The 57,671-nt window shown below is 35.4% G+C and carries 52 protein-coding genes, 1 riboswitch and 1 other annotated feature (1 of these 54 running past the window's edge); of the genes, 9 read left to right on the top strand and 43 right to left on the bottom strand.

Going from position 1 to position 57,671, the window contains the following annotated elements; translation table 11 throughout:
- From asnB to AB8S09_RS09000, 5 genes are all read right to left on the bottom strand, one after another.
- A protein-coding gene (gene asnB, locus AB8S09_RS09020) for an asparagine synthase (glutamine-hydrolyzing) (RefSeq protein WP_294182295.1) crosses the window boundary here: on the bottom strand, positions 1-1,009 show its 5' portion. 833 nt of this gene lie to the left of the window's left edge; the window shows 1,009 of its 1,842 coding nt (coding positions 1-1,009); the start codon lies at positions 1,007-1,009; its stop codon lies beyond the left edge, outside the window.
- 136 nt (positions 1,010-1,145) lie between these two features.
- Positions 1,146-2,801 carry a glutamine--tRNA ligase/YqeY domain fusion protein gene (locus AB8S09_RS09015; protein ID WP_294182353.1) on the bottom strand — a complete coding sequence of 552 codons (1,656 nt, stop codon included), beginning with the start codon at positions 2,799-2,801 and terminating at the stop codon, positions 1,146-1,148.
- A gap of 335 nt (positions 2,802-3,136) precedes the next feature.
- Positions 3,137-3,898, bottom strand: a complete 762-nt coding sequence (locus AB8S09_RS09010; RefSeq protein WP_294182294.1) for an ABC transporter ATP-binding protein — start codon at positions 3,896-3,898, stop codon at positions 3,137-3,139.
- On the bottom strand, positions 3,895-4,959 hold the full coding sequence (locus AB8S09_RS09005; protein ID WP_369868978.1) for a FecCD family ABC transporter permease: 1,065 nt from the start codon (positions 4,957-4,959) through the stop codon (positions 3,895-3,897). Before AB8S09_RS09005 ends, AB8S09_RS09010 begins: the two co-directional genes overlap by 4 nt.
- 12 nt (positions 4,960-4,971) lie before the next feature.
- The gene (locus AB8S09_RS09000; protein WP_369868977.1) at positions 4,972-5,979 is read right to left on the bottom strand and encodes an ABC transporter substrate-binding protein; all 1,008 of its coding nucleotides are present in this window, start codon (positions 5,977-5,979) and stop codon (positions 4,972-4,974) included.
- 114 nt (positions 5,980-6,093) lie between these two features.
- A riboswitch (cobalamin riboswitch) is annotated at positions 6,094-6,279 on the bottom strand.
- 282 nt (positions 6,280-6,561) lie between these two features.
- Between AB8S09_RS09000 and AB8S09_RS08995 the strand changes: the two genes are divergently transcribed.
- Genes AB8S09_RS08995 through AB8S09_RS08985 form a run of 3 tightly spaced genes read left to right on the top strand, consistent with a single transcriptional unit; the run spans position 6,562 to position 10,088 of the window.
- Positions 6,562-7,764, top strand: a complete 1,203-nt coding sequence (locus tag AB8S09_RS08995; protein ID WP_369868976.1) for a MerR family transcriptional regulator — start codon at positions 6,562-6,564, stop codon at positions 7,762-7,764.
- A 15-nt stretch (positions 7,765-7,779) separates the two neighbouring features.
- Positions 7,780-8,955, top strand: coding sequence for a DegT/DnrJ/EryC1/StrS family aminotransferase (locus AB8S09_RS08990; RefSeq protein ID WP_369868975.1), 1,176 nt, complete (start codon positions 7,780-7,782; stop codon positions 8,953-8,955).
- Positions 8,956-8,963: 8 nt separating this feature from the next.
- Entirely contained in the window at positions 8,964-10,088 is a 1,125-nt protein-coding gene (locus AB8S09_RS08985; RefSeq protein ID WP_369868974.1) for a DegT/DnrJ/EryC1/StrS family aminotransferase, read from the top strand.
- Positions 10,089-10,158: 70 nt separating this feature from the next.
- On the opposite strand, the gene AB8S09_RS08980 is transcribed toward AB8S09_RS08985, so the two are convergent.
- The 11 genes from AB8S09_RS08980 to AB8S09_RS08930 form a co-directional block, all read right to left on the bottom strand.
- Complete coding sequence (locus tag AB8S09_RS08980) at positions 10,159-10,938, bottom strand: alpha/beta hydrolase family protein (protein ID WP_369868973.1); 780 nt, start codon at positions 10,936-10,938, stop codon at positions 10,159-10,161.
- A gap of 14 nt (positions 10,939-10,952) precedes the next feature.
- A complete protein-coding gene (locus AB8S09_RS08975) occupies positions 10,953-11,654 on the bottom strand; it encodes an arginase (protein WP_294182288.1) in 702 nt (233 codons plus the stop codon).
- Between the two features lie 42 nt (positions 11,655-11,696).
- Complete coding sequence (locus tag AB8S09_RS08970; RefSeq protein ID WP_294182287.1) at positions 11,697-12,218, bottom strand: QueT transporter family protein; 522 nt, start codon at positions 12,216-12,218, stop codon at positions 11,697-11,699.
- Entirely contained in the window at positions 12,205-12,960 is a 756-nt protein-coding gene (locus AB8S09_RS08965) for a hypothetical protein (RefSeq protein ID WP_294182286.1), read from the bottom strand. The genes AB8S09_RS08970 and AB8S09_RS08965 overlap by 14 nt, the downstream gene beginning before the upstream one ends.
- A gap of 604 nt (positions 12,961-13,564) precedes the next feature.
- Positions 13,565-14,119 (bottom strand): bZIP transcription factor, encoded by a 555-nt coding sequence (locus AB8S09_RS08960; protein WP_294182285.1) that lies wholly within the window; start codon positions 14,117-14,119, stop codon positions 13,565-13,567.
- A 90-nt stretch (positions 14,120-14,209) separates the two neighbouring features.
- The gene (locus AB8S09_RS08955; RefSeq protein ID WP_294182284.1) at positions 14,210-15,130 is read right to left on the bottom strand and encodes a GH25 family lysozyme; all 921 of its coding nucleotides are present in this window, start codon (positions 15,128-15,130) and stop codon (positions 14,210-14,212) included.
- 307 nt (positions 15,131-15,437) lie between these two features.
- The gene (locus tag AB8S09_RS08950; protein WP_294182283.1) at positions 15,438-15,608 is read right to left on the bottom strand and encodes a hypothetical protein; all 171 of its coding nucleotides are present in this window, start codon (positions 15,606-15,608) and stop codon (positions 15,438-15,440) included.
- A gap of 47 nt (positions 15,609-15,655) precedes the next feature.
- Positions 15,656-15,997, bottom strand: a complete 342-nt coding sequence (locus AB8S09_RS08945; RefSeq protein ID WP_367112684.1) for an ArdC-like ssDNA-binding domain-containing protein — start codon at positions 15,995-15,997, stop codon at positions 15,656-15,658.
- 189 nt (positions 15,998-16,186) lie between these two features.
- The gene (locus AB8S09_RS08940) at positions 16,187-17,185 is read right to left on the bottom strand and encodes a type II toxin-antitoxin system antitoxin SocA domain-containing protein (protein ID WP_294182282.1); all 999 of its coding nucleotides are present in this window, start codon (positions 17,183-17,185) and stop codon (positions 16,187-16,189) included.
- A gap of 26 nt (positions 17,186-17,211) precedes the next feature.
- Complete coding sequence (locus tag AB8S09_RS08935) at positions 17,212-17,622, bottom strand: hypothetical protein (RefSeq protein ID WP_294182281.1); 411 nt, start codon at positions 17,620-17,622, stop codon at positions 17,212-17,214.
- Positions 17,623-18,150: 528 nt separating this feature from the next.
- Positions 18,151-18,456 carry a hypothetical protein gene (locus AB8S09_RS08930; RefSeq protein ID WP_369868972.1) on the bottom strand — a complete coding sequence of 102 codons (306 nt, stop codon included), beginning with the start codon at positions 18,454-18,456 and terminating at the stop codon, positions 18,151-18,153.
- 554 nt (positions 18,457-19,010) lie between these two features.
- Positions 19,011-19,260 (top strand) — a binding site (T-box leader).
- A gap of 114 nt (positions 19,261-19,374) precedes the next feature.
- Here AB8S09_RS08930 and AB8S09_RS08925 point away from each other — a divergent pair.
- Both AB8S09_RS08925 and AB8S09_RS08920 read left to right on the top strand, forming a co-directional pair.
- A complete protein-coding gene (locus AB8S09_RS08925) occupies positions 19,375-19,890 on the top strand; it encodes a tryptophan transporter (RefSeq protein ID WP_294180666.1) in 516 nt (171 codons plus the stop codon).
- Between the two features lie 19 nt (positions 19,891-19,909).
- Positions 19,910-21,091 (top strand): M20 metallopeptidase family protein, encoded by a 1,182-nt coding sequence (locus tag AB8S09_RS08920; RefSeq protein ID WP_294180668.1) that lies wholly within the window; start codon positions 19,910-19,912, stop codon positions 21,089-21,091.
- Positions 21,092-21,213: 122 nt separating this feature from the next.
- Here AB8S09_RS08920 and AB8S09_RS08915 read toward each other — a convergent pair whose 3' ends face one another.
- The 5 genes from AB8S09_RS08915 to AB8S09_RS08895 form a co-directional block, all read right to left on the bottom strand.
- Entirely contained in the window at positions 21,214-22,512 is a 1,299-nt protein-coding gene (locus AB8S09_RS08915; RefSeq protein ID WP_294180670.1) for a CitMHS family transporter, read from the bottom strand.
- A gap of 92 nt (positions 22,513-22,604) precedes the next feature.
- Positions 22,605-23,780: a CaiB/BaiF CoA transferase family protein gene (locus AB8S09_RS08910; RefSeq protein WP_294180671.1), complete on the bottom strand. Its 1,176-nt coding sequence runs from the start codon at positions 23,778-23,780 to the stop codon at positions 22,605-22,607.
- A gap of 33 nt (positions 23,781-23,813) precedes the next feature.
- Entirely contained in the window at positions 23,814-24,131 is a 318-nt protein-coding gene (locus AB8S09_RS08905; protein ID WP_294180672.1) for an AtuA-related protein, read from the bottom strand.
- 2 nt (positions 24,132-24,133) lie between these two features.
- The gene (locus tag AB8S09_RS08900; protein ID WP_369868971.1) at positions 24,134-25,492 is read right to left on the bottom strand and encodes an acyclic terpene utilization AtuA family protein; all 1,359 of its coding nucleotides are present in this window, start codon (positions 25,490-25,492) and stop codon (positions 24,134-24,136) included.
- A gap of 172 nt (positions 25,493-25,664) precedes the next feature.
- Positions 25,665-27,047 carry a sigma-54 interaction domain-containing protein gene (locus AB8S09_RS08895; RefSeq protein ID WP_369868970.1) on the bottom strand — a complete coding sequence of 461 codons (1,383 nt, stop codon included), beginning with the start codon at positions 27,045-27,047 and terminating at the stop codon, positions 25,665-25,667.
- Positions 27,048-27,288: 241 nt separating this feature from the next.
- On the opposite strand from AB8S09_RS08895, the gene AB8S09_RS08890 reads away from it, so the two are divergent.
- Positions 27,289-27,783 carry a hypothetical protein gene (locus tag AB8S09_RS08890; protein ID WP_294180678.1) on the top strand — a complete coding sequence of 165 codons (495 nt, stop codon included), beginning with the start codon at positions 27,289-27,291 and terminating at the stop codon, positions 27,781-27,783.
- Between the two features lie 49 nt (positions 27,784-27,832).
- Here the strand turns inward: AB8S09_RS08890 and AB8S09_RS08885 are convergent, their stop codons facing one another.
- The 9 genes from AB8S09_RS08885 to AB8S09_RS08845 form a co-directional block, all read right to left on the bottom strand.
- A complete protein-coding gene (locus AB8S09_RS08885; RefSeq protein ID WP_294180680.1) occupies positions 27,833-29,017 on the bottom strand; it encodes an ABC transporter permease in 1,185 nt (394 codons plus the stop codon).
- Positions 29,014-29,691, bottom strand: a complete 678-nt coding sequence (locus AB8S09_RS08880; protein ID WP_294180956.1) for an ABC transporter ATP-binding protein — start codon at positions 29,689-29,691, stop codon at positions 29,014-29,016. Before AB8S09_RS08880 ends, AB8S09_RS08885 begins: the two co-directional genes overlap by 4 nt.
- A complete protein-coding gene (locus tag AB8S09_RS08875; RefSeq protein WP_294180682.1) occupies positions 29,666-30,712 on the bottom strand; it encodes an HlyD family efflux transporter periplasmic adaptor subunit in 1,047 nt (348 codons plus the stop codon). The genes AB8S09_RS08880 and AB8S09_RS08875 overlap by 26 nt, the downstream gene beginning before the upstream one ends.
- A 32-nt stretch (positions 30,713-30,744) precedes the next feature.
- Positions 30,745-31,425 carry a Yip1 family protein gene (locus AB8S09_RS08870; RefSeq protein WP_369868968.1) on the bottom strand — a complete coding sequence of 227 codons (681 nt, stop codon included), beginning with the start codon at positions 31,423-31,425 and terminating at the stop codon, positions 30,745-30,747.
- Between the two features lie 236 nt (positions 31,426-31,661).
- Positions 31,662-32,834 (bottom strand): M20 metallopeptidase family protein, encoded by a 1,173-nt coding sequence (locus AB8S09_RS08865; RefSeq protein WP_294180685.1) that lies wholly within the window; start codon positions 32,832-32,834, stop codon positions 31,662-31,664.
- A 35-nt stretch (positions 32,835-32,869) separates the two neighbouring features.
- The gene (locus AB8S09_RS08860; protein WP_369868967.1) at positions 32,870-34,063 is read right to left on the bottom strand and encodes a hypothetical protein; all 1,194 of its coding nucleotides are present in this window, start codon (positions 34,061-34,063) and stop codon (positions 32,870-32,872) included.
- A gap of 56 nt (positions 34,064-34,119) precedes the next feature.
- Positions 34,120-35,361: a sigma-54 interaction domain-containing protein gene (locus tag AB8S09_RS08855; RefSeq protein WP_369868966.1), complete on the bottom strand. Its 1,242-nt coding sequence runs from the start codon at positions 35,359-35,361 to the stop codon at positions 34,120-34,122.
- 586 nt (positions 35,362-35,947) lie between these two features.
- The gene (locus AB8S09_RS08850; protein WP_294180692.1) at positions 35,948-37,441 is read right to left on the bottom strand and encodes an aldehyde dehydrogenase family protein; all 1,494 of its coding nucleotides are present in this window, start codon (positions 37,439-37,441) and stop codon (positions 35,948-35,950) included.
- A 124-nt stretch (positions 37,442-37,565) separates the two neighbouring features.
- The gene (locus tag AB8S09_RS08845) at positions 37,566-38,681 is read right to left on the bottom strand and encodes a D-glucuronyl C5-epimerase family protein (protein WP_294180694.1); all 1,116 of its coding nucleotides are present in this window, start codon (positions 38,679-38,681) and stop codon (positions 37,566-37,568) included.
- 292 nt (positions 38,682-38,973) lie between these two features.
- Here AB8S09_RS08845 and AB8S09_RS08840 point away from each other — a divergent pair, with 292 nt between their 5' ends.
- Positions 38,974-40,245, top strand: coding sequence for an exonuclease domain-containing protein (locus tag AB8S09_RS08840; protein WP_294180695.1), 1,272 nt, complete (start codon positions 38,974-38,976; stop codon positions 40,243-40,245).
- A gap of 166 nt (positions 40,246-40,411) precedes the next feature.
- A complete protein-coding gene (locus tag AB8S09_RS08835) occupies positions 40,412-41,839 on the top strand; it encodes a DHA2 family efflux MFS transporter permease subunit (protein ID WP_294180697.1) in 1,428 nt (475 codons plus the stop codon).
- Between the two features lie 108 nt (positions 41,840-41,947).
- Here AB8S09_RS08835 and AB8S09_RS08830 read toward each other — a convergent pair whose 3' ends face one another.
- The 13 genes from AB8S09_RS08830 to AB8S09_RS08770 form a co-directional block, all read right to left on the bottom strand.
- Positions 41,948-43,351, bottom strand: coding sequence for an APC family permease (locus AB8S09_RS08830; RefSeq protein ID WP_294180699.1), 1,404 nt, complete (start codon positions 43,349-43,351; stop codon positions 41,948-41,950).
- Positions 43,352-43,362: 11 nt separating this feature from the next.
- The gene (gene ord / locus AB8S09_RS08825; protein ID WP_294180701.1) at positions 43,363-44,418 is read right to left on the bottom strand and encodes a 2,4-diaminopentanoate dehydrogenase; all 1,056 of its coding nucleotides are present in this window, start codon (positions 44,416-44,418) and stop codon (positions 43,363-43,365) included.
- A gap of 42 nt (positions 44,419-44,460) precedes the next feature.
- Positions 44,461-45,531, bottom strand: a complete 1,071-nt coding sequence (gene orr / locus AB8S09_RS08820; RefSeq protein WP_369868965.1) for an ornithine racemase Orr — start codon at positions 45,529-45,531, stop codon at positions 44,461-44,463.
- Positions 45,532-45,557: 26 nt separating this feature from the next.
- A complete protein-coding gene (locus AB8S09_RS08815) occupies positions 45,558-46,904 on the bottom strand; it encodes a GlmL-related ornithine degradation protein (protein WP_294180705.1) in 1,347 nt (448 codons plus the stop codon).
- A 41-nt stretch (positions 46,905-46,945) separates the two neighbouring features.
- Entirely contained in the window at positions 46,946-49,150 is a 2,205-nt protein-coding gene (oraE, locus tag AB8S09_RS08810; RefSeq protein ID WP_294180707.1) for a D-ornithine 4,5-aminomutase subunit OraE, read from the bottom strand.
- Complete coding sequence (locus AB8S09_RS08805; protein ID WP_294180709.1) at positions 49,143-49,514, bottom strand: ornithine aminomutase subunit alpha; 372 nt, start codon at positions 49,512-49,514, stop codon at positions 49,143-49,145. The genes oraE and AB8S09_RS08805 overlap by 8 nt, the downstream gene beginning before the upstream one ends.
- Positions 49,515-49,529: 15 nt before the next feature.
- Positions 49,530-50,942 carry a 2-amino-4-oxopentanoate thiolase subunit OrtB gene (gene ortB / locus AB8S09_RS08800; RefSeq protein ID WP_294180711.1) on the bottom strand — a complete coding sequence of 471 codons (1,413 nt, stop codon included), beginning with the start codon at positions 50,940-50,942 and terminating at the stop codon, positions 49,530-49,532.
- Positions 50,943-50,968: 26 nt separating this feature from the next.
- Positions 50,969-51,256, bottom strand: coding sequence for a 2-amino-4-oxopentanoate thiolase subunit OrtA (gene ortA, locus AB8S09_RS08795; protein WP_294180713.1), 288 nt, complete (start codon positions 51,254-51,256; stop codon positions 50,969-50,971).
- A 378-nt stretch (positions 51,257-51,634) separates the two neighbouring features.
- Positions 51,635-53,020 carry a sigma-54 interaction domain-containing protein gene (locus AB8S09_RS08790; RefSeq protein WP_294180715.1) on the bottom strand — a complete coding sequence of 462 codons (1,386 nt, stop codon included), beginning with the start codon at positions 53,018-53,020 and terminating at the stop codon, positions 51,635-51,637.
- A 214-nt stretch (positions 53,021-53,234) separates the two neighbouring features.
- Positions 53,235-54,437: an MFS transporter gene (locus tag AB8S09_RS08785; RefSeq protein ID WP_369868963.1), complete on the bottom strand. Its 1,203-nt coding sequence runs from the start codon at positions 54,435-54,437 to the stop codon at positions 53,235-53,237.
- Positions 54,438-54,505: 68 nt separating this feature from the next.
- The gene (locus tag AB8S09_RS08780) at positions 54,506-54,952 is read right to left on the bottom strand and encodes a MarR family winged helix-turn-helix transcriptional regulator (protein ID WP_294180717.1); all 447 of its coding nucleotides are present in this window, start codon (positions 54,950-54,952) and stop codon (positions 54,506-54,508) included.
- Positions 54,953-55,071: 119 nt separating this feature from the next.
- A complete protein-coding gene (locus tag AB8S09_RS08775) occupies positions 55,072-55,407 on the bottom strand; it encodes a hypothetical protein (RefSeq protein WP_294180719.1) in 336 nt (111 codons plus the stop codon).
- A 184-nt stretch (positions 55,408-55,591) separates the two neighbouring features.
- Positions 55,592-56,254 carry a B3/B4 domain-containing protein gene (locus tag AB8S09_RS08770; RefSeq protein WP_369868962.1) on the bottom strand — a complete coding sequence of 221 codons (663 nt, stop codon included), beginning with the start codon at positions 56,252-56,254 and terminating at the stop codon, positions 55,592-55,594.
- 461 nt (positions 56,255-56,715) lie between these two features.
- Here AB8S09_RS08770 and AB8S09_RS08765 point away from each other — a divergent pair, with 461 nt between their 5' ends.
- The gene (locus AB8S09_RS08765) at positions 56,716-57,417 is read left to right on the top strand and encodes a pentapeptide repeat-containing protein (RefSeq protein ID WP_294180723.1); all 702 of its coding nucleotides are present in this window, start codon (positions 56,716-56,718) and stop codon (positions 57,415-57,417) included.
- The last annotated feature ends 254 nt before the right edge of the window (positions 57,418-57,671 follow it).

Below are 57,671 nucleotides of genomic sequence, written 5' to 3'. Positions count from 1 at the left end.
AATCCCTGCTGGTATTTATGACTTCATGATGACGGCTTTCTATATACTTCGACATTTTCAAAGCCCAGACCTTGTCTGAAGTGGGTTCAAAAGCATTTGCCTTGAAATACTTGTCATTGTCTTCATAGTCAATGGAATAGGTATTCAACACTTTCCCCTGCTTTTTGAATTCAGATGCCGCCACAGAAGATATGGCACTTGAATCAAGTCCTCCTGAAAGGAAAGTACATACAGGTACATCGGCCACCAGCTGCCTCTTTATGGCATCTACCAAAAGTGTCCTCACATGTTCCGCCGTAGTCTCCACATCCTCTTTGTGGGGTTCACAGTGCAATTTCCAATACTCTTTTAACTTCAATCCATCTCTGTTATAAACAAGATAATTGGCCGGAGGAATTTCATGTACATCTTTAAATATACCTCCCCCCAGAGATCTTGCAGGTCCCAGGGCAAATATCTCAGTTAAACCCTCCCTGTCAACTACAGGTTCTACAAAAGGATGAGCTAGAATAGCCTTTATTTCCGATCCGAATATGAGCGAATCTTCTTTTACAGTATAAAACAGCGGCTTCACTCCAAGAGGATCCCTTGCCATAAACAGCTGTTTTTCTTTCTCATCCCATATGGCAAAGGCAAATATGCCGTTTACATGCTTCAGACAGTCTGATCCCCAATGAATATAGCTCGTTATAAGTACTTCCGTATCGGAATAGGAGTCAAAAGAATAACCCTGCTGCACAAGTAATTTCCTAAGATCTTCAGTGTTATAAAGTTCCCCGTTGTAAATAATTATATATTTTTTGCCGTTTACTTTCTTAAACATAGGCTGGGTACCACCAGAAGGATCTACTACTATCAATCTTCTATGTCCCAGGAGGGCATTTTTTGAATAATAATATCCTTCACTGTCAGGTCCCCTGTGCTTTAACCTATTAGTCATATTCAAAATTACATCTCTATTTTTTGAAATATCTTTTTTTAAGTCAATCCATCCTGCAATTCCACACATAGAAGTCCCCTCCGAATAAATTATTACTTTAAAGCTACTTATAATTTATGATTTAAAAATAGATATGTGCATAAATCCATAAATTTATACACATATCCATTTTCCTTACAAATAAATTCTGCCTTAAATTAAATAATCACTTGATTTTAAAAGAACTTTTAAGAGGCACTATCCTGTTGAATACCAGTTTGCCCTTTTCAGTACATTTAGGATCCACATTAAAGTAGCCGTGTCTGAAGAACTGAAATTTTTCACCCGGTTTTACATTTTTCATTCCAGGTTCCAGAAATCCACTTACAATTTTAAGTGAATCGGGATTGACCTTATCTAAAAAAGAATCATTTTCCTCTTCTGAATCATCCAAAATAAGGGGTTCATACAGCCTTACCTCTGCCGAAATCGCAGTACTGGCATTTACCCAGTGAATAGTACCTCTGACCTTTCTGCCGTCAGGACTGTTTCCTCCCCTGGATCTTGGATCATAAGTACAGTGCAGCTCAATTACATCACCTTTTTCATCTTTTTTCACTTCGCTGCATTTTATAAAATATGCACCTTTCAATCTGACTTCATTTCCCGGAAACAATCTGTAATATTTTTTAGGTGGATTTTCCATAAAATCTTCCCTCTCAATATACAGTTCTCTTGAAAAAGGAACCTCTCTAACTCCTGCAGAAGGATCATCAGGGTTGTTCTCAATTTCAAAATTTTCACTTTTGCCTTCAGGATAATTAGTTATCACAACTTTCAATGGATTCAAAACAGCCATCGTCCTAAGTGCCTTCTTTTCAAGTTCATCCCTCAAAAAATAGTCGAGCATACGGGAATCCACTACACTATTTGCCTTTGCCACTCCAATTTCCCTGCAAAACCTGCGAATGGACCCCGGAGTGAACCCTCTCCTTCTGAGTCCGGAGATGGTGGGCATACGTGGATCATCCCATCCATCCACTAAATTTTCATCCACAAGTTTTTTGAGTTTTCGTTTGCTCATGACGGTATTGGTCATGTTCAACCTGGCAAATTCTATCTGCCTGGGCTTGTTTTCCGTTTCACACTCTCTTATCACCCATTCATAGAGAGGGCGGTGATCTTCAAATTCAAGGGTACATATGGAATGTGTAACTCCTTCAATGGCGTCCTCCAGAGGGTGTGCAAAATCATACATGGGGTATATGCACCATTCATCACCGGTATTGTGATGTGAAGCATGGACTATACGATACAATACAGGATCTCTCATATTTATATTGGGAGACAACATGTCAATTTTAGCTCTTAAAACCTTCTCACCGTCCTTAAATTCTCCGCTTTTCATTTTCTCAAATAACTCCAGGTTTTCTTCTACCGTCCTATTTCTATAAGGACTTTCCTTACCCGGTTTCGTAAGTGTTCCCCTATATTTCCTTATTTCATCAGCCGTTAAATCACATACATAGGCTTTCCCCTTTTTTATGAGAAAGACGGCATATTCATACATCTGATCAAAATAGCTGGAGGCAAAGTGCAGCTCATCCCAATCATATCCCAACCATCTTACATCCTTTTTTATGGATTCCACATATTCACTGTTTTCTTTTGAAGGATTGGTATCATCAAACCTCAAATTGGTTCTTCCATTAAATTCATTCGCCAGGCCAAAATTTAAAACTATGGACTTGGCATGACCTATATGTAAATATCCGTTTGGTTCAGGAGGAAATCTGGTTACCACACTCTTGTATCTGCCTGATTTCAAATCCCCCCCGACTATGTTCCTAATAAAATTCGACGAGTTGTTATTATCTTCCATAAGTACCCTTCCTTTTCTAAAACTCATTTATGTTTAATAAAAATTTCAACTGCAATTTAAATATTTCATAATACTTTGATCTGATATTATCATACATTTCATGTATATTCAATAACAGTCCTCTATTTATCCGCATTACAGCATATTATGTTATAGTTTATGCAATTATTATATAAGCTATTATATAATTTAAAAAATTTAATGTTTAGAGTACAGGAAGCATTTTTAAACCTTTAACTATATTACTATAGTCTTTAAATTCGCCAGTTTACTATATATAATAAAGACCGCATCTGGATTTTTGTAAATTAAATCCATATACGGTCTGATTTTGGCTATGGCACATAAACTACATTTACTTTTTTAGTAACCGGATTCGGTTCTATAATTGAATTCACTCCAAAAACTTTTTTTATCATTTCCGTAGTTATAACCCTTTGAGGACTTCCATAATCTATTATCTCTCCTTCATACATTATAAATATCATGTCACAATAAAGTGCCGCCATATTCAGATCATGAATAGATGCGAGCACCGTAATATCTGCACTGCTAACTATATTCATTATCTGAAATTGATATCTTATATCAAGATGATTTGTAGGCTCGTCCAATATTATAAATTTTGACTGCTGTGCTATCACCCTGGCTATCAGCACCCTCTGTTTTTCTCCACCTGACAGGCTCAGGAAACTTCTATCCTCATATTTTTCAAGCCCTACTTTTTTAAGAGATTCCCTAGCTATCTCAATATCCTTTGGAGAATCATCCTCAAGAATCTTCTTATGTGCATATCTTCCAAGCAAAACCATATTCAATACGCTTATATCAAATTCAACATTGTTTTCCTGAACCATCACCGCCATTTTTCTTGCAATCTTTCTGCTGCTGAGTTTCTGTATTTCTTCACCGTCAATAAATATATCACCAAACTTTGGTCTGTACACCCTGTATATATTCTTTAAAAGAGTTGACTTCCCACACCCATTCGGACCCACAATTCCCACAAATTCTCCTTCTTTTATTTTAATGGAGATGTTATGGAGCAGTTTTTCATTGTCAATACTATAACTTAAATTGTTCACTTCAAGTTTCATCTATTATTTCCCCCAGACAAATAATCACTTTTCCTTAAAAGCCACAGAAAAAATGGGACTCCTATAAATGAAGTTACTATACCTATGGGGAGCTCCTCCGGAGATACAACAATTCTTGCACATACATCCGCCCATATCGTAAATATACCGCCTATTAGAATAGAAACAGGTATTATCCTTTTATGTTCTGACCCTACAATACTTCTTGATATATGCGGTATTACGAGCCCAATAAAACCTATGACACCACTTACGGATACAATGGCTCCTGTAAGCAAAGTGGTCATAACAATCACAATTATCTTCAGAGACTTTGTATCAACTCCTATAGTAGTTGCAATATCATCACCAAGCATAATAGCATCCAGCGGTTTACTGAATATGTAAATCACAAGCGAGCACAAGACAAATACAAAAAATGTAACCGGTATATATTCCCATTTTGTTCCCCCCAGCGAACCTTCCATCCAGAAAAGTGCCGAACGAACTTTATTTTCATCATTTACCGTAAATACCATCAGATTCGTAACCGAAGAAAATAAAGCTGAAATAGCCACTCCTGTAAGCACAAGTCTCGTAGGAGTACTTCTTCTCTTAAAATTGGCTATATTAAATACTATTACAATGGAAATCATGGCCCCCAAAAACGCCCCGAAAGGAACTGCATATCCTGAAAAGCTGCCAAAAACGCCAAGTAATATAACTGCTACAGCTCCCGTGGATGCTCCCGATGATATTCCCAAAATATAGGGATCCGCCAATGAATTTTTCGTGAGCGCCTGCATTGCTATACCTGAGACAGACAATCCAGCCCCTACCAAAAATGCCAGAAGAATTCTTGGTAGCCTCAAATCCCATATTATAGAATTGACGGATGCAGGCCATACAGTTTCAAACAAATTGTACTTCAATAAATTGTTGGCTATAATCTTGAATATCCAGCCGGATTTTATATTTACACTTCCAACAAGTGTCGAAATTACTATTGAAATTATAAGTATTAGTATGAGAAACATACAAAATACTATGTAGTTGTATTTATTTTTTATTGGTAATTTCATAACTATATCTTCCTAATTTTTAAAAGCTTCTGGATAAAGCTCTCCGGCAATTTTTCTCACTGTGTTTGAATCTCTTTCACCTGCTTCGAAATCTGTGAGTCCTACTACAAATATTTTATCGTTTTTTACAGCGTCCACATTTTTTAATGCAGGATTCGAAAGCAAAAATTGTTTTTTGGATTTTACATCGTCGGAGCTATCATAATCCACAATAATAATATATTCCGGATTTCTCTTTACAACCTCTTCCCAAGTAACAGTTGCCCAGGACTTGTTTACATCATCAAATATGTCTTTCCCACCCGAAAGTTTTATAATATCCTTAGCTAAACCGCCTGATGCTGTAAAAGGTGCATCTTCTCCTGAATCATAGACAAAAACTCTTTTAGGATTTACTGCAAATTTCTTAATTTTTGCCTGGGTGTCTGAAATCTGATTTTTCATAGATTCTATTATACTGTCAGCTTTCTGAGATACATTAAATATTTTACCCAACTGTTCAAAATCCTCGTATACCATATCAATATTAGCATTGTCGGCTACAGATTTAGGTACATATATTTTTATATCATTCTTTTTACAAAATTCCCTGTCAAAGTTTTTTTCTGAAAAGCTCGAATCCCATCCTGTCAGGAAATCTGGCTGTACACTTAAAAGTTTTTCTTTTGACGGATTCTTATCAGAAAGTTTCGGAACCTTTTTATAGTCATTTGTCAGTTTGTCAAGGATTTTATTATCTTGATAAGCTCTCCCAACCATATCATCGGCAAGTCCAAGAGAAAGCATCATCTCCGTTGTAAAACCTGCCAGGCTAACGGCCCGTTTAGGAGGTTCTGTAAATTTCTCCCGAAACTTCTTTCCCTGAAGTGTATCTGTAATTGCAACTTCCTTGTAACTATTTTTATTACCCTGATTTGAGGAATTTTTAGTTGTAGGTGAATTATCTCCACAGCCTACAAGCATGCCAACAGATAAAATAACTGCCGAAAAAATGCATACTGCTCCTTTTATTTTTTTCATATAAACAACACTCCCTTTACTTTTTTATACAAAAAATAAAAGCTCCATGGAAAATCATGAAACTTCTATAGTTCTACATACATTATTCCACTTCATCTTTCGTAAAGTAAATTAACAGAATATACATTATAGGCAGGTTTTCTGACTCAGCTTCATAGGAACTTGTCGCCTTCCCATTTCCAGTGGCAAATAACAAGAACCTCTACCTCACAGCGGCGAGACCGTACAGGAATTTTCACCTGTTTCCCTTTTAAATTGCTATAAAAACATATAACAATCACCTATATGCAAAATATTAAGTTATTATCATTATATAATACATTATAATCAGTATCAACTGAATTTTATTATCATCTTCAATTCGTAATATAAGAAATGAAAGTATGCTAATGGTAAAATGTTAGATCTAAAAGTAAAATTATAAGTATATTAACACAATTTGAAGCTCTACTTATCCCGTTTATAACTTATTATGCTATTAATTTATGCAATTATTATACAAAATACCATGGAATTTAAAAAAATTCGTTGTACCTTACGTAACGTCATGTGATACAATAATTTAGGTAGAGGTGATATGCAGTGTCTGTTCCAAAATCCAATTTGATCAGCATAGGTGAATTTGCCAAAAAATCAGGTGTAACTTTGAGAACACTGAGATATTATGATAAAATCGGGCTTTTAAAACCCTGCTCATACAGCCAGCAGGGTCATAGATTATACAGCCCTGAAGACTTCAGCAAGCTGCAAAAAATATTAACTCTTAAATTCATAGGCCTTTCTCTCGAAGATATATCCAGGATAATGAATTATGACATAAATCACAACGACTTAAAAAAATCTCTGGAAATACAAAAAGAAATAATGAAGAAAAAAATATATCATATAAAATCTGTAATAAAATCCATAGAGGAAGCTGTCCACATGATTGATGAAAATAAAGAGTTAAACTGGGATAAATTCATAAATATAATAGATGCAGTAAATGCAGATCAAAAATGGATAGAGCAATACGAAAATGCTTCTAATTTAAAAGCCAGAATCAGAATACACGAGCTTTTCAGCACAAATAAACAGGGCTGGATGAACTGGTTTTTTGAGCAGTTGAACCTTCCAGACAATGCCAGCATATTGGAACTTGGATGCGGCAACGGAGAGCTGTGGGCAAAAAACCTACATAAAATTCCAAGCGGGTGGAATATAACCCTAACTGACTTTTCCGCAGGTATGCTGGAAGATGCAAAAAAGAATCTAAATTCTGCAAGATTCAAATTCAAATTGGCAGATGCACAGGATATTCCCTATGGCATAAACAGCTTTGACGCAGTAATTGCAAATCATGTACTCTATCATGTATCCAATATAGACAGGGCACTTTCTGAAATCTGCAGGGTATTAAAACCTAAAGGACAGTTTTACGCTTCTACAGTCGGTAAAAATCACATGAGGGAGATGAGGGATATTGTCAAAAAATTCAACTCACCCGAGATAACCACAGACAGCTGGAATCTGACCGGAAAATTTCAGCTTGAAAACGGGCTTGCAAAAGTTTCAAGATGGTTTAAGGACGTAACCTTGAAAAGATATAAAGACAATCTCAGGGTAACTTCTTCCAGCCCGCTGGCGGATTATTTATTTTCAATGCCGGGAAATACAAAAAATGCCCTTGACGAAACCGGGCTCCGGAATCTTAAAGATTTTTTACAGTCTGAGATAGATAAAAATGGATATATTTATATAACAAAGGACACTGGTTTTTTTCACGGCACTAAACCTAAAATTTGAAAGGATTTGATAACTATGAATAAAAAAATTCCATTTTCCCCTCCAGATATTACACAAGCTGAAATAGATTCAGTAGTGGATGTTTTAAAATCTGGGTGGATAACTACAGGACCCAAAACAGCCAAATTTGAACAGGAAATAGCTGAATACTGCGGTTCAAACCATGCACTGGCAGTGGCAAATGCAACTTCGGGGCTTGAAATTCTTCTAAGGGTATTTCACATAAAAAAAGGCGACGATGTAATAACAACCCCCTATACCTACACTTCAACTGCAAGTGGAGCCATTCACTGTGGAATACTTCCCACTTTCGTGGATGTGAAAAAAGATGATTTTCTGATCGATCCTGAAAAATTATACGACGCTATAAAGCCAAATACAAAGGCTATATATTCTGTGGATTTTGCAGGCGTACCAGTAGATTATGACGCCATAAAACAGGTTTTAAAAGCCAAGGGCCGTGAGGACATACTTCTCGTATCCGATTCAGCACATGCATTTGGTGCTTCTTACAAAGACAAAAAAGTAGGCACACAGGTAGATGCCCACGTCTTTTCTTTCCACGCAGTGAAAAACCTAACTACTGCCGAAGGCGGTGCAATAACTTTCAACAACAACAACCTGTTTGGAAAAAATGATCTCTATAAGGAGCTGAAATTGATGTGTCTAAACGGCCAGTCCAAGGATGCACTTTCAAAAACCAAGGCAGGAGCATGGCAGTATGATGTGCTGTTTCCCGGGGAAAAATGCAATATGGCCGATATAAATGCTGCAATAGGTCTTGCTCAGCTTGCCAGATATAAAAATATTTTAAAAAAGCGTAAGACCATATTTGAAATATACACAAATACACTCAAAGATAAAGAGTGGGCAATTATCCCCTTTGAAAAAAATAGTGATAAAACAACATCCTATCATCTATACCCACTTAGGCTGAGGGATTTTACGGAAGAAAAAAGAAACAGAGTAATACAGATCCTTGCAGAAAAGGACATTGCCACAAATGTACATTTCACACCTCTTCCAATGTTCACGGCATACAAAAATCTGGGATATTCCATAGGCAATTATCCAAATGCCTATTCACAATACGCCAATGAAATAACCCTTCCCCTATATTCAACACTTTTGCCGGAAGATGCTGAATATGTAGCACGGGAACTCATTAAAGCAGTAGAGAAAGTGAGGTAACATACAAAATGGAAGTTAAATTTTTTACACCTACAAGAGAATATACTGAAAGAAAAGATGAATTCAATAAAGCAATACAGTCCGTATTAGACAGCGGAAATTTCATAATGGGCAGGGAAGTAGCTGATTTTGAAGAAGCCATAAAAAAATACACTGGAGCCAAATATGCAGTTTCCGTGGCATCAGGTACGGATGCACTGGTCATAGCTTCAGAGATACTGGGATTTAAAACTGGAAAAGAAGTAATAACTTCTCCATTCACTTTCCTTTCATCAACTTCCTGCATAGCAAGAAGCGGTGCAAAACCCGTTTTTGTGGATATAGATAAAGATACCTTCAACATAGATGCCGATAAAATCGAAGAGAAAATAAATCCTAAAACTGCAGGAATACTTCCCATACACTTATTCTGCCAGATGTCTGACATGAATAAGATAACCGATCTGGCCTCCAAAAATAATTTGCGCGTGCTGGAAGACGCCGCAGAAGCCTTTGGTATGAAATGGAAAGGTAAAAACGGTGTCGTATACAGGCATTCCGGTACCATCGGCGACATGGGCATATTCTCCTTCTTCCCCACTAAGACTCTTGGAGGATATGGTGACGGGGGAATGATAGTTACAAATGATGCCAAACTTGCAGAAATGGCAAAGATGCTCAAAGTTCACGGTGCTTCCAAAAAATATCACTATGACTACCTGGGCTATAATTCAAGGCTTGACACAATACAGGCCGCCGTGCTGCTCGTCAAATTGAAACATATAGATGAAGCCATTGAAAAAAGAGAAAAAGTTTCAGATTGGTATAAGGAAAGACTCAAAGATTTGAATTATATAAAAATACCCAAGATAAAAGGAGAGCAGAGACCCGTATATTATGTATTCAATATATTGGCACAAAACCGTGACGAACTGGCTGCATATTTAAAGCAAAACCACGTAGGCACAAGTATATATTATCCAATCCCACTGCACCTTCAAAAGTGTTTTAATTATCTTGGATACAAAAAAGGTGATTTCCCCGTAGCAGAAAAAGTAGCGGGGGAAGTACTTGCACTTCCAATATATCCTGAGATAACAGAGGATGAAGTGGACTTCGTATGCACTACTATAAAAAATTTCTATAAAAAATAATTCACCACTGCAGTGGGGTTTCTATTTTCCGGAATACCGGAAACGAGAAACCCCATTAAAATTATAAAGACTAAATGTCAGCTATATATTTTTTTGTAAAATCGACTATGCTGTCCGCCGCCTGTTTAAAATAAGCCAGGCTTGAATAACAGTGATCAGCTCCGGGAACAAACTTTAAAAAAGCTGTATCTGCAAGTATTTTTTTTATCCGTTCGGAATAAAGAGGCGGTACCGATTCATCTTCCGTTCCATGAACTATAAGTACTTTCCCATCTATTTTTCCCATTTCCTTTAAATAATCAAAAAAATTGTAGTTGAATGCATCTTCTACAGCACTTTTATAGAGCCTGTTATTTTCAAATTCTATATAACCGGTGTGAAGAAATTTTTCCAGTTTACTGCCTCTGACTTCATTTATAAATATATCACACATATTAAATGCAGGACTTATGAGAATGAGATTCCTAATAACATGTAAATGATTATGTGCAACTGCCACTGCGCCGCCCATACTAAAACCCAATATATTCATATTGCTTTTATCTATATAATCAATTGAATTCACATAATTTAAAACTGAATCACAGTCCTCAATTTCCCCCGAGACAGTTAAATTTGCGAAATTGCCGTCACTTTCACCACTTCCGGCAAAATCAAATCTGACAGAAACCACCCCAATTTTCTCCAAAATTCTAGCTATCTTTACAAGCATAAAATTGTGCCCCAGTTTATTTCCCATAAATCCATGGCAGAATACTACGCATGGAAATTTGTCCCCTGTCGTAGGCTTGTTTATAATTCCCCTTAAAATAATTCCATCTTTATTTTTCACCTCAAAATTCTCAACCACAGCACAATCCCCCTTTATCCAACCCTGAGAATAATTTTATCGGAAAGAGTAAGCTTTTCAGGATTCCATCGTCTCTCAGGACAATTTACAATTTCACATGGCCTGTTCAAGGCACTTATAAATTCATAAAATTTGTAATCCAACCAAGGCGGTGTCCAGCTTCCAGATCTGCATATGTGCACATAATCCACAGGTGTTCTGCCTTTAAGATCCCCCATCTTGGGGTAACTTACATCAAATTTATCGTTTATCTCCTTGAAATCTTCCTTATTTTCATAAGTATAGGGACTGTAAACTACGACAGCCTTTTTCACTGTCCTATTTTTTAGGAGTTTCCCGAGCCAGTTGGCACAATTCACTTCAAAATCAAGGGATTTCATTCCGCCATATCCCAGGTCTGAGTGAGAATCAAAATTTACCACTTTATCACAATTGTCATTCTCTGCTATGTAATAGGAAATTTTATGCGAATCAGATACACATATTTTTGTTTTCTTTTTTATGACAAAATGCTGCTTGAGTCTTTTCCAAAATCCCACAAGTATTTTACCCGTTTTAATTGACTTTTCTATATTTTCTCCTCTTTCAATACCTTTAAAATATCTCCTGTACCACATATAAACTATATTCTTTTTGTTTTCAATATAAGAACCACGCCATTCCCTCTTTATGGGAATAAAATAATCCCAGTCAATGCTCAAAAGATTCTTTCCCATAATACAAGGCCCCCTTTTGTTCAATTTACAATTAACGAGAATTTAATTCTTCTTCATATTTTGTAATTTTATATCTTCTAATTTTTCGTTATTTGTCTTTATCTTTATTCTATCTAAAAACGCAGAATTTTTAAATATCTTTTTGAATAAAAAGTATCCTAAAATCATAACAGCCAGTTCTCCCACTGCCTGAGTAAAAAATGTATAGAAAAAAGGAACTTTATACAATATATGAAGTTCTTCTGCTATAACTGCACTTCCCAAAACGGGCCACAGAATTGAAACCGCCATATTTCTAGTCTTCCACATGGCATATGTTGCAACAAGCGTTGCAAAACTTCCAACAAATACATCCACTATGCTGAAACTGTAGAAATTCGATATTGCACATCCCAGAGTAAGAGATATTATATAAAATGGATCTATATAGGCAAGAAAGTTAAGCACCTCACTTATCCTAAATCCTATAGGGCCCCAATAGGAAAGCTGACCCAGCGCAATAGTTGTCACTATATATATTGCAGCTACCACAGCCAGTTTTACCAGTTTATTAGTTTTGCTCATTTATCTTACCTCCAACACCGTCTAAATCCGCATCGCATCTTGGATCTATGTCATCAAGCACCTCTACCCTATTGTAATAAGTGGTTTGTAAAGTTTTAAACAATTCACTGTTGTAGAATTTCTCCACAAGTTCATTATCTCTTTTAACTTTTGTGGTATTTTCACAAAATATATTTACTGTAACCCTTTCAAAATATTTAAGTGCAAGTTTTACATCACTTTCAAGTTTTTCAAGACTCTGTCCCTGCATACCAAATAGAAGATTCACCCAGTCAAAATTCTTAAAATCCCATGCTTTTCTAGGACCAATATCCTTATTGAGTACATTTTCCCTGTAATCCACGTCGAAAGTTTCCGCACCTACTATGAACTTTAACTCAATGGGGTAAAATCGTTCTTTAAAAAGCTTTATATTGTCCTCATACCTTACATGGCTTTCAAAAATAATCTGTTTTATACCTTTTTCCCTACACAATTTCATGATCTCAAATACGGTACAGACGTCGAGTTCGCTGGTGCTTCCTGAATTAATTACCTGAAGTATACCATATTTCCCCGTAACTTTTTTCAAAGCTTCAGTATTAAGCTTGTAATTTCTAAAAGCACTGCTGTCCTGATCAAGATGATAATCACAGAAAATACATTTTCCCCAAAAACAACCACTTCCCCTTAAAAGTACAATTTCCCTGGGAAGTCTTTTAGTAACTTGTCCATATCTTTTTAATTTTGGTAAAACACTCATATTTCTCTCTCCCAACTTTAAAATTTAAAATATAAGAAATGTTGAATGCCACCCCACTTAATCTATACATAAAAATAGAAATAATATAAAAAAGGTGAAGAAATTTCTCCACCTTTTTTATATCACAAATAGACTATCTCGGGGATTCACATGACCAAAGCCAATAAAATCCAACTGCTATTTGTAACTTAACTATCAATAGCATAAATCCATAGTTTTATTTATAGACAGGATGGTTTCGAACTGTCTTATACAATTTTTACTTAACTATTATATGCTATGAAGCCAGAAAAATCAAGGGACTTTGAGAAAAATTGATTTTCCTATTTCTTATTATTTATTAGAAAATGCCATTAAATAATGAATTTTATGTTTGCAGATTATACTTTAAAAAACAATAAGGAGCTAACAGTTTTCAGTTAGCCCCTTATATTTGGTTAAAGAATAACAAAATTCAAAACATAGATTAGATATATTATACCATAATATGTATGTTAAGCAACAAAAATTTCTAGAAATAATCATACAAAAATAAACCCCAGATCCAATTAGCAAACCTGGGGTTAAATTTATCGAGCTGACTGTGCTGCAGCTGCTGTACATTTTATATAGCGGCAACCTTCCTTTTCATTTCTTCGTTTTCCTGCTGCAGCTTGTTTTTTTCACTTTGGAGCTGTGAATTTTGAGCTTGAAGCTGTGATATTTGAACTTGAACCGCAGTTTTCTTAGCTGACTTTTTCTCTTCCGGACTTTTGAGCTCATATACTTTGCTTTCAATCACCCCTGAAACTATGGTTCTCACATTGTCATCCACTTCTATTCCCAGCTTCTGGAGTACGCTGTAGACATAATCCTCGGCACTCTTTTTTCTCTGGTCTGCAGGAAGCTGTGAAGATATATTGAGCTGCTGAGCTTGTCCAACTCCTATTTCTGCATAGTGTTCTATAATGCTTAAAATATTCAGGAATTTATTCCCCGGTACTATAGACTTTGCCGCATCCGTGTATTTCCTGACTTCCTTTAAACCTGCATCAACTTTCCCCAGTATTTCTCCAGTGTCAACACCCTTCTTTTTTAAATATGGCAGAAAAACCAATACTGTAGCTCCCACTCCAATAGCTAGTCCTATAATCGTAAATAATATAGTTAAATCTGACATTTTATTACCTCCATAATTCTTTCTTCATATAACATATATGCAGTTTTTGAAATATAGATAGGCATTTTTTAAAATTTCCTAGAATTATTTTTAATTATTGAGTAATATACTCCAGGTTTGTGGCCCCAGTATTCCATCTGTTGCCTTCCCCCAATTCTTTTGCATGTTAGTCACTGCCTGAAAAGTCGGCTCGTCATAGACCATTTCAGTGTAAGTTCCATTTTCAAGATATCCGTATTGCCCAAGCTTCTGCTGGATCCAAAGAACTACATGGCTCTTATGGCCTTTTGTAATGATATTCTGAATACCCCGCAGTGCCGCCATAGTTGCAGGACCTGCCATACCGTCCACTTCAAGTTTGGCATTGTAATCTGCATTCAGATTGTACTGAAGAGCCATTATCTGTTCCACAAGGGTACTTGGCTTTTCTGCACCGCCAAGCTTACTGTAAAAATCCTCGGACATATAGTTTAAATCCAGAAAACCACCTATGCCGGCCATAATACCTTTATTAGTATACTGCCATATTGCATACTGATTCCACAGTGTAAACTCAGGTGAATTCACCCCGTAATGGGCAATCCATAGAGGATATTTGGTTATCCTGGAATTTAGATGTGCCTTTATCCAACTCGGATTGCAATAAATAACTGCAGGAGCCATTGACATTGAAGACACGGCATCCAGAAACGCCAGACAGGCATCCGTCATGTCACCGCTGCACTGCTGCTCAAAGTCCAGCACAACAAAATCAGGTTTGGCCCCTGCCGCAATTTGCTTGAAAAAGTTTGCCTCCTGGAGAGCCTTAACTCTATTTTGAAATCTTGCAAAATGGTATGCCCCGGAAACAAGTCCCTGTACCTTGGCTTTCGTGACATTACCACTGTAAAATCTATCTACAAAAGTGCTTCCTTCAGTTGCCTTGGCAATTACAAAGGAATTACCGGCATTTTTAATCTTGCTTATATCTACATAACCGTTTAAATTGCTTATATCGACACCTTTATACATAAAACGCCTCCTTTACTTACAATATATTTTTTTACCCCAATTATAGTTCCAATAAATCAAGGCAAACGCATGAGTAAATAAATTGTAAAGACAAACTGACAAGAAAAGCAATGAAATAACAGCGATTCCAGAACTTTTAAAGCTGCTCGATATAAATGTATGTATTGTAAACTACCGGTGCAGTGGGATATCAGAAAGAGATAGGAGAAACATCATAAATAAAAATTCAGACTATGTTTTTCACTTGCAAATTGAAACTGGTCATTATTTCCAAGCCTGTTCAATCGGCTATTATACCCTGATAATTTCATGAAAGACCGTTGAGTAGTATCCAGGCTTCCTTTTTAAATTGTTTTATGTCCGGTACAGAAATAAAGTCCCTCGCAGCATTATAATAGGCTTTGTTACTTCCGAGAACTTTTTTAATTTTTACTTCTTTACTATATTCGTATATTAAATTTTCTGCTTTTTCTATCACGTTGACATTGCTATTTTGAATTATATTATCGTGTGGTTTTAGTCCTTCTACACATGATATATGAAATACCTTATAGTATCTAAAAATTGGACCTTTCCCTTTTGATTTACTGGCACAGGTAGCTCTAGTTCACTTTCTTTAATATCTTCATTTTTATTTTTATCGAGAAATTTCCAGAATACAACCATGTTGCTCTTACTGCCTTTTTTAAGTTTTATACTGGGATTACTTTTCTGTAATGTCTTTATCTGCTTAAATGTAATATATTCTCCCGGAGTAGGGAACAGCAGCAAATTTATTCCGGAATATTTCTTTTGTGTTACGTAATTCCTGGGCCTTCCGTATCCTATCCATGGTTTTTGCCAGGGTAGTGATTTACCGCTTTTAATAGATTCTTTTATCTAGCTTATTATACTTTGTTCATACCTTTATTTAGTGGATCAAAAATGGGATACTTAAATACATATCTTGTATTTGCCTGAGGTTATATGATAATGAAAAAAAGTATATAAAAGGTACCGCTGCTTTTACAAAATTAAATGCAGCGATACCTCTTTTATTTTATAGTTGAAGTTCAATTATATTTGATTAAACATATTTTGTGCATAGTCTTTGATATCACTAGGATTGATCATTTGATATTTATACTTAACATTACTGAAGTATTTGCCAATCAATTCTTTTTTAATAATTCGTCCTGAACGCTCATTTGCTTTCAAGTCACCTCTAGTAGATAACCAGGGTAATTCAGCGTGTGTAAAATGTTCTAAAACTTTACCGCTATAGCAACAAATATTCTTTGCTATACTGTCTAAAATCCCTTTTTCAGCTGATGAGAAGACTGAACTATCGAATTTCTCGTTGTTCCCATTGATTGCATCAAATCGGTAATCACGATATCTAAAATATATTTCCCTATAAACAGGACCGTGTATCCATGCTTCACAGTCCTCACTGAAGATAAATGTATTGTAAAAAGCAAAGTAAAACCCCTGAATATAATAAAGTGCTTTTTGTAAAGCCAGCGGAGTAATATCTTCACATTGATTTAAAAGATATTCGATAGCTAAATTAATTTTTGATTCATTACTCTGTGCTAAACCTAAAATAGCTTCTACAGCTTTTTTGCTTTTTTCGTAAGAAGCGACTGTTTTTAAATTGCTTTTATTCTCCTCTAAAATTTCAGCATAGTATTGTGGCTCATCATAAATTTTCTGCAATATTTGAGAATACTGTTTAGTTGGCAAGTCACCATCATAGTAACGAGAGTATGTTTGTTCTCCCCATCCTAACAAAAGCGATAGCGGACGTTTTCCTATTGCATATTTTTCTGGTATGGCTACAACAATATTATGAGAAACAATTCCATTTTTCACTCTATAAACATCATACAATGCTTTTAAATTATAATCATTTAGCTCTGCCACATAAACTTCAGATCCACAATCATCACAATGAGCTTCTTTACCAGTATAATAATATTTCTTCCCTTTAATGGTGCCTTCCATCTGGACCTTACTAACAGTATAAGTAACATCATTTCTGCATTTTTCACAGAAAACTTTTTTGGCTTTCATAATGGATCCTCCTTTTAATTTATATTTTATTTAAAAAGATATTCAATCGGCTTGTTTCGCTTATGAAAAGAAATCACAACCGTTCGAGTTCTTGAAGGTAAATCAATGATGTTGAATTTTGTATAAATATCAACTATCTCTTGCTTGCCATCTACATTGAACAATTCAACTTGCGGAACAAACACATATAAAACTTCATATTCATATCCTATGTTGGTATTCTGCAAGGAGTGGCAAAAATCGGTTGCCTGAATTTTTAGCAATATACTTTTTTGTTTATCGCTTCTAATATTGTACTCATTGATAAAATCAATGTTTTCCTGCCTATTAGCATTACGAGAAATTGTAAATCTGTTATTACGGACACAATTTTTAATTTTTTCAAGAATATCTTCGATTTCCTCCCGAGAATAGTTCTGGTTGTAATATGAATTCATTGCTTCACTCCTTTATAATAATATGCTCCTTTGTAATAAAATGATACACTATTTTTTATTTGAAGTCAATTTATTATGTATCAATTAGTTCATTTTTATTTTTGGAGGTGAAATGAAGAGAATAAAATAGGTTAAACCTAGTTGATTTATATGAAGTACGAGAAATATGGAAGAATTATTGTGTATAAGCCTATGATGCTCGGAAAAGATCTTTATAAGTTTTGAAAAGGAATTTCGTGGAAAATGGTGAATTATTATTGAATAATAGATTTTCTAAGCGATAGAGGGTGTATGGCGGCAATTATGTTTTATGAAATATAAGCTTACAGGCAATAAGTTTCCTAGTTGACATATAGGTGGGGATATACTTAGAATATGACAAGGGTTTTATATTATATATATGGATATGTGGCGATGAAAAAATGACTGATGAAATTTTTATAATATAATCAAATATATAACTATTATTTAAGTTAATGTTATATAATACGATTATTGTAATAAAGGTGATTTATTTTTTTATTTCTATTATTGGGGTAAAAATGATGATAAATATATATAATAAAAATTATAAAGGGTGCTTGTGAAGCTGTTGGAATCCATAATACTTGTGAGGTATACAAAACCCGCATCAGTCCAAAGATATGTAATATCTGTACACCATACTACATTTGGTGCAATAAGGTTAAACTGCCCATTTAGAATGTTTTCCAGCTTACTGCTGAAATCAGAATCCTTTGTAATAATAGGATACAGCCTTCTTTCTCTTTTGTCTACCGGATGGCAGGCGGTGCAGCCACGAATTATACCCTGAACGTGAAGCGCCTTATACATGAATCATTACAATGATAGAAACCCGGCGTTTCCTCTTGAGTTCCTCATGTTTATTAAGAACTTCAAGATAGATTGCTTCTGTCATTTTACCAAAATTCCTATGGCTTTTTTTAATAAATCAAGAGCATCCATTGTGTTACAAAGTTCACGATTTAATCGTGCGATCTCTTTTTGGTCATCACTGGAATAATTACCAGAACCCCGGACTTGAATACCATTTTCGCTTTTGCAATTCCTAATCCATTTTGATAAAGTACTGGCACCTAATATTATTAATCAGTTGTAAGCCACATATTTTTAGCTTAATAAAATTGAGCCTGTTTTTGATGCTGCGGGATATATCCTGTAGTGAGGACTATCCGGTAACTTAAGAATATTTTTCTCTGAGTTATGCTAAAAATTGTGAAAACATAATATACTTTACATTTATTTTTTGATATACAGTCCTTGAGTAATAAAATATTACTTTTCATGCGTTTGCCCTGTCCAATAAATAAAAAATTATTGACAAACACACTGTAAAGTATTATTATAAATAACAATAAATAAACTAAAACAATCCTTTGACGAGGAAGAGTAGCTATTACGTTTAGTTACAGAGAGCTGGAGGTGGTGTGATTCCAGCACGACAACTGGTAGTGAATGGACCTTTTAGGAATAAACCGAAATCTAAATTGTTTGGAGAGTAGTCTTTATCGTTGGCCGTACGTTATAATGGGCAAGACATGTTGGTGTCTGAATTCAAGAGTGGTGTTTTTAAACAAGCACAAGCTAGGTGGTACCGCGAATATCTCCGTCCTATTTTTATAGGATGGAGTTTTTTTATTAAAGTTTTTTTGAGACTCAATTGATTTGTAAAACTATTTGTTAGCTTCCGGAGGCTTCCAGATATTAAATAACATTAAGGAGATGTAAATTGTGAAATTAAAAAAAATTATCGTAAATTCATTATTTTTGGCTATAGGAACTGTGTTAAGCCAGATCATACCTCCAGTATTTTTCGGAATGAAGCCCGGTACTGGCCTGGTCGTATTATTTATTATAATATTGTTCAATGACGATTATAAAACGTGCATTGCCGCTGGAATTGTAATAGGTATTTTATCAGCAGGTACTACAGCATTCCCGGGAGGACAAATACCAAACTTCATAGATAAGATAATAACAACGAATATTTTATTCCTATTATTAAAACCGTTAAGAAATAAACTAAACAATCAAATAACAATTGTTCTAACTTCAATTGTAGGAACAGCTGTTAGCGGAACCACATTTCTATTTCTAGCTTTAATAATTACAGGATTACCTACAAAATTAAATATATTATTATTTTCAGTAGTTCTACCGGCATGTTTCATAAACGCTGTAGTGGGTTCAGTTTTATATAACGCTGTAAATGCAGCGTTAAAAATAGTTTCACCTAAGAAGGCCTAACAGGAGGAGAAGAATATATATGAATAAATATTATAAAAAAGCTTTAAGTATTAGCAAAGAGCTTGTTGCCAACAGAAGAACATTACACAATTATGCAGAAACAGGATTTGACCTTCCAAGAACCACAACATTTGTTATGAAAAAGCTCAATGAATACGGCCTTTCTCCTTTCCCTGTGGGGAAGTCAGGCATTTGCTGCATTTTGGGAAACCAAGGCAAAACCATATTGCTCCGTGCAGATATGGATGCACTTCCCATGAAAGAGAATACAGGATTGGATTTCGCCGCTACCAACGGAAATTGCCATTCCTGTGGTCACGATTGTCATACTGCAATGCTGCTTGGTGCTGCAAAACTCCTAAAGCAAAATGAAGATAAGCTAAAAGGAACCGTTAAATTTATGTTTCAGCCTGCAGAGGAATTATTAGCCGGGGCAAATGACATGATAGCGGCCGGTATATTGAAAAACCCAACAGTAGATGCAGCAATGGGAATGCACATTAAAGTCGGATATGAGAAATCTGACGTGGGTTCCATAACATATGCGAAAGGTACGGCTCTGTACTCAGGTGATGCCGTACGCATTACAGTAAAGGGTAAAAATGCCCATGGAAGCACTCCTGAAAAGGGTGTTGATGCAATCAACATTGCAGCACACATCGTTATTGCACTGCAGGAAATTATCTCGAGAGAAATACCCTGCAGCCAGCATTCAGTAGTAATTATTGGCAAAATACAAGGTGGAGATACGGTTAATACACTAGCAGGCAATGCAGTGATTGAAGCTTCCATTCGTGCAACCACAAATGAAAACCGTGCATTTCTTAAAAAGAGAATTGAAGAAATCAGCAAAAATGTAGCTGTAACTTTTAGAGGAGAGGCAATTGTAGAATTTGTATACGGTATTGGACCTCTATATAATGATCCAGCCCTCAGTAAAGAAATTGCAGACTACTGCAGGGAAATCCTGGCTTCGGAAAAAGTAAGAGAAATCCCTACAGCTTGTGGCACAGAAGATTTTACCAGCATTGCAGAATGCGTACCATCAGTCATGATCAATATTGGCGCAGGAAGCATCAAAGATGGACACATTTACTCCATGCATAATCCCAAAATGACGGTAAACGAAAAAGTACTGCCCTTGGGCACAGCCATATATGCACACTGTGCGGCACAATACCTGGAAAATCATGTTGGATGAAAAAAATTCAAATATAGACATTTTATATATATAATATAAAATCTGCACAGGAAGTGACAGGAAACTATTTTTTAAATAGTTTTCTGTCACTATTTACTATACAATAACAATAAAAAATCATATTATACTCTGATTACTCCAATAGCCATTGATGCTATAAGCATTACTATAGTTACTATAAAAGCATATGGAAATGTTTTTTTCTGATGCTCGCCAAGTTCAACTCCTGCAAGAGATATCAGAAGAAATGTACCTCCGGTGAGAGGGCTTATGGGAAAACCCATATTCATCTCCCCTAAAAATGCTGCCCTTGCTGTTTCCACAACTGGAACTCCAAAACTTTTTCCTGCTTCTGCTATCACTGGCAAAACTCCAAAATAGAAAGATGACGGATCAAAAATCAGACTTGCAGGCATTCCAATTATACCAGTCAAAAGTGCTATATGTTTTCCGAGAGCATTAGGAATTATACTTACAAGAAAATTTGTCATTCCCTTTATCATTCCGGTTCCGCTCATAACTCCTACAAGTGCCCCAGTGGCAAATACTATACCTGACATCAAAAGAGCTTCTTTTGCATGAGCATTAATTCTATCTTTTTGATCCTTTGCATTAGGATAATTTATGATCAATACCAGTGCAAGTGCTACCATAAATGCAATTGCAGGGGTAACTTTCCCTGATATCAATACTCCAATAGTCAAAAGTACAATTGCTATATTTACAATAAATAATTTGGGCCTTTCTATTTTCTTTTTTTCTTCATCTATTTCAAGATCAAATATTTCATTATTTGACAAATCTATTTCTCCAATTCTTCTTTTTTCTTGCAATGCAAGTCTATAATCTATGAACAATATACATATTGCCCCTACTATAAACGGTATAATAAGAGGTTTCCATAATTGAGCCGTAGTCAGTTTAAGTGCAACTGTACATCTTTGAGCTGTCCCAGCCCAAGGTTCCGTATTCATAAGTCCGGCACTTAAAGCCACTACTGTAGCCAATGTAGTCCTTCTCATTCCAACTGCATCAAATAGTGGAAGCATTGCGGGAATAGCTATTAAAAAAGTAACCGCTCCATTTCCATCAAGATGAACCATCATTGCCAGTATTCCAGTGCCAAGTACAATTTTTATCGGATCTTTACCTACTATTTTAAAAATTTTTCTAATGATCGGATTCAAAGTACCTGCATCAATTATAATTCCAAAGAAAAGCGTTGCAAAAATAAACATTGTCCCCATTGGAGCTACATCCAAAACACCATTAATTATAAATTTACTAGTTTGTCCACCAAATCCAGACAATATACATGTAATAACGGGAATTATTATAAGTGCTGGTATAGGATCCATTTTGTTTTTCATTATCAACACAACTGCAGAACCTACAGTTATAAAACCAAGTAAAGCTATCATTGGCTTCCCCCTTAACTTCTATTTATATAAAATTTGACTATGATAGATATATACAATTATCTATTAAGTCAAATTTTATATGCTATTATCAACTAACTATTAAAATAGTTCACTTCATTTTCAGACATATTCAAAAGGTTTTCAAATACTTCTTTATTATCTTTTCCAAGTGTAGGTGCTTTCTTATAACTTACATGATCAGATTCCATAAATTTTATAGGACATCCGGTTACCTTCATATTTCCCTTTATAGGATGTTCTATTTCACATATCATTTCTCTTTCTCTTATATTCTTATCATTCACAACCCTATCTATGGTATTTATAGGAGCACATGGAACACCTTTCGCCTGAAGTATTTTTATTATTTCATCTATTTCATGCTTTTTTGTCCAGTCTGTAACAATTTTATTAAGCTCGTCATGTGAATTTACTCTATTCTTATTCAATTTGAATTTTTCTACTTCAAGTAGATCAGTTCTTCCGGTGGCATTACAAAACCTCTGCCATATTGAATCATTTCCTACAGCTATAACTACCCAGCCATCCTTCGCCTCGAAAGAATCATAAGGATATATAAATTCATAACGATTTCTTATAGGTTCAGGTATCCTATTTTCAACCATATATATTTCAGTTATGGTTTCCATTGCACTTACAGAACAGTCTACAAGTCCTATGTCAATCCTGTCACCCTTTCCATGGGTATTTTTTCCCTGAAGTCCCGCCAAAATTCCTATACAGCAATTAAGTCCCGCCAGAACATCTCCTATAGCAGTTCCTGTCCTAGTAGGCGGCGAATCCGGCCATCCTGTAACACTCATCATTCCGCTCATAGCCTGTGCTATAACATCATATCCTGGAAGCTTTCTATAAGGACCCGTTTGTCCAAATCCAGATATAGAAGCATAAATTATTTCTGGATTTACGGTCTTTACACTTTCATATGGAAATCCTAATTTATCCATAGTACCAGGTTTGAAGTTTTCAACTATTACATCCGACATCTTTATAAGATCAAATAGAACCTGTTTAGCTTTTGGATCTTTTAAGTTGAGAGTTATACTCTTTTTATTCCTGTTTAAATTTGCAAAATATGCACTTATTCCCCTTTGAAAAGGAGGATACCCCCTACTGTCATCCCCTTTCCCAGGTTGTTCTATCTTGATTACCTCTGCACCCATATCTGCCAAAAGCATGGTACAATAAGGCCCTGACAAAACACGGGTTAAATCTACAACACGTATGCCTTCAAGTGGTTTTACCATACTAAATTATCTCCTTTCATTTCCAGAATTCTTCTACTTGTTCAAATCAATTTCAAACCTTAAAAGTGCAGCTTCCATACATTTTCCAAGTGTATCCAGCCTCAACGAACGGGTTGCACCCCCATCAAGCGCATGATGCAATACAAAATTGAATCCATAAAGCTGTGGAATATCATATCTTATTACGTCACCCCTCACTATACCCTTATAATGTTTCTTTACAGCTTCAGGTGTAAGCTGCCTTTTCATTGCATCATAATATTTGGGATCTCTTGCAAATATGCACACATTTTCCGTATCACTTTTGTCTCCAGATCTTCCATGAGCTATTTCTTTTAATTTAACTATCATGATTATTTTACCTCCTCTACATGAGCTTCAAGTTTAACTGCATCTCTAGGGATAAGCGTAGGCCACAGTGCAAATACTTCTGCCGGTCTGGTTCTTCCTCCAAAGAAACACGATGCGGGTGGTCCATTTAAAATAAAAGGAGCAATTTCAGGTGTCAGTTTGCTTGCCTCTTCCCTGGTTTTAGTTTTTATTGCCACTCTAAGTACAACTTCATTGAGTTCCTGCTCTATTTCATCCGCAAGGGGACCGTGAAGAGAATTCAATCCTACAAATTCAATTCTCTTTTCTATGGCATCAAGCCTTTTATTTGTAAGTCTGTCATCAAGTATCTGAGCAGCTCTCTTTGCTTTGTCCAGTGCATCCGGCCAGCTAAAAGTCAGATATGCTACATTTCTATATCCTTCTGTATACCCAACACATAATTTCAAAGTATCTGGTCTCTTGTGACCCTTTACACCTTCAACCAAAACCCTATCCTTCCCTATCTGTTCTAGATTTATTTCACTAAAATCAGCTACAACATCTGGAGTAAGATATTTTTTAGGATCATGTATTTCATAAAAGAGCTGTTCTTCTATGGACTGAACGGTTACAAGCCCACCTGTATTTTTTGTCTTCGTCATTATTATTTTCCCAGGTTCACTCACTTCTGCTACAGGATAGCCCAGATCCTCTGGATGAGGAACATTTCTCCAATCATAATCATAATTTCCTCCAGTTGCCTGAGCTCCACATTCTGAAAGATGACCCGTTAAGATACCTGTAGCCAAGGAATTCCACTCTCCATTTTTCCATCCAAATTCATGCTCAAGTGGTGCCAGAAACAAAGCTGTATCTGTAGAACGTCCTACTATTATTATATCTGCCCCGCCTTCAAGACACTCCACAATTGGTTCTGAGCCATAATATACGTTTGCATTCACCATGTGCGGTAGTATTGAATCTATGGATTCACCGGTATCCATATTGTTCATGGATATTCCCTGCTTCCTCAAATCGGATATTACATCCATTACATCATCACCTACTACATATCCGACTTTTAAATTGTATCCTGATTCTTTAATCACATTTTTTGCAGCTTCGACAGCAGATTTTACATTCATTCCCCCTGCATTCGTCAAAACCTTTATTCCCTTTTCCTTGATCATAGGAAGCATTTCTCTCAACGCCTTTATAAAATCTCTAGCATACCCTGCCTCTGGATGACGCTCTTTCTGCCTTTGCATTATAGATAGAGTGAGCTCTGCCAAGTAATCACAGGAAATATAATTTACATCATCTTTTTTGGCCATTTCAACAGGAGCATCATTCAGGTCACCCCAAAATCCTTGAGCCCCTCCAATTCTTATTGTTTTCATAAATGCACCTTCTCCATAAAATATATTATTTATCTGACATTCAACATTTACAGCAAATTTAATGCCAAAAAAAATAATGCTCTAAAAAGCATTACAAATTCAATATCTACCAAAATTTTCTTATTAATTATTGTATATACCTTGTATACAATTATATACAAAGTATACAAGATTATTTACCATATAAATTAGGATCAATACCATATATTTTTAATTTACGATAAAATGTTCTTCTGCACATTCCAAGCTTTTTCATAGCATCACTTCTATTTCCTCCAGTTTTCCTAAGTTCATTAATTATCTGTTTCTTTTCTATATTAGATATAATATCTTTCAATGTATCTGATTTTGACAAATTATCATTTTTACTCATATCAGAATTTCTAATTTCATCAGGTAAGTTATTAATTTCTATAATATTCTTTTCGCATACTATAACTGAATACTCAACACAACTTTGAAGCTGTCTGACATTTCCATGCCATTTATTTTTTTTAAACGTTTTTATAACATTCTCAGAAAAAGTTAAATTTTTATTATACTTTTTACAATATAATCTTAAAAAATGCTTAGCAAGAAGTACGATATCATTACCTCTCTCTCTGAGAGGAGGTACTTTTATTTTAAACGTATTAAGCCTAAAATAAAGATCCTCCCTGAATTTTCCCTCCTCTATCATATGCTCTAGATCTTTATTTGTAGCAACAACAATTCTAACATCAACTCTATCAAAACTATTAGAACCAATTTTCTGAATCTCACCTGACTGTAATACTCTTAAAAGTTTAGCCTGCATTAGAAGCGGCATCTCACCTATTTCATCGAGAAATATAGTTCCACCATTTGCTATTTCAAATTTACCTATTTTTCCTTCTTTTCTTGCTCCCGAAAACGATCCTTGTGAATATCCAAACAGCTCACTTTCAAATAAGCTTTCTGGTATTGCAGAACAATTTATTTTCACAAATGGAACTTTCCTTTTTTTGCTAGCATTTACTATTGCATTCACTATAACTTCTTTTCCTGTTCCGCTTTCACCTTCAATTAACACTGTTGCATCAGTTGGTGCTACTATTGATGCTAATTTTAAGCAATTCATAAAATTCTTACTTTTACCTATTATATTAGAAAAGCTTTTTGGAAAACTACTATGTGATTTTGTACTGTCATTATATATTATTCCAGTTAATTTTCTCACTTTCTCCAATTCTTTATTTAGCAAAGATATTTCCGTAATATCTTTAAATATAGATATTGCACCTATAAGCTGTTCATTTAAAATTATAGGATTTATATTGACAACAATTTCTTTACCTACGCTTTTTACTTTAACCATAGTATTTACTTTAGCTTCTCTATCTTCTAGGCACTCTAAAATAGCAGCTCCCGGTTCTATCTCACTTACAAACTTATTTAAAACCTTGTGTTTAGATACATTCAGAATTCTTGAATAAGCCTCATTAACATATATTATCTTAGAACTTCTATCTACAATTACAATTCCATCATGAATATGATCTATCGCCATTAACAACATACTCAATTTTTTGTTCATACTATCTTTTACCTCCAAAGAACCACCTCGTAGATATTGATATAAAATTAACAGTATCTTATAAATTAAGTATAATTATTCTTAATTATAATAATATTATAACATCATCACAGCAAAATATAGATTGATTATTTCCAAATTTACTATCTTCTTTAATTTTCCAGTATAATTACACTCATTAATGTACAAACTTTAATTATAATTGGATAATTATTGATTATAAAATGCAGGAGTGATACAGATGAAAAAAATCTTTTATGTAATTATGGCATCTTTACTTATCACATTAAATTTAGTAGGATGTGGAACTAAGCAGCAAGCTAATGGAATTAAAAACAAAACACAAAATATAGAGAACAAAACCAAAAGTGATCTGGCAGAATTGCCTAAGAATTTAAAAACCGACATGGGTCCGGGAAAATTTTATATATCCCCATCATCAAATAAATTTAAAGAGGGAAACATTCCAATTATAGACATTAAGAAAAACACCTCATCCCAAAAAGTAGAAATAAATCCAAGTGAATTCAACAATAAATATCAAAGTTATATATTTATAGATGGTAAATACAATTCCAAGAAACAACTGTCCAGCAGTAAATCGGATGTAGAATTAAAAGGGGATAACATCAAAACAGGTAAACATAAAGTAGACGTTGTTCAATTCAATAACAATAAAACAACTGATACAGTGCTTACTCACAAAACCACATATTATTACATCAATGTAGTATAATTAAATGAGTATGGATCTGATTTTTACACAAATCCATACTCATTTCCATTTATCTATAAATAGCCTTAATTGGATCCAGTTTCGCAGCTTTATATGCGGGAATTATACCGAAGATTATTCCTACGGCAATAGAAGTAATGGATGATCCCGCCAATATGCCCAATGTCATGACAGGTTTAAAAGGTAAAAAGTTTCCTAAAATAAGGGAAGCAAGATATCCCGTGCCTATTCCGAGAATTCCACCCATCCCGGTAATAAATATCGATTCTATTAAAAATTGATATAGAATTGCAGATGGTTTTGCACCTATGGCCCTTCTGATGCCTATTTCACGACGGCGTTCTGTAACGGATACATACATTATATTCATTACTCCGATTCCTCCGACAAATAGAGATATTCCAGAAACAACCGCTATGAAAGTAGTTATCCCGCTTATTATCTTTTCAAAAGCTTTGGAAACAGCCTTGGGATCTCCCTTAGTATAAGTTCCCTTTACATCAGGATGCAGGATTTCCAGCTCTTTTTTCACCTTCTTAAATATGGAATCAGAATTATATCCCTGTTTGATATTCACATCAATTGAAGATATTACTGTATCATTTTCCAGAAGATTTTTTGCAAATTCAGGTACATAGTCATACTGCATGGCCAATAAGCCAGAGCCTTCTTTCCCAATTCCAACGACCTCAAAATATTCATCTTTTATCTTAATTCCCTTTCCAATTCCTTCATTTACATTATTGCCAAACAGGGCCTTTGCATGATCTTTCGAAAGTACAACCACATAGTGTTTGAAATCATTGTCCTCCCTGGTTATTCCCCTGCCCGAAACAACACCTGCATTCCTATCATAATCATTTACCGTTAAATAGGACTGTTTGTTGAAAAAAGTTGCACTTTCAATTACCCCTGTCAGTCCCTCCAAACCGCTGCTGCTTTTATTAACCTGTTCTACACCGTCAATATCTTTCAAGTCCTGAAAATCTTTCCGATTAAAAGCTGTAGATGCATCTGAAGAATTTAAATCATAGGGCTCAAAATTAACGGTAATGGCATTGGCACCGGTATCCTCAGTCGACTGATTCACCTGTGCTTTCAATCCCTCTCCCACAGAAAGAATTACAACTACGGAACTTATTCCAATTATTATCCCTATCATAGTTAAAAATACTCTAAGTTTATGTGTGCGCAAGCTTAAAACCGCACTATGTATGAGCTCCAATAAATTCATAAATCATCCTCCCCAGTGAAAACACCATCTCTGAGGAAAACACAGTGAGTAGCATATTTTCTGAGATCACCGTCGTGGGTTACCATTATAATGGTTTTATTTTGTCTATTGAGTTTAACCAATATGTCAATAATTTTCAGTCCAGTTTTCCAGTCCAGTGCACCAGTAGGCTCATCTGCAAGAATAAGATCAGAATTATTTACAAGTGCCCTGGCAATTGAGATACGCTGCTGCTGTCCTCCAGACAGTTCATTTGGGTAGCTCTTAAACTTATTCTCCAACTCGACAGCTTGAAGGCTTTCTTTTACCATGTCAATTCTCTCACCGGCAGTATATCCACCATGATACAACATTGGAAGCTCAATATTCTGGGCCACTGTCAAAGATTCAATCAAATAAAACTGCTGGAATATAAATCCAATATGGCTGTTTCTAAATAAACATCTCTGATTTTCACCCATCTTTGCAACATTCTGTCCATTAAATATATAGCTTCCTTTCTCAAAACCGTCTAGAAGACCTAGAATATTTAGTAAAGTAGTTTTTCCGCTGCCTGATTTACCCATTATAACTACAAAAGAACCTTTCTCAACTTCAAAATCAAGATCTTTTAAAACCTGATACTTGCCATACCATTTGCACAACCCTTTAACTTCCAGAAGATGCCGTGCCAACACTGTCACCTTCCTTCATTCCCTGGGACGGATTTTTAATAATCTTATCTTCAAAGTTCAAACCACTTTTTACCTGCATATATGTACTATTATATTTTTCAATTTCCACTGGAACTTTCATCAGCTTTTTATTTCTCACAAGCCAGACAAATTTATCCCCGCCGCTGTTGAAAACAGAAGATGAAGGAATTTTGGGAAGCTCATTTTCATCAACAGTGGTTCCCTGCACATGAAAACCGGCATAAACTTCACGCTGATTGCCTATGTCAATATAGACAGGATAATAAGATATATTGGCTCCTGAAGATTGTGTCAAATTTGATGAAGTGCCGCCGGTATTACCAGCTTGAGATATCTGTGCCTGCAGCGGTTCGGCATCGATAGATTTAATAGTGCCGCTGAATTCTCTATTCGTGCCATAGACACTGATCTTTATCTTCTGATTTGTCTTAAGTTTCAATACATCTTTTTCACTGGCATTTGCCACTACCTGCAATTTGGGATCAATCAAAGTCAAAATAACTTTATTGGCATCATTTTCACCATCTTGAGATATTGAAACAATTCCATCAAATGGAGCTGAAACTTCAGTATAGCGCTTATCCTTAACATCATTCAACTGCTGCTGCAGGCTTGATTTTTGACTGCCGGCCTGTTGAAGCGCCTGTGGATCAGCCTCAATACCGTTGAGCTGCTGTGAAAGAGTTTCATACTGTTCAATTGCCTGTTCATTTTTATACGTGAACAATGTCTGCCCCTTTTTTACATGCTGTTTATCCTCAACATTTACCTTGTCAACAGTTCCCTTGGCTGCATCTTCAAAAAAACTTGTCTTTTTAACGTATTGGATTTGTCCATCCAAAAATATATTCTGTTGTTCCGGGACAGAATATACTTCATATTTCATATTATTCCTTTTTACACTTTGCCTGTGGCGATTCAAAAAGAATGTTACGGCAAATAATACCACAATTATAAAAACAGCAGAAGCAATGATCAGTACATTTTTTTTATTCTTCATAATAAGTCCATCCTTCCTCCATTTTATCAAAGTCATTTTGCAATTTTAAGATAAGGAAGTAAACCTACAATTACAGTAAGTACACAGGAAATTGCGACAACGACAAAGCTTTTTTTCTTTGACATTTTTCCAACTATCGATATGCCTATAGTCAACAATACTATCTGCCACAGATTGAACACATCATAATTATCTAAAAATCCATTTAGCGCCGTAGGATTAATCAAAGAATTAACACCCACAGGTTTCCCTGTAACAGCCATGTAAAGCCATTTCAAAACTTCACCGATAGCTGTAGACATCATACTCAAACAGTATACAGCTACAAGCTGTTTGTACTTTACTCTGGAGCCGAAAATTCTCGTAAGTATCTTGTATATCAAAGCTGCTATGTATATTCCTACAACAGTAACTGCTATGGTAGATACTGTTCGTACAGGTATGGAAGTTGCATATTTTACCGATTTTTCTATAATTGCCTGGGACATGTTAGGCGTGCCCTGAAGTTTATCCACAATTGACTTTCTCAAAATATCTGCAGAAACAGTTGTCTGCATAATATTATAAACCACATCAATTGCAACAACTATGAGCATTGTCCACAGATATCGGGGCTTTTCTATAAATTCACTAAAAACAGCCGACGGTTTTTTAAAAAAGCAAACAATTTTTTTGTCAATACTCAGTTCTTCCTTATTTTCCTCAATATTCATTATCCGTTCTCAGCAAGCAAGTAAATATACCGCATAAATACTAAAGCTCACTAAAATATTCACTTCCTTTCTCATTTTTAACTTAATACACCTTATACATATTCTACACAATATCATAAATTCCTCTTTATATCTTTTATGTAAACAATTGCATCAAAAAAAATGGTAAAGTGCTGCAAATCCACTTTCTAAAATAGTTTTACAGCACTTTAAAGATCTTAACTATATATCATGATTCAAGAAAGAAAATCAATGGCCACTTGGGTATAAGCTGCAGTTCCTATTGGAAGGGCATCTTCATCTACATTGAAATAATTTGAATGGTGGGAATGATTACACCCTTTTTCCTCATTTCTACCACCAAGAAGCATTAATGAACCGGGGATTTTTCCCAGATATTCAGAAAAATCTTCCGAACCCATTATTCTATCTATATTTATAATCCCATCTTCACCCATAAATTTTTTTATGGATTCTATTGCAGATCTAGTGTATTTAGGTTCATTATCAGTCACAGAACACTTGAAATTATAATCAAATTTGTAATCACATCCATAGGCACTGCAAGTATTTTTAATTATCCTCTCCATCCACTTTGGAATTTTATTTCTGATATTGACATTGAAAGTCCTGTTCATACCTTCCATTTCAGTGGTACCGGGTGTTATATTAAACCTCTCTCCACCCCTTATAGTTCCTATATTTATTACTACGGGACTTCTTACATCATTTATTCTGCTAATTATAGTTTGTATACCCTGAACTATTGCAGAAGAACATACTAAAGAATCAACTCCCTCCCAGGAGGAAGATCCGTGGCATGACTTTCCAAGCACTTTCAATTTCCAGGTATCTGCACTTGCCATAATAGGTCCTTCTTGCAGTGATACTTTATTTACAGGTATATCCGACCACACATGCATGCCAAAAATATAATCCACGTCCGGGTTTTCAAGAGCTCCTCCCTGCACCATTTGTTTTGCCCCTTCCGCTAACTCTTCCGCAGGCTGAAATAAAAATTTAACAGTTCCCTTCAACTCATTTTTTCTCTCAGACAACAATTTGGCCGCACCTAAAAGCATGGAAGTATGAAAATCATGCCCACAGGCATGCATATAACCTATATTCTCCGATGAAAATGGAAGTCCTGTCTTTTCAGTTACGGACAATGCATCTATATCTGCTCTAAGTGCAATAACATTTCCCTTTGAATTTCCTTCTAAAATTCCAACTATGCCCGTTTCTCCAATATGATCTACTTTAATACCCATATTAATTAAATTTTGGGCAATTATTTTGGACGTCCTGTATTCTTTAAATGATTGTTCAGGATGTCTGTGAAAATCCCTTCTTAAATTTACCAACCAATCTTTGATATCTGTTGCTTTACCTAATATGTCACTTTCCATATAATAAAACGCCTCCTAAAATTTAAATAAATAATTTATAATAGCTTAAGGAATATGCTGGCTATGATTACAGAAGCAATGGATACAGTCATAAATCCACCGACCAGCATCCTCGGGAGCAATATATCTATCAGATAATTTTTTTCCTCTTCCGTAGTGCCTATGGACTTACAGACCTCTGTTGTTATAACATAATCTGCCGGGAATCCAAAAAGTGCCGTAAGTGCACAGGCAAAAGCCATCTCCTTTGAAAACCCAAGATGCCTTCCCACAAGCATTGACATTATAAACATGCCGAGAATTCCCAATATTATAAGCACAATTATAGGGCCTATTATTCCCAGAAGCTGTGACGGCGTAACGCTGGACAGTTGAGAAAATACATATGCTAAAAGCCCTGCTATAAGCCAGTTGAATACCCCTGCCTTGACGAGGGACTGCTCTTCCAAAAATCCAAGTTCACAAAAAACAACTCCAAGTATGAGGCATATTACATACTGATTTACAGCTCCTCCAGTTAATTTAGACAGCCACCCCGCAAGCATGGACACCAATATCACTTTAAACAGTATCATTGGTGCAGTCTGATAAGCTTCAGGAAGTGCGGGTATAAGTTTTTTCCTGCTATTTCCCTCATCCTGAAACATGCTTCCTTCTTTAATCACTTTTGGATCGGGACCGCTTTCCCTAAAACCCTTCACAATCCTTTTGCCTTCTTTCTTTAAACACCAAGAAGTAATGGGATATCCAAAAAAACTGTGAGTTATAAACATTGCTATTGGAAGTACAGCAAGAGTAGTAATACCTTTGGCTTTCAAACCCTCGGACATGAGAAGGGCCGCCACTATTCCCCCTGTAAGAGGCGGTGTTGCGGCGATAACCGTATGCCAGTCAAACAACAACAGCCCCACACTCATGGTCAAAGCCATAATTCCACATATGCCGCAGACTGCGACTACTACCGCCTTCCACTGTGCTATCAATTTTCTCAGGCTCATAAGAGTACCCAGATGTACAAGAAGAAGACTCATGGTAATCTGTATGAACTCTTTGCCAAAAGATGCTCTTACAACTATATCCTTTGGTGCAAATGTCCAAAACCCTATCAAAAACAGAACAGCCGAGATAAATACCGAAGGAACATAAGCTTTTGTTTTTTCCGACACAACTTCTCCTATCAGTAAAAATGCCATTACTATCAGAAAACATTCAACAGATGTAAATACCATTAACAATTTCACTTCCTTTACATTACAAAAAATTTTAATCTTCGTTATTTTTTAAATTACTTGCAATATTTTGATATCAATCTAGAAGCGGTACTCTGTGAAATATTTAAATATCTAGCCACTTTATAAGAACTTTTATATATTTTTTTAGCTTTCCTTACAATTCCAGCTTTATAATTGTTTATATTTTTATTTAAATCAAATACCTGACGCAGCTCGGGGTCAACTCGATTCACAATAGCCGTATTTTTATCCACTAACTCAGCTCTCGATAATCCTGTAATGTTTTCAGGCAAATCCTTTTTAGAAATTATATAATTGGTAAAAGGTGCGTTTATCACCAGGACTTCTAAAGAATTCTCAAGTTCTCTTATATTGCCCGGCCAAGAATAGTTGTTCAACATTTTTCGTGAATATTCAGATAATTCGATTCTAGTATCATATTTTTTATTAAATAAATTCAAATAATAATTCAGCAGTATATTTATATCTTCTTTTCTCTCCCTCAAAGGTGGAATTTTTATTACTCCCAAAGCCAATCTATAATATAGATCCTGTCTAAATACACCATTTCTTACAAGCTGAATTAAATTTCGATTTGTAGCTGCTATTATTCTAATATCTACTTTTCTAGGATAAACCGATCCTATGGGAATATAAGTTTTTTCCTCGACTAATTGGAGCAGTTTTGCCTGTACGGTAGGAGCTAGTTCACCAATTTCATCCAAAAAAAGAGTTCCCATATTAGCTTGTTCCACAAGCCCTTCCTTACCATTTAAAGAAGCTCCCGTAAAACTTCCTTTTTCATATCCAAACAGCTCCGATTCTATCAGTTCTTCTGGTATGGTAGTACAATTAATAGTTACAAAGGGTTTATTCTTTCTTAAACTTAAATTATGAATTTTATTTGCCAAAAACGTTTTTCCCGTGCCGGATTCTCCAAGAAGCAGTAAATTAACATCTTTTGTAGAAAGCTTTTCTACGGATGCAGATAATTTTTTTATTTTTTCACTTCTAAACTCCACAGAATTTGCTGTATTTCTGGTACCAAAACATTTATTCTTTTTTTTATGTTTCTTAAATCTATAATTTTCATTTATTTTCATCATATAAATTTTACAATGCTGGCATTCAGTCACATATAATTTCCCACAATTCATATTTTCAAGATAAATTCTAATATTTTTCCCCCTAAGTTGGGAATTTTTCAAGATACTTTCTGCTATAGAATTAAAATCCAGAATCACACCATTTAAATCAGTTATAATCGTCCCGGAAGAATAAATATTTAGTAGCACTAAGTACCACTCCTTTGTAAATAAGTATTTATTTTCTCAAAATAGTTTGATATTTTTAATTCATATACCCTTATTTTGAAAATATAATAAATCATATTATATTTCTTTGATTTTATACTTTAACACAATGTTAAGAATCAAAGAATCAAAGATAATTTTCCTTAGGTACTTCCATGATCTCCTAAAATACTTCCGAGATTCAAAAGCTTAACGTTTACAGTTACAATAGCCTATCAGAATATTCATCCGCAATAAAATTTCCAATAACAGAAATCCACAAAATCACTCCCTTCCAGAAATTTCTTGATTTCAAACAAATATGTTTGTCAATATATAGATGCAACTACCATGCCAGTTACAATAGTAATCAATTAAAAAAAGCTCCTTTTAAGGGAGAATTCAAGGGTTATAACTATTTTTTCAATACATGTATTATCTAAAAAAAACCGGTATTTTAACTAAATAATTCAATATTGAATTATTCATCCAACCCAATATTGAATTGTCAAGTCATTTTTGGGTTAAAAAATATACCTGAGTTCATGTAAAACTAAACCCAGGTATATCTTTACTTTAATTGTTCTAATCAATACAATCCCAACTTATTTTCGCCTATACTTACAAATATATTTTTGGTTTGGGTATAGGCATTTAAAATGGATTTATAGGTTTCTCTTCCAATTCCAGATTTTTTATACCCACCAAAGGGCGCCCCTGCCGGAAGTTGATTGTAGGTATTCACCCACATTCTACCAGTTTCTACTGATTTCGCGACTCTCAGGGCTCTGTTTATATCTCTTGTCCAAACTGCTCCTCCGAGACCATATTCTGAATCATTGGCAAGCTTTATAGCTTCTTCTTCATCCTTAAACTTTATTACTGTAGCCACAGGCCCAAATATCTCCTCTTGTGATATCCTCATGTCGTTCTTAGCATCTGCCAGAATTGTAGGCCTTATAAATTCACCTTTTTTGAGTTCACATTCATTTATTTTATATCCTCCAGTCACAAGAGATGCCCCTTCCTCTTGTCCTATTTTTACATAGTTCAGAATTTTTTCAAGCTGTCTGTGATTTACCTGCGCACCCATTTGGATTCCATCTTTCCACGGGAGCCCAACTCTTACTTTGTCAAAGGCATCTTTTATTCCGGCTAAAAATTTATCATATATTTTATCTTGAACAAATAACCTGGAACCTGCACAACAAACCTGTCCCTGATTAAATAATATACCCAGCTGTGCACCCTCAATGGCCTTTTCCCAGGGAGCATCCTCAAAGAATATGTTGGCGGATTTTCCACCCAGTTCAAGTGTTGCAGGTATAAGTTTATCAGCAGCTTGTTTTGCCACCCTGTAACCTATTTCCGTAGAACCTGTAAAGGCAAGTTTGTTGAAACCCTTATGTCCAAGCATATAATCTCCGGATTTTGCTCCCCTGCCTGTAATAACATTCAATACACCTCTGGGAAGTATATCACCTATAAGTTTCACCAGTTCAAGTAGACTTAGGGACGTGGAAGATGAAGGGTGAATAACTATGGCATCCCCTGCTGCAAGTGCAGGTGCAATTTTCCACGCAGCCATAAGTATCGGAAAGTTCCATGGAACTATCTGTCCGACTACTCCTATAGGTTCTCTTAATACAATACTCAACGTATCCCTGTCTATATCCTGGGCGGTACCCTCTTCCATCCTTACTGCCGCTGCAAAATATCTAAAATGATCCGCACTGGCAGGCACGTCCACATTGAGAGTCTCACGGAGAGGTTTGCCATTATCCAGTGTCTCTACCAGTGCAAGGTGTTCCCTGTTTTCATCTATAATATCGGCTATCTTTAAAAGCAACCTGCTTCTTTGCTCACGTCCAACTGATTTCCAGTTTTTAAAAGCCCTGTGGGCAGAATCCACAGCTCTGTCCACATCTACATCTGTCGCATCTATAAATTCTGATAAGAGGCTTCCATCGGAAGGATTATAACTTTTTATTCTGTCGTTCCCACTGCTGTCCACCCAATTACCGTCTATATACAATTTATATTCTTTATCCACTGCTTTTTGAATCTGCTGCTTTGATATCATAAAATCACCTCAAATATTTTTTAATAATTGGTTATTTTATAATAACATTCTTATATAATATGTCAAGAAAAGTTATATTTTTATCAATATTATGGTTAATTATTTATCAATTTATAAAAATACATTATTTTACATAAGAAATCCAAAGATCTCTCAACTTTTTAAAATATTCGTCTCCAGTAATATTGTACAATACATTCATCTGTTCTATATGAATGGAATGATAAAAATCCGAACTGCTGGGAAAAGATCTTTTTACAATATGGTAGAGATCATAAGAAGTGAAACTCCCTATATCATAGTAAGGCAATATGCACTTCAAGCTATCAAGACCTTTTTTCCAGTATTGTCCGGCAATATTACAATAATATATATTTTCCGGGCAATATACCTTACTCCAGTCATAAAGCCCTATCAGGGTAAATATATGTCCATTTAAAGTATAAGTTGGGGTGGAATTTACATATTGTTGAAAAAATATCTTATTTTTTAATTTCCCATTTAACGCTCCCAAATCATCCATCACTCCTCCTTCTGAAATAGGGGTCAACAGATACCCTAACACCTTCTGCCCTGATTTTACATACTTGGAGTTTTTGGTTAAATAATAGGCTCTGGCAAGCACACTCAACGCCTGACCTTGAGACATACTTGAGGTCCATCCTTCGTTTAAACATTCATAATGGTTATATTTAAACCCATACCTTAGAGATCCATCTTTTTTCACATTTTCTATCAAAAAATCAGCTATGTTCAAAAATTTATCTTTACTACCTTTTCCATCAATATATTTATCATATAGATGGAGAGCATACTGACATATGGTAACTGTATTATAATAAAATTTTTCATCATATTTTACCATCGGCACTCCATTTTCATCAAACTTAAAACTGGAAGATTGTATATAAACCCAATCCTGCTGCTTGTTGAAATACTTTTTAAAGGTACTGTACCTCTCATATAAAACATAACTGCATTTATTGTCTCTATAATAATTCCCCCCGCTCTTCGCAACAGTTATATACTCGGGTAAAAAAGAATAATTTTTTAAAACAGGCTGTTTTTGTTCTGCCAGAAGCTTGCATACCTTGGCTTCATTTATAGAACAATCTGGGAATTTTGAATTCGATAAAATTATATTGTATCCGTCTATGGCCCTTTTATATCTTCCACTGTTTTGCAGCCGGCGGCTGTTTTTCAATATTTCTTCCCCCTGATTTTTAATTGTCTCACCCACTGGGAGAAATTCCTGAAGTTTTATTAACCTCTCCTGAAATGCCCATTATTATTATCATTATAAATATACATATTATTCTGATAAACATATTTTTCCCCAATTTTATATTCTCCTCTCTAGCTATTATTCTGGAAATAATGACTTTAATATTATTTTCAAATATTTTAAAATATATTCTACTTATTACAATTGATGAAAAAATGTATATTAAAATTGATAAACATCTATAAATTATATATAATAATCATGTAGTAGATTTGATATTTAAAAAGACAATAGAAGAGGGATTATTATGTCATTTGATTTTGTAGCTATAGATTTTGAAACATCCAACAACAAATATACCAGTGCATGTTCTATAGGTATTGCCGCCGTAGAAAACAATGAAATATGTAAAAGTGAATACTTCCTAATTCATCCGCCGACTCTTAATTTCAGTAAAAAAAACATATCCATCAACGGAATAACCCCGGAAGATGTTAAAAATTCGCCGCTTTTCCCCATCATATGGGAAAAAATAAGCAATTATTTCAACGGAGACAATTTACTGGTCGCCCACAATGCTGCCTTCGATATGTCTGTACTTAAAAACTGTCTATCATGGTATAAGATACCTATGCCAAATTTCAAATATGTGTGCAGCATACCAATATCCACAAGACTGTGCAGAGGCAAAAGGATAGGCAGATCTCTGGAAGAACGTGCCAAATATTTCGGTATAGACCTGGGCCACCATCATAATTCCCTGGATGACGCCCTAACCTGCGCCAACCTTGTTATCGAATGCGTGAAACGTTCCCAACGAAAAAGCCTTGAATCCTTCTGCAATACATATACAAGCGTTCCGATAAAAGATTTCAGGGATTTGCATCCCAAGATAGAACTTTTCAAAAAAAGCAGTTCTAATTTTAAGGACAAGTTCAATGCAGTTAAAATATCTGAAATCAAACCTGACTCCGGCAGTATTGACACTTCCAATCCATTTTACAAAAAGGCCGTGGTCTTCACGGGTAATCTGGAAAACTTAAGCAGAAAAGATGCCATGCAGAAGGTAGTTAATCTGGGGGGTATACTTAAAAGCAGCGTGTCAAAGAAAACAGACTACCTAATTGCAGGAATTCAGGATAAATATTTAGTTGGAGGTTCCGGAGTGAGTTCCAAGGAACAAAAGGCAGCTGAACTAAAAGATCAGGGATACAATATTAAAATAATCCATGAAGATGAGTTCCTGGATCTGATAAAATACAGGATCAGGGAGGAAAGTACAGATATTTCCAAAAAAATTTCTGATTTGGAGTCAATCATCGTCTTTAACAATTTAAATGAAAAAATGGAGAAATTAAAGGGATGGAAATTGCTGAGCCCTTCAGCCAGCAGTTTAAAAGACATATATTATAAAAATAAGGACAAAGCATACAGTGCAGAAATCCTAGGGTATCTGAGCAAGGCAACAAATCCAAAGTGTATAAATCAATCTTACGAAACCATTGTATTGAAGGTCAAAGACAAAATTATAAGAATAGCCCCTGCCTATCTGCTGGAAATGCAGAAAAGGGACTTTTAAAGTATGTCAATTTTATAGTTCTACGAAAGCAATCAAAAAAGTGTTTGCAAAATTTCTTATAAATATTATATAATATTTATACAGCGAGTAGTTTTGATAACGTAAATCCGGTTGTCAAAACTACTTGTTTTTTTTGTAATAACTAAAAGGGAGATGAAATATTTTAATGGGAAAAACAAAAATCAACACGAATTCAATTTTGGCAGTACTGGCATTTAGTTCATTTCTGGCAGTATTCAATGAAACAATATTGAATGTTGCATTAAATATTCTTATGAAAGAAATGCATGTCACAGCAGGTACAATACAATGGATAATAACCGCATACATGATAATAGTGGCAGTTATGGTACCAGTCACAGCATTCTTAATTCAGTCATTTGAATTGAAAAAACTGTATCTTGGGGCCATAATAATACTTCTAAGTGGGACAATATGCGCGGCCTGTTCTAGGACTTTCTCAGTATTACTCATTTCCAGGATGCTGCAGGCTTCCGGAACTGGTATGATGATCCCCATCATGATGAATACAATACTACTCATAGCGCCACCGAAAAAACTCGGTTCAGAAATGGCCATAGGGGCCTGTGCAATTCAGCTCGGACCAGCACTTGGTCCTACAATTTCAGGATTTGTACTGCAATTTTTTAATTGGCACGTACTCTTTATAATGCTAATTCCGCTTATAATATTAGCTATGATATTCGGACATATCTATCTAGTCAACATATCAATTCTCAAGAAACCCAAAATCGATATACTATCGATAATACTATCCACTGTTGGAGTCGGAGGAATTATATATGGTTTAAGCAATCTCAGTGGAAGTGGAAATGTAAAAATAGTCACTGTAATAACTGCCGTAGGCATAATATCACTGTTTGTATTTGGCAAACGACAGCTGCACCTAAAAGAGCCCATGCTGGAAATAAGAACTTTTAAATTCCCCTTGTTTTCAATTGGAGTAATACTTGTCATGATATCTATGATGGCAATATTTACAATGAATGTAATGCTTCCCATATTCCTTCAGGGAGCACTTAAAACAACAACTTTAGTAGCAGCAATAGTACTCCTTCCAGCAACACTCATTAATGGACTCGTAACTCTCATAGGTGGAAAAATTTATGACAAACTGGGAGCTAGACTTCTAATACAGGTGGGATTCATTATTATTCTATTGCCTCTGCTTATTTTATCACGATCAACTACCAATACATCTCTTATAAAAATTGCAGTTACATATATAATAGCATGTGTTGGAGTCGGCAGTACATTGTCACCTTCTCAAACAAGTTCTCTCAATCAACTGCCAAAAGAATATTACCCACATGGAGTGGCCTTGTTAAACACTCTTCAACAGCTATCTGCAGCAATTGGTTCTTCGCTGTTTATAGGCATTATGTCAAATTCTCAACAAAAAGCTCTAAGCAATATGGCATCAGAACAATCAGCTGTTGCTTACGGATTTAATACAGCTGCATTGGCCCTGTCAGGATTCGTTCTAATTGGATTTTTATTGTCATTTACTCTTAAACTTGAAAATAAGGAACTTTCTCCATCATCTAATTCAAACTCCTCAAATATCAAGTAAAAATAAAAAGGCACTGTAAAATTACTTTAAAGTAATTTTACAGTACTCATATTTTTGTATATTATTTTAAATTGGTATTATGCTTAAAGGAGGAAAAAGTTTAGCTTCTCAGTATTTTTCCTTTTCACGCCTGGAAGATTGATTTAAAGTACTGTGTCTCAATCCGTACATAAAATAAATTGAAATGCCAATTGCCGTCCATATTATAAATCTGATCCAGGTAACAGCAGGTAAACTTATCATGAGATATAGACAGAAAAATATAGTTAATATAGGAGTAACCGGAACTCCCGGACATTTAAACTTTCTTTCCACATCGGGCATAGTTTTTCTCAAAACAATAACTCCTACGGATACAGCCAAAAAAGCAGACAGAGTTCCTATATTACATAATTCGATAAGTATTGAAAGCGGTAAAAATCCTCCCAAAATAGCCGTTGCCGCTCCTGTCATAACTGTACAGCGTGCTGGCGTGTTATGAACCTTTGATATTATAGAAAAAGATTTTGGAAGCAGTCCGTCTCTGGACATACTCATAAATATTCTAACTTGTCCATATACAGTTACTATAAGAGCGGAGATCATTCCTATTATAGCTCCTACAGCAACTAATGTTGAACCCCAGTTTATTCCAACATATGCAAGAGAGGCCGGAAGGGCATTATTTATATCTATTAATTTATAAGGTACTATTCCTGTAAGGACCAGCGAAACACCTATATACAGTATAACGACTATGACCATACATATACCCAGTCCCAATGGAATATCCCTTTTAGGATCAACTGTTTCTTCTGCTGCAGTGGAAACCGCATCAAAACCGATAAATGCAAAAAATATGATAGATGCCGCTGACATTACTCCTTTAAATCCGAAAGGAGCAAAGGGATGATAATTGGCAAAGTTTACATGACTCACTCCTACTATTATAAATATGACAATTACAGATACCTTAATGGCAACTATTATATTATTCACTTTTGCACTTTCCGACACACCAATATATAAAATCCAACTTATGAAAGCAATAATCAAAACTGCAGGCAAATCCACTATCCCTCCTGCCAGTGGAGACTTCGTGATCATTTCAGGCAGATGTATATTGTATGTAGCCAGAGCTCCTACTAATGTAGAAGACCAGCCTGTAGCAATAGTAGCTGCTACTACAAGATATTCAAGTATTAGATTCCAGGCCAAAATCCATGCTATAATTTCACCAAAGGCTATATAACAATAGGAATATGTGCTCCCTGAAATTGGAAACATAGTTGCCAGTTCTGCATAAGTAAGTGCACATAATACAGCTGTTATTGCCGCTATTACATAGGATAATGTAACTGCAGGTCCTGCCATATGGGCACCCTGTCCTGTCGCAACAAATATTCCTGTACCTATTACAGATCCAACTCCCATAGCCGCTATATCGAAGGAAGTCAGTCCTTTTTTTAGATTCGTTTGAGAGACCGTATTATTGAAATCATCAATACTTTTTTTCCTAAATAAGTTAACCAATATTAATCCCCCTAACTTTCACCTTTTACCAAATCTCTAACGTCGCCAACTATTGCCCTGGGTACCGGCAAGTCCAACATAGTCTTCAACCCCGGAGTGGAATTTATTACAAGCGGAATCATATTGACACATATGGCAATAGTTGCAATTCCTCCGGGAATTTCAGGCTTTATTTTAAGATCAATATCTGGACTTCCCTTTATGTTTATATAATCTCCCGTCTCTACATTCTCCAGTTCTGGTCTTATCTGCTGCGGATGCTCCATTTTAACAAATTCTTTTCCACCCAATTTTGCAGAACCAAGCTGTCTGCATCCAACTACTTCCCCAGGTTTTACCAAAGCAGTATCTGTAGAACGCTTTACCCTGGTTACAATAGGTTCTTTCTTCTGCTTTACCTCGTCAAATTTTACATTAAATGCCTCTTCAAACATTCCAAAGGACTGCAAAAATCCAACATGCCCCACTACTGAGTTATCTTTAACTCTTTTTGTAAATTCTTCCGGACTTAGTCCTATTCCCTGCTCTTTCATAACTGCTTTTCCAAAACAAGTCAAGTCGTTTATCCTGCTTACAGTAAGCTTATCTATTTTATCACATACTCCCGTCAATGCAATGACAATAAAATCCATTATGAAACCGGGATTTACACCCGTACCCAATATGGAAACATTATTTTCTTTTGCTATCTTATCCATTTCTTCAGACAATTCCGGATCTACAGCTTTTGGATAGGACATCTCCTCAGCAGTAGTCACCACATCCATCCCGGCTTCTGCAGCTTTTTTTATAAATGGAAATACAATTTTTGTAAAAGAAGCCGCAGCAATTATACATACGTCGGCACAGTTTGGTTTTATAATTTCATCCGCATCTTTCACAACTATGCAATTACTGTCTTCACTCGGATCCATATTCAAAACTTCATAAAGTCTTCTACCTGCTTTATTTGGATCCACATCAATAGCTCCCACAATTGTAAATCCCTTTTTGCCAAGTATCATTTTTGCAATTCCGCTTCCCATAGAACCCAATCCCCAAATTATAATTCTTATTTTATTTTTCACGATAATTACCCCCCAAACATATTTTTTAATAGCTTAAATAAATCAAGCAGAATAATATTTATTTACATAAGGTGAAGTCATGGCAGCAAGAATACAGCCATAATCCATATTAAAAACGATTACATCTCCGACTTTCAAAGGTTTTTCACTCTCTGTAATGTCCAATATCAGATGATCACTGCTGGCCCCAAAAATATCTATATTTTTATTCAGAGGACTGAGTCCATCTAATTTTATATCCTGTCTTCCTACTGCCGCAATGGCTCTTTTCCTTATACCCTTATCCTTGAATCTGGGCTTTTCCCCAAATGCATCCACTCCTATTTTCCCAACTGGAACCGTAGGCTTATCTTTTATTTCTATTATCTCGCTTTTAAGTACAAAAGCATCGCTATAGCAGCCTGATATTTTATGTCCAAAAGAAGTTTCCCTTCCCAATACTATTCCTTCTCCTATTCTCAATTGATTGATGCCTTTTGGCACAGTACCGCCTGCAGCCATATATAGACTGCTGGAATTCCCCCCTGAAATTATCGGAAGGTCAATATCAAAGATTTCCATAACTTTATCTCTAAGTTTTACAAGCTTTCCAAGATTGTTTTCATCGGGAATAACCCCTCCATAACAGGTAACATTTGTACCAAGCCCGACCAATCTTATATTTTCAAATTTTATTATTTCCTTTACAATGTCAATTACATCTTTTATCAATACTCCTTCTCTCAGATCCCCTACATCCACCATTAAAATAATATTGTGAACCGTATTCAACATCTTAGCCACCCTCGATAGTTCCCCAATTACATTCAATTCCGAATTTAAACTTATATCACTGTACTTTACTACTTCATAGGCCTGATCTTTCATAGGTATCCTGAGAAGCATCTTTTTACAATTCAAACCTTCCATCTTCTTCAAATTCAGTATTCTAGAATCACCTATCATATTAATTCCTGAATTTAAAACAGCCTGAACTACGGGCAGTTCCGCACAAAACACTTTAGTCACCCCAACAACATCTATATCATTTTTATTACACAATGTCATAATCTTCCTGGCATTATGAGTCACTTTTTTTAGATCCACTTCCACACAAGGATATCTCCTAACCATAAAAATTATCTCCCTTTCCATTATCACTATTGCAGGAGGCTCTGTTTTAAAAGAGCCTTAGCCGCTTCTTTGTCGTCCCTGCTTAACACCCCAGCACATGCCATTATATAATCCTTATCTATCAATACTTCTGCCATTTTACCGGGCATCATAGTCATATCATCGCTATTAAGATTTCTGATGCCTAAAAGAATTTCTTTCCCCTCAGGCAGCCTGGTAAGAGCTCCTCCAGTGCCAATTATATATTTGACTTGTGAAAGATCTTTACCATAGGCTATAAAGCCGCTTTCGCCCCCATATTTTCTCTTAATAGTTCCCACATGTCTGTTCATTGCAACTTCAACAGCTTTTTTAGTCAATATGCTGCTTATCCTTATATCCTCTTTTTCCAAGGGAATTGGCCTGATATGAGCCAATATATATCTTTTATCCATCTCTCCAATATCCTTCACATTTAAAAGATCCACTATATTTTTACTGTTTATATATACTCCGAGATCTCCTTCTACAGTTCTTTTGGCCTTCGGTTCCGGATTCACAAGCATATCCAAAACAACCGAACTGCCTTCTGTAACTGAATGGACATCCGTAGTAGCTCCCCCGACATCCAATGTTACTAGATCCCCTATCATATCATAGAGAATAATGGAACTCTCCATTACCGCTCCCGGGGTAGGCATTATGCTTCCATCTACCATGTCCTTTATCCTGTTCATTCCCGGAGCTTTTACGATATTCTTTTCAAATACCTTCTGTATTATCTTTCTGGCAGGCTCCACATTTAATTCATCTACCCTCGGATAAACATTGTCAATAATATATAATTCCTGTCCTTTGAATATCTCACTTATTTCCTGCCTATTTTCAACATTGCCGCAGTAAACTACAGGCCTGTCAAATCTTTCACCGCTTATAAGCTGTGCATTATAAAGGGCAGTTTCCCTTTCTCCGTAATCCACTCCGCCTGCAATCATTATCATATTGGGATTTATATCATGTATTCTCTTTACATCAATGCCCCTCATCTTTCCAGAGGTAATCATCTTAACTATTCCGCCTGCACCAAGTGCAGCTTCTTTTGCCGCTTTCACGGTCATGTGATTCATGAGACCGTGCACCGTTATTTTCAGCCCGCCTGCCGCGCTACTTGTTGCAAGCATTCTATCCCAATATATAGGCTCCTTCACCTGCATTTCTATATCTTTAATTGCATTTTTAAGGCCAATATTTACATCTCCGTCCAAAACTGTAGTACAGCTTTTTCCCTGAAAAAGCTTGTCAATAGATATCTCCTTACCTTGACTTTTTACATTAAATCCCGTAACCACAGTTGTGGTACTTCCTATTTCAGCAATTAAATAATCTACCTTCATAAAGAGTCACCTCCTGCTTAATAACTTAGTTAAATCCGGCATCACTCTTCCAGATCCGCATTGAGCCCCATAAGCTTTTTTATCACAAAAGAAGCTACGTCAGTACCATTGGATCCCCTTCCAAATCCAGCATCCATTCCATGTTCCTTGGCTATATCGTCAGTTATCTGGGTTCCTCCTGAAACCAGTATTAACTTGTCTCTCACACCTTTTTCTACACATAGGTCATGAAGTTTCTGCATATTTTTTATGTGAACATCATTATGGGTAATTATCGTACTGCACAACACGGCCTGTGCCTTGGATTCTATTGCCGCCTCAACCAATTTTTCAACAGGACATGATGTACCAAGATAAATTGTTTCTATGCCGAATTTTTCAACACCTCCATGTTTGATATCTATTATTTCTCTGAGTCCAACAGAATGCTCGTCTTCTCCTACCGTAGCAGCTACAACTTTCACAGGATGTTCTTTTACATAATCTCTCATAATTTTGTCAGAAAGAACTTTCCTTCTCTTTGGAAGTACTAGCTTGTCACGCTGAACTGGCTTAAAATCAACTACACCTTTTATTTCCACCAAAGTACCCTCTGCTTTCTGCATAACCTGTTTGTGTATAACTTCTACTTCCTTCAAATTCATTCTCCTGCCTATTTCAAGAGCTGCTGCCTCACTAATCTGTTCATTTTCCGGCAAAAACAATGTCACTTTAACATATCCGTCTTTGGACCACTGTACTTCAGGGACTACAGTTCCATCATCTTCAACAGTTTCCATCCTTTTTAACACATTATCATTTTCATCCAATTCATCTATATATTTGATTTTTGAGTGATCACACAGTGTACATTTATTTATGGTATCACAGGGTTTATCATAATTATCAGGTACATTGTTGTACCCGAAATGAGCACATACGGGAGCAAAATAATTTTTCTCTCTTTTAACTATTGTATCTACGGCATCACCTCCATCCATTTTCCTTGCAATTCCATCTCCATTTCTTTCAGGATACAAGCCTGAATCCACAAAAAAACCCGAGTCCACAGCTTTAAAGTATCCTCCTATCTCTATTATTTCCTCTAAAAACAATACCGCCCTTTCCTTTAACTCCCTCACTTTTTCAGGGAGAGGCCCTGTCTTTTTTATTTCCACCATATCCTTCAATCCATCCATAGCTATAAGAGCCTGTTTTGCAGTATTCACAGCATGTATATTATTATAGTGCCATGGAACATTCCTTCCCTCATCCGGAGTTATAGTGCTTTGGATATCCACTGATGTCAGTGCAGATATCAGTAAATTTAAGGTATGCGACACAATAGCTTCCCTTTCACAGGATTCTATATACCTGGTATTCATCTGGGCTCTCATCTTATATTTGTCAAACAGATCCCTCAGGGCTACCGCATAGGGAAGATCGTAGCGCATACAGGGAGCTGGTGCAGAAGTAGGCGGCACAGTAGAAAGTGCTATATTTTCAGGCTTCATTCCGACCATTTCCGAGAACTTGGCATTTATTGCATGCTGAACCATAAGTTCCGGCATTACATTATATCCTTTCATTGCCGTTGCATTGGCATTATGAGCGCCATCTATCTGGAGCATACCGGCCCATGACATTATCCCCTTTGCAACAGCTGCATCTACAAAGGATCTAAACATGTTTATATTCCTGTAAAGTATATTATACTGAGGATCCTGGTGTGCACCATTGACCCCTTCTTCTGCAAACATCACAGCTATGTCCGGCCCTGCAACACCAGATACATAGGAATGAAAATTAATTTTCCTTCCAACTTCTTCTTCTATCATATCTATAGCTTTTCTGGTGGCTCTAACTTCCTTTCTAGTAATTGGAACTCCTCCTACACCTTCCGGAGTTCCTTCTATCAATCCGTCAATGTGACTTTGTCCTGCAGTCCTTATTACCATAAGATGATCCGCCCCATGCCAAGCAGCCATTCTCATTCTTCTTAAATCGTCCTCAAACCTTCCTGAAGCAATTTCAGTCGTTATAATAGCTTTAGGCTGAGGATCTATATTTTCAAAACTTCTTGCAGCAGGCAATGGCTGACTTTTTTTTAGAGGTTTTGAAATTTCACGATAAGTAAATTCTCCGACTTTTCCCTCGGGATAGGGTTCCCTCCAATGCCATCCTCTCCATTTAGGCTCATATTTGTCCAGATCTTTAAGGATTTCTTTTATATTCAATTTTTCATTTTCTTTCAGCTTTTTAGTCATTTTTTTCACCAGCTTTCATGTTCTCAATAACCAAATTCCATCCAATACCCTTGGATAATTGTTCCCCGGCTTTCAAGTAATCCACATTTTTCAATTTGGCATAAGTCAAGACCACATTTCCCATACCTTTTCCCAGTAAATTCCATTTCGTACCGTATTCTACTATAGGCTTGGCCTCTAAGCTTGAAAATCCCATTCTCAAAAGCACAGAACGTTCAATAGCTGGAGAAGTATGTGTATAGGCCAGGTCCGCTAGAGGTTGAACAATTTGTTCAACCAGGCCCCAAAATCTGTCATACAGCTGTTTATCACTTAAATTTTCCAAATGCTTTCTTCTTTCCTGGAAATCATCGACCCTCTTCATAATTAAAATCCACCTCTAATTTATAAAAATATTATTTTTCTTTAATATATCAGCTATTTGTTCACTGCTTTTCCTGGTTTCTTCAGCTAAAAACTTTACATCAATTTTATCCACAGTATTTCCCTTTAATTTCTTAAGAGAATTTTTTATATAAGACCCCTTTAATTTTTCCATATCTTCATCTTTCACAGACACTAGACCAGGATGGGATGGAATTATTATATTTTTCCCAGGTATTTGATCCTTCGGATTCCCCAAGATGATTTTAATTCCATTTTCCTCTGCGAAATTAAGCTGAGATAATATATGTTTTCCCGCACCCGTATACTCGGTTTCCTGGACCACTATTACATCATCATTGTCATATTCTTGTGCAATGGCAAAGGCAGCTGCCAGAGAAGTATTTCCTGCAGGACCTCTTTCCATTCCTTCCAGCTGAGCCAGTATTTCAGTCATCCAAAATACCTCTCCTTGACTTATAGTTACATATCTATCCAAATATCTAAGAGGCCTTGCAGCACTTCTAGGTACGTCGGATCTATCCGGATAAGTGGCAAAAGGTATGCCAAACCCCGTATGACTTGTAGTAAAAGATTTTTTATTGAAATCTATGTCGGAGGCCATGTGAAGGCCGCTTAAATCAACGGAAGCCCCTATTACTTCTGTATTATCTGCACCTGCTTTTATAAGACCTCTTGCAGTTCCAGTAACATTTCCGCCTCCTGCATGGCTTATGATCACAGCTTTTGGTTCTTTTCCAAATCTGTTTCTACACTGGGCAGCTATCTCGCAGCCCAAAGTTTCGATACCTGCCACTCCATAGGAAGAATACAATGAAGCATTATAATATCCTGTTTCCTCTAATATTTTTAAGAAAGCATAAAATAATTCAGGTCCCACTGTGAGCCTAATGACTTCGGCCCCATATCCCTCACACTTTCTCACCTTTTCTAATATTTCGGGCTGACCAACTTTTCTTGAATCATAACATTCATTTACTATTATGCATTTCATACCCCTTATATCAGCTTGTGAGGCGACAGCTGCGCCATAATTTCCCGAAGTTGCAGCAGCTACACCTTCATATCCTCTCTTTACAGCGTTATATACAGATATGGAAGCTCTTCTATCCTTAAAGCTCCCAGAAGGGTTACAGCTTTCATCTTTCACAAATATCCCAGCTGCTTTCCCAGTTTTGGAAACTTTTCTAGCAAGTTTTGTTATATTTCTCAATTCCAATAAAGGAGTATTCCCAACTCCAACTTCTCTTTGTATTTTTATAATTTCATCAATAGAATAGCCTACATCTTTCATAAGTTTTTCATAATCAAAAGAAATTTTTCCCCTTTCATATCTGTCAAAATCAATACCGACAGATTTAAGCATTATGTCATTTTTTCTGGACATGATATCTTCATATTTATTCATTACACATTCACCTCTTCTGCTGATATTTACCCAATAATCTTCTTTGCCTGTTTCCCAATATCGCCTATTTCTCTAATATATTTACCAAAAGAGTGATAATAACCAGGTTCCACATCTACAACTCTTCCATCAACTATTCTCCCCGTTTTTGTCACGACCTTTACATCATCGTCTAATTCACAGTCAGTTAGACAATTGCCTTTTATCCAGCACTTTAAAGCTGTCTTTTTTGTTTCTTTAGGTATATTTTTGGCCCTGTCTTTTGGAAGCAAAACAATTTTTTCTATTTCAACCCAAGTTCCTTTTTCTATCATAGATTTTCACCTCCCGCAGCTCATTTTTAATACTTCTCAATTAATATCCAGCATTTATCCTGCCAATTCCAGATCCTTCAATTTACAATGTACTTAGTAAATTTTTGTGCAAAAAAAATTGCCTGTATCCAGACAATTAATTGATAATATCACTGTTATTCTTATTTCTAGAAAATGCAAATTTTTTTACTATATTGCAAATATTTTTGCATTTTTAATAAAATGATCAAAACTCTCAATATCTAATCCCTATATAATTTTCCCCAAACAACATCCACACAATGCTAAAGGCTTAAAAAACCTATATAAAGCGGATGCCTTGTACTTTAATATTTTAAAGAAATTACAAAATGTACAAACTAAATGCCATATATCAAATTAACCTATTTTATATTTTTTTATCTTGTACTGCAGGTCCTGTCTTGATAAATTTAATTGTTTTGAAGTTTTGCTAATATTAAAATTATTCTTTGCCAATATACTTTTTATAATTTTTCTCTCTATATTATCTACATACAAAGGCAGATCAATTTTTTCATTTCCAAAGGAATTTAAATCATTGCATATATTAGAGGGTCCGCAAAAAATTTTTGTGTCAAAATGACTATAATTTAAAATTGTATTATTATCCGCCATATTTATAGCTGATTCAATTACATTTTTAAGCTGCCTTACATTGCCAGGCCAATCATATTCCAAAAAGCTCTGCATTACATTATCATCTATACCCTGTATATTTTTTCCTAAAATGTTGTTATAATGTTCAATAAAATGTTTTTCAAATAATTCTATATCTTCTTTTCTTTCTCTAAGGGGAGGTATATTAATTTCTATGACACTCAATCTATAATAAAAATCAGATCTAAGTTTACCTTCCGATATAAGTTTTTCAGGATTTTCATTTATCGTAGCTATTATTCTAACATCTATGTTTACGGTTTTACTACTTCCCACAGGTCTCACATACCCTTCCTGAATTACTCTCAGAAGTTTAGATTGAAGATAAGGCTTCATAGAATTAACCTCATCAAGCAAAATGGTTCCATGATTGGCCTGTTCAAATAAGCCTTTCTTAGTTTCCGCTCCGGTGAAACTCCCCCTTTCTGTTCCAAAAAGTATTCCTTCCAACAATAAATCCGGGATAGCTGCACAATTCACAGGTATAAATGGCCCATTTCTCCTCAATCCATCATAATGAATGCTCTGGGCAACAACTTCTTTTCCACATCCGGTTTCGGCATAAATTAGTACGGAAGAACTCGATCTACTTGCTCTTTCAGCTTTTTCCACCACATTTTTCATGACACTGCTCTTATAATATATATCATTAAAACTATAGTGCTTTTTAGTCTTTCTATCCATATCCTGCAGTCTGCATATATATTCTGTCAGTTTCTTCAACTGTGTGAAATCTCTGGATATTTCAATTGCAGCTATTATAAAATCGTCATATTTCACAGGCACAGTAGTATTTATAGTAATAACTTTCTTTTTATGTTCACTTATATAACTCTGAACTAAATTTGTGATCTTCTCGCCATTTTTAAGAACCTGCACAAGTGTTGAAGAATCCTCTTTAACATCTTTCAAATATTCATTAACTCTCTTGTGCAAGACAGTCTCAGGCTGAATCCCCTCTATTCTACCCATGGATTTATTATAATATATGGTCTTTCCTTTAGAATTTACTATTTGAATTCCTTCATCCAAGTTTTCCAATAAACATTCTAATATCAACTTTATATTTTTCAAGCTATCGCCCATTTTATCACCCCAAATTATTTTTATTGGCCTTTAGCATAAAATTTAAATATTAGAGTTTGTTCATTTAGAAAATAAGTTTTGTATATTTTTGTAATTTTATTTTTAGCTATATTATACCATTAATTTCTATTATAGCGTCAAAATTTACCGATTAAAAAACAATGGGCTGATCTATTAAAATATCAATAGATCAGTCCATTCAATCTAAAAAAATCTAAACATTCAATGCTTTCCTAGGTCTGTAGATTATAAAATGGGCAATGATTGCAGCTGCTTGAAATGCAATCCCTATTGCACATACACCCTGCCATTTAAAATTCTGCCAGCAAAGAGTCCCCAAGAAGGAACCTACTGCACCACCCATAAAATATGAAAACATAAATACAGTATTATTGCGGCTGCGCATTTTGTCCCCCAAAAGTTGAACCCGCGCCTGATTTGAAACTTGTCCGCATTGATTCCCAAGATCCAGAATTATCGCTCCTGCAATAAGACCCCAGATATCATATCCGAAAATTGAAAAACACACATATGCCAAAGTAGAAAGCAACACTCCTATACCAACTGAAAATCTGGGACCTCTCTCATCTGCAACTTTCCCGATCAAAGGTGCTGCCAATGCACCTACCACTCCTACAAGGCCAAGCAAACCGGCTTCTCTCGTACCCATATTGTAAACTGGCGTTTCAAGCAGAAAAATAAGTGATGTCCAGAATATAGTAAAGGAACCAAACATAAAGAAACCATTCACCGCCGATTCACGGAGGGAAACCTGAGTCTTTACCAGTTTTGGTATTGATTTCAAAAGCTTCGTATAGGTGCCCTCAGATATCTGTCTGTCAGAAGGAAAGAGTCTTGCAATAAATATAAACAGTATTCCTACCATAATTGCGGCCAAGACATACACAACTCTCCAATTAAAAGCTGCTCCTACAATTCCGCTGAAAGCACGAGACAGCAAAATTCCCACAAGGAGACCGCTCATAACATCTCCTATAACTTTTCCCTGCTGTCCTGGAGGTGAAAGGTGAGCCGCATAGGGAACAATAATCTGCGGTACAGCTGTTGTAATGCCAAGTATGAACATAAATCCCACCATAATAAGATAATTGGGTGAAAAAGCTATTATAACCAATGCCAGTATAACAACAAGTAGCATTCGCATTATAAGCGAACGTCTTTCACACATATCTCCCAGTGGAACTATAAACAAAATTCCACAGGCATATCCAATTTGTGTAAGCATCGTAGCTATACCCGCTGAATTCTGTGATACGTGGAAAGCTCTGGCAATTTGAGACTCCAGAGGCTGTACATAATACAGATTGGCTACACAAACTCCGCAGGCAATTGTCATAAGAATTATCAAAGATTTTGTCAGTACAGGTTTTTTTTCTCCGTTAATTTCATCATTCAATATAGAAAATCTCCCTTCAAAACATATTTAAGCGTATATATACTATACGCATTGGCTATAAAAAATTATTATTCCATCAAGTGTTGTAATTCATCTAAAAAACTGTAAATAGCACAGATCTCCGCTTCTGATTTACCCTGCATACATGATAAAATCATTTTGGTAATATTTTCATGATACCTCTTGTGTTCCCTGTATGCTGTCCATCCTTTTCCGGTCAGCGATACAATAAGCTGGGATCTATTTTCTGGATTCACCTCCTTTACAACCAGTTTCTTTTTCTCCAACCTAATTACCGTCTGGGACACTGCACCTTTCGTAATATTCTTTTTCCGTGCTATTTCAGATATGGAAAGTTTCTCATTATTCCCTATAAATTCAATAAGATGAATTTCTGAAATATGCAGCATGGTATCTGTGCCAAAATTTCTTGCTCTGCTGTCATTTTCATTAAAACAATTTATAAGATCCAATAATTTTCTCTGAAGCCTATCAGCTTTTAATCTTTTATACATACATCAATTGTATACATAATATACGGTGCTGTCAACAATAAGCTGCATCTTTACATTGAAGATTAAGTTTACAGCCTTTCATATTCTCTTTTGAAAGAAAATACGAAAGACCGTATGTTCTAAAACTCACTCCATCTTTTTTTCATAAACATGTACGCAACAACAGGCATGAGTATGTCAACGACAATGCTTGCAATTATCAGAAAAGAAGCACTTCCTATAATATTCCACTTGATCAGAGTCATTATCACAGCGCCGACAGAAAACAGCGCCCAAATATAAAAGCCAAATTTTTTCCTTGAAAATAAAAGTATGAACAAGCCGGTCAACATACCAATTTTAACTATAACAAATACAACATTTAAAGCTAACCTGCCAATCGGAAACAGCAGCAGTGCACCGGCAATCACCATGACAACAGACAGCCACAGCCACAGTTTCAATTTTTGAGTCATGTGTTCTCACCCTTTCTTTAAATATGCCACAGGCATTTATATTTTATAAAAATAATTCAATTACCTTATTCACTATTATACACCTAATCTACTTTTGAATATTGAATCCATAAATACCTGGCGAAACTAAAATCCTGGATGGGCAATTTAGCTGTCCAAAAAATATCAGCACCCCCTGCTCACTTTATTCAATTGTTTTAATTTCAATGCCTTTTCCACCAGCATACTTTTCCAGAAGGTGTTTACCATATTCCAAATATTTCTCAATATCAATTCTGTCACTAAAAGAATAAATACACAATAAAATTTCATTTACATCATCTGTTATCATAGCTCTTTCCGAATCACTGGTAGGACTTCCGAAGCTGCCAATAGAATCGGTTAATACAGGGAGATTAGAAATATTTATCAGAGCTTTGCCAATACCCTTGTAGTGTTCACCTTCTTTTCCTATCGACAATGAAATGGGTGAATGTATATTTTTAATATTGTATGAGCCCGCAGGGAATTTGGATTTCAAGGATATTAAGTTATTAATATCTACAACATTGTTTACCTTATAAAGACCTTTCCCCTGTAATACCCTTCTGATTAAAGCTTCAGAAGATAGTCGATATTTACTAGGTGCTTTCCCAAGTTTTTTATATAAATCTCTTCCGGCTTCAATTTGAGGTAAATGTGATAATTCTTCAATATGTATTTCTTCATTTAATACTTTACAATAGCTGCTAATTTCCTTCAACAAGGCATCGCTGCTATTTTCAACAATTACATGTGCCTGTATGCACCCTAGAGCTATTGTAGGACAAGCTTCTTTTAATTCTTTGCAAATCGATATATCTATCATAATATAATCAAGCTCCTTTTTATTTTGTTCAATAAAAATATTTTTACATAAATATATTCGCTATTTCATTTAAATTATAATATCTTTATATCTTCTAAATCAAATAGATTTTTGCTGAAATACAGTATGTTGTTAGTCTATTTTTTTGATTTCTTTTCCAAACTCCACAGGTGATATTTTTTTCTAAGTTTTTAAACACTTTAGTAAATGACGAATTATACTCATAACCTGCAATTTGAGAAATTTATAAAATCGTTAAGTCTGTATTTAAAAGAAGTTCTTTTGCTCTTTTCACTCTTAAATTTTGTATACATTCAAAATATTGATTTATACACTTAATAGAATATGATATGATAATTTTAAATAGAATTTTAGGTATCCTGTCTTCAGCATGGCTGCAATAGGGCAGGTATAGACTTTATCCAGATGTATGCCTGCAAAAAATAAAGGGGGAAAATCTCATGCACAGATTATCACAAGAAGAATTTAAAAGCATATTGAAAGCTAGAAAACCCAAAGAAAGACTCGTTTTAAAAGAAATAGAGCTTTTTGACATGGATCTCACAAAATGGGATTTATCTAATATTGATTTTTCTTTCAGTGCATTTCATAGAATCAGGTTTGACGAAGCAAATCTAGAATACAGCAGTGTTTTCAATGCTTTATTTGATGAATGCACTGTACGTAAAACAAACTTTCGGCATGCAAATTTAAAATGTGCAGCACTTCGGTATGCAGATATGACAAGCTGTAATATCGAAGATGCAAATTTATACGGTGCGGTATTAGAATATGCTAAATTGAATAATATCGTTTCCAACAAGAATACAAAGTGGTTTCGTCTACACTGTCCGGAAAAAGGTGCCTTTTTGGGATATAAAAAATGTTTTAATGATTGTTTGGTACAGCTTCTAATACCGGCAGATGCAAAGCGAACTTCGGCTACATTGCCTTCTTGCCGCTGCAGCAAAGCAAAAGTCCTTACAATCAAAAGTTTGGACTATAAAGAAATTTACAAAGAAGCTTGGTCTTTGGTAGATGAAAATTTTGTTTATCGTGTAGGTGAATGGGTAGAAGTAAAGAATTTTGATGAAGACCGATGGAAAGATTCCACTACGGGCATCCATTTTTGGATGACAAGGGAAGAAGCAAAGAATTATTAAAAATAAGAAAAATAACGTACCTAGGTTTGATTTACATAAATCTTAGAACTGTCTTTATAAATTGTTAGCACAATAGGGCTATTGTAAATTGCTTCCAATAGTCGTATTGTGCTTATTGATTAAAATTGCAGTATTAAAAATCATGATTTTCCATTAAAAACTATCCTACTAACTTACAACTTTTGTTTAAAGAGCTGAAATTTTCAACCAGTTTATACCCTGCTTCCAAGGCACGCTTGTTCAAATCTTCCGTT

This window comes from Clostridium lapidicellarium (genome assembly GCF_041224415.1).
GTDB lineage: Bacteria > Bacillota > Clostridia > Clostridiales > Clostridiaceae > Clostridium_B > Clostridium_B lapidicellarium.
This window is presented reverse-complemented; position numbering and strand designations above follow the sequence as displayed.

Coding starts and splice junctions, on each gene's coding strand:
- AB8S09_RS08965 (WP_294182286.1), bottom strand. CDS start 12,960: ATGAGTGTTTTACCAAAATTAAAAAGATATGGACAAGTTACTAAAAGA.
- AB8S09_RS08895 (WP_369868970.1), bottom strand. CDS start 27,047: ATGAACAAAAAATTGAGTATGTTGTTAATGGCGATAGATCATATTCAT.
- AB8S09_RS08790 (WP_294180715.1), bottom strand. CDS start 53,020: ATGGGCGATAGCTTGAAAAATATAAAGTTGATATTAGAATGTTTATTG.
- AB8S09_RS08765 (WP_294180723.1), top strand. CDS start 56,716: ATGCACAGATTATCACAAGAAGAATTTAAAAGCATATTGAAAGCTAGA.
- AB8S09_RS08960 (WP_294182285.1), bottom strand. CDS start 14,119: ATGTCAGATTTAACTATATTATTTACGATTATAGGACTAGCTATTGGA.
- AB8S09_RS08870 (WP_369868968.1), bottom strand. CDS start 31,425: ATGAATATTGAGGAAAATAAGGAAGAACTGAGTATTGACAAAAAAATT.
- AB8S09_RS08835 (WP_294180697.1), top strand. CDS start 40,412: ATGGGAAAAACAAAAATCAACACGAATTCAATTTTGGCAGTACTGGCA.
- orr (WP_369868965.1), bottom strand. CDS start 45,531: ATGGTTAGGAGATATCCTTGTGTGGAAGTGGATCTAAAAAAAGTGACT.
- AB8S09_RS08775 (WP_294180719.1), bottom strand. CDS start 55,407: ATGACTCAAAAATTGAAACTGTGGCTGTGGCTGTCTGTTGTCATGGTG.
- ortB (WP_294180711.1), bottom strand. CDS start 50,942: ATGAATAAATATGAAGATATCATGTCCAGAAAAAATGACATAATGCTT.
- AB8S09_RS08780 (WP_294180717.1), bottom strand. CDS start 54,952: ATGTATAAAAGATTAAAAGCTGATAGGCTTCAGAGAAAATTATTGGAT.
- AB8S09_RS08955 (WP_294182284.1), bottom strand. CDS start 15,130: ATGTATAAAGGTGTCGATATAAGCAATTTAAACGGTTATGTAGATATA.
- AB8S09_RS08840 (WP_294180695.1), top strand. CDS start 38,974: ATGTCATTTGATTTTGTAGCTATAGATTTTGAAACATCCAACAACAAA.
- AB8S09_RS08990 (WP_369868975.1), top strand. CDS start 7,780: ATGAATAAAAAAATTCCATTTTCCCCTCCAGATATTACACAAGCTGAA.
- AB8S09_RS08860 (WP_369868967.1), bottom strand. CDS start 34,063: ATGGTATTTACATCTGTTGAATGTTTTCTGATAGTAATGGCATTTTTA.
- AB8S09_RS08975 (WP_294182288.1), bottom strand. CDS start 11,654: ATGGGAAAGAATCTTTTGAGCATTGACTGGGATTATTTTATTCCCATA.
- AB8S09_RS08875 (WP_294180682.1), bottom strand. CDS start 30,712: ATGAAGAATAAAAAAAATGTACTGATCATTGCTTCTGCTGTTTTTATA.
- AB8S09_RS08910 (WP_294180671.1), bottom strand. CDS start 23,780: ATGGTAAAACCACTTGAAGGCATACGTGTTGTAGATTTAACCCGTGTT.
- AB8S09_RS08940 (WP_294182282.1), bottom strand. CDS start 17,185: ATGAAAGCCAAAAAAGTTTTCTGTGAAAAATGCAGAAATGATGTTACT.
- AB8S09_RS08905 (WP_294180672.1), bottom strand. CDS start 24,131: ATGATAGTTAAATTAAAAGAAATAGCTCATGGAAGATCTGGAGACAAA.
- AB8S09_RS08885 (WP_294180680.1), bottom strand. CDS start 29,017: ATGAATTTATTGGAGCTCATACATAGTGCGGTTTTAAGCTTGCGCACA.
- AB8S09_RS08770 (WP_369868962.1), bottom strand. CDS start 56,254: ATGATAGATATATCGATTTGCAAAGAATTAAAAGAAGCTTGTCCTACA.
- AB8S09_RS08805 (WP_294180709.1), bottom strand. CDS start 49,514: ATGAAGAGGGTCGATGATTTCCAGGAAAGAAGAAAGCATTTGGAAAAT.
- AB8S09_RS08985 (WP_369868974.1), top strand. CDS start 8,964: ATGGAAGTTAAATTTTTTACACCTACAAGAGAATATACTGAAAGAAAA.
- AB8S09_RS08815 (WP_294180705.1), bottom strand. CDS start 46,904: ATGAAGGTAGATTATTTAATTGCTGAAATAGGAAGTACCACAACTGTG.
- AB8S09_RS09005 (WP_369868978.1), bottom strand. CDS start 4,959: ATGAAATTACCAATAAAAAATAAATACAACTACATAGTATTTTGTATG.
- AB8S09_RS08915 (WP_294180670.1), bottom strand. CDS start 22,512: ATGATAGCTTTACTTGGTTTTATAACTGTAGGTTCTGCAGTTGTGTTG.
- AB8S09_RS08900 (WP_369868971.1), bottom strand. CDS start 25,492: ATGAAAACAATAAGAATTGGAGGGGCTCAAGGATTTTGGGGTGACCTG.
- AB8S09_RS09000 (WP_369868977.1), bottom strand. CDS start 5,979: ATGAAAAAAATAAAAGGAGCAGTATGCATTTTTTCGGCAGTTATTTTA.
- oraE (WP_294180707.1), bottom strand. CDS start 49,150: ATGACTAAAAAGCTGAAAGAAAATGAAAAATTGAATATAAAAGAAATC.
- AB8S09_RS09015 (WP_294182353.1), bottom strand. CDS start 2,801: ATGGAAGATAATAACAACTCGTCGAATTTTATTAGGAACATAGTCGGG.
- AB8S09_RS08920 (WP_294180668.1), top strand. CDS start 19,910: ATGAATAAATATTATAAAAAAGCTTTAAGTATTAGCAAAGAGCTTGTT.
- AB8S09_RS08935 (WP_294182281.1), bottom strand. CDS start 17,622: ATGAATTCATATTACAACCAGAACTATTCTCGGGAGGAAATCGAAGAT.
- AB8S09_RS08865 (WP_294180685.1), bottom strand. CDS start 32,834: ATGGAAAGTGACATATTAGGTAAAGCAACAGATATCAAAGATTGGTTG.
- AB8S09_RS08850 (WP_294180692.1), bottom strand. CDS start 37,441: ATGATATCAAAGCAGCAGATTCAAAAAGCAGTGGATAAAGAATATAAA.
- AB8S09_RS08930 (WP_369868972.1), bottom strand. CDS start 18,456: ATGTATAAGGCGCTTCACGTTCAGGGTATAATTCGTGGCTGCACCGCC.
- AB8S09_RS08970 (WP_294182287.1), bottom strand. CDS start 12,218: ATGAGCAAAACTAATAAACTGGTAAAACTGGCTGTGGTAGCTGCAATA.
- ortA (WP_294180713.1), bottom strand. CDS start 51,256: ATGATAGAAAAAGGAACTTGGGTTGAAATAGAAAAAATTGTTTTGCTT.
- AB8S09_RS09010 (WP_294182294.1), bottom strand. CDS start 3,898: ATGAAACTTGAAGTGAACAATTTAAGTTATAGTATTGACAATGAAAAA.
- AB8S09_RS08890 (WP_294180678.1), top strand. CDS start 27,289: ATGAAAAAAATCTTTTATGTAATTATGGCATCTTTACTTATCACATTA.